The 56,535-nt window shown below is 59.8% G+C and carries 54 protein-coding genes and 1 riboswitch; of the genes, 37 read left to right on the top strand and 17 right to left on the bottom strand.

Annotated elements, in window-relative coordinates; genetic code table 11:
* The 9 genes from U9R61_RS05905 to U9R61_RS05865 all read left to right on the top strand — a co-directional run.
* On the top strand, nt 1-455 hold a 455-nt coding region (locus U9R61_RS05905), incomplete at its 5' end, for a sugar transferase (RefSeq protein ID WP_322487896.1).
* A gap of 118 nt (nt 456-573) precedes the next feature.
* The gene (locus U9R61_RS05900; RefSeq protein ID WP_322487895.1) at nt 574-1,863 is read left to right on the top strand and encodes a glycosyltransferase family 39 protein; all 1,290 of its coding nucleotides are present in this window, start codon (nt 574-576) and stop codon (nt 1,861-1,863) included.
* A 60-nt stretch (nt 1,864-1,923) separates the two neighbouring features.
* Nucleotides 1,924-3,255 (top strand): Wzz/FepE/Etk N-terminal domain-containing protein, encoded by a 1,332-nt coding sequence (locus U9R61_RS05895; protein WP_322487894.1) that lies wholly within the window; start codon nt 1,924-1,926, stop codon nt 3,253-3,255.
* Nucleotides 3,256-3,419: 164 nt separating this feature from the next.
* Nucleotides 3,420-4,112, top strand: coding sequence for a glycosyltransferase family 2 protein (locus U9R61_RS05890; protein ID WP_322487893.1), 693 nt, complete (start codon nt 3,420-3,422; stop codon nt 4,110-4,112).
* 345 nt (nt 4,113-4,457) lie between these two features.
* Entirely contained in the window at nt 4,458-5,738 is a 1,281-nt protein-coding gene (locus tag U9R61_RS05885) for a glycosyltransferase (RefSeq protein ID WP_322487892.1), read from the top strand.
* On the top strand, nt 5,735-6,895 hold the full coding sequence (locus U9R61_RS05880; RefSeq protein ID WP_322487891.1) for an MFS transporter: 1,161 nt from the start codon (nt 5,735-5,737) through the stop codon (nt 6,893-6,895). Before U9R61_RS05885 ends, U9R61_RS05880 begins: the two co-directional genes overlap by 4 nt.
* Nucleotides 6,896-6,954: 59 nt before the next feature.
* The gene (locus U9R61_RS05875) at nt 6,955-7,713 is read left to right on the top strand and encodes a 5-oxoprolinase subunit PxpA (protein WP_322487890.1); all 759 of its coding nucleotides are present in this window, start codon (nt 6,955-6,957) and stop codon (nt 7,711-7,713) included.
* Nucleotides 7,713-8,354, top strand: a complete 642-nt coding sequence (gene pxpB / locus U9R61_RS05870; protein ID WP_322487889.1) for a 5-oxoprolinase subunit PxpB — start codon at nt 7,713-7,715, stop codon at nt 8,352-8,354. Before U9R61_RS05875 ends, pxpB begins: the two co-directional genes overlap by 1 nt.
* Nucleotides 8,355-8,559: 205 nt before the next feature.
* The gene (locus U9R61_RS05865) at nt 8,560-9,546 is read left to right on the top strand and encodes a biotin-dependent carboxyltransferase family protein (RefSeq protein ID WP_322487888.1); all 987 of its coding nucleotides are present in this window, start codon (nt 8,560-8,562) and stop codon (nt 9,544-9,546) included.
* A 5-nt stretch (nt 9,547-9,551) separates the two neighbouring features.
* Here the strand turns inward: U9R61_RS05865 and U9R61_RS05860 are convergent, their stop codons facing one another.
* Together U9R61_RS05860 and U9R61_RS05855 are read right to left on the bottom strand one after the other, a co-directional pair.
* Nucleotides 9,552-9,959: a hypothetical protein gene (locus U9R61_RS05860; RefSeq protein WP_322487887.1), complete on the bottom strand. Its 408-nt coding sequence runs from the start codon at nt 9,957-9,959 to the stop codon at nt 9,552-9,554.
* 172 nt (nt 9,960-10,131) lie between these two features.
* The gene (locus U9R61_RS05855) at nt 10,132-13,353 is read right to left on the bottom strand and encodes a BTAD domain-containing putative transcriptional regulator (RefSeq protein WP_322487897.1); all 3,222 of its coding nucleotides are present in this window, start codon (nt 13,351-13,353) and stop codon (nt 10,132-10,134) included.
* 106 nt (nt 13,354-13,459) lie between these two features.
* On the opposite strand from U9R61_RS05855, the gene U9R61_RS05850 reads away from it, so the two are divergent.
* Nucleotides 13,460-13,759, top strand: coding sequence for a hypothetical protein (locus U9R61_RS05850; protein ID WP_322487886.1), 300 nt, complete (start codon nt 13,460-13,462; stop codon nt 13,757-13,759).
* Nucleotides 13,760-13,777: 18 nt separating this feature from the next.
* On the opposite strand, the gene fabG is transcribed toward U9R61_RS05850, so the two are convergent.
* Both fabG and U9R61_RS05840 read right to left on the bottom strand, forming a co-directional pair.
* Nucleotides 13,778-14,521, bottom strand: a complete 744-nt coding sequence (fabG, locus tag U9R61_RS05845) for a 3-oxoacyl-[acyl-carrier-protein] reductase (RefSeq protein ID WP_322487885.1) — start codon at nt 14,519-14,521, stop codon at nt 13,778-13,780.
* A gap of 93 nt (nt 14,522-14,614) precedes the next feature.
* The gene (locus tag U9R61_RS05840) at nt 14,615-15,802 is read right to left on the bottom strand and encodes an acetyl-CoA C-acyltransferase family protein (protein ID WP_322487884.1); all 1,188 of its coding nucleotides are present in this window, start codon (nt 15,800-15,802) and stop codon (nt 14,615-14,617) included.
* Between the two features lie 219 nt (nt 15,803-16,021).
* Between U9R61_RS05840 and U9R61_RS05835 the strand changes: the two genes are divergently transcribed.
* The 5 genes from U9R61_RS05835 (at nt 16,022) to U9R61_RS05815 (ending at nt 20,450) form a co-directional block, all read left to right on the top strand.
* The gene (locus U9R61_RS05835; protein ID WP_322487883.1) at nt 16,022-16,570 is read left to right on the top strand and encodes a GNAT family N-acetyltransferase; all 549 of its coding nucleotides are present in this window, start codon (nt 16,022-16,024) and stop codon (nt 16,568-16,570) included.
* A gap of 91 nt (nt 16,571-16,661) precedes the next feature.
* A riboswitch (SAM riboswitch) is annotated at nt 16,662-16,768 on the top strand.
* 73 nt (nt 16,769-16,841) lie between these two features.
* Entirely contained in the window at nt 16,842-18,038 is a 1,197-nt protein-coding gene (locus U9R61_RS05830) for a PLP-dependent aspartate aminotransferase family protein (protein ID WP_322487882.1), read from the top strand.
* 3 nt (nt 18,039-18,041) lie between these two features.
* A complete protein-coding gene (locus U9R61_RS05825) occupies nt 18,042-18,974 on the top strand; it encodes a methylenetetrahydrofolate reductase (RefSeq protein ID WP_322487881.1) in 933 nt (310 codons plus the stop codon).
* A gap of 76 nt (nt 18,975-19,050) precedes the next feature.
* A complete protein-coding gene (gene map, locus U9R61_RS05820) occupies nt 19,051-19,827 on the top strand; it encodes a type I methionyl aminopeptidase (protein ID WP_322487880.1) in 777 nt (258 codons plus the stop codon).
* 359 nt (nt 19,828-20,186) lie between these two features.
* Nucleotides 20,187-20,450 carry a hypothetical protein gene (locus tag U9R61_RS05815; RefSeq protein WP_322487879.1) on the top strand — a complete coding sequence of 88 codons (264 nt, stop codon included), beginning with the start codon at nt 20,187-20,189 and terminating at the stop codon, nt 20,448-20,450.
* 3 nt (nt 20,451-20,453) lie between these two features.
* Here U9R61_RS05815 and U9R61_RS05810 read toward each other — a convergent pair whose 3' ends face one another.
* Nucleotides 20,454-20,897, bottom strand: a complete 444-nt coding sequence (locus tag U9R61_RS05810; protein WP_322487878.1) for a hypothetical protein — start codon at nt 20,895-20,897, stop codon at nt 20,454-20,456.
* 334 nt (nt 20,898-21,231) lie between these two features.
* On the opposite strand from U9R61_RS05810, the gene U9R61_RS05805 reads away from it, so the two are divergent.
* Genes U9R61_RS05805 through U9R61_RS05795 form a run of 3 tightly spaced genes read left to right on the top strand, consistent with a single transcriptional unit; the run spans nt 21,232 to nt 22,872 of the window.
* Entirely contained in the window at nt 21,232-21,528 is a 297-nt protein-coding gene (locus U9R61_RS05805; protein WP_322487877.1) for a YggT family protein, read from the top strand.
* Nucleotides 21,525-21,911 (top strand): hypothetical protein, encoded by a 387-nt coding sequence (locus U9R61_RS05800; RefSeq protein WP_322487876.1) that lies wholly within the window; start codon nt 21,525-21,527, stop codon nt 21,909-21,911. Before U9R61_RS05805 ends, U9R61_RS05800 begins: the two co-directional genes overlap by 4 nt.
* A 13-nt stretch (nt 21,912-21,924) precedes the next feature.
* Complete coding sequence (locus U9R61_RS05795; protein WP_322487875.1) at nt 21,925-22,872, top strand: ABC transporter substrate-binding protein; 948 nt, start codon at nt 21,925-21,927, stop codon at nt 22,870-22,872.
* A gap of 10 nt (nt 22,873-22,882) precedes the next feature.
* Here U9R61_RS05795 and U9R61_RS05790 read toward each other — a convergent pair whose 3' ends face one another.
* Nucleotides 22,883-23,296 (bottom strand): META domain-containing protein, encoded by a 414-nt coding sequence (locus tag U9R61_RS05790; protein WP_322487874.1) that lies wholly within the window; start codon nt 23,294-23,296, stop codon nt 22,883-22,885.
* A gap of 159 nt (nt 23,297-23,455) precedes the next feature.
* Between U9R61_RS05790 and csx15 the strand changes: the two genes are divergently transcribed.
* The 7 genes from csx15 (at nt 23,456) to U9R61_RS05755 (ending at nt 27,793) form a co-directional block, all read left to right on the top strand.
* The gene (gene csx15, locus U9R61_RS05785; RefSeq protein WP_322487873.1) at nt 23,456-23,854 is read left to right on the top strand and encodes a CRISPR-associated protein Csx15; all 399 of its coding nucleotides are present in this window, start codon (nt 23,456-23,458) and stop codon (nt 23,852-23,854) included.
* A complete protein-coding gene (locus U9R61_RS05780) occupies nt 23,851-25,017 on the top strand; it encodes a cysteine desulfurase family protein (protein ID WP_322487872.1) in 1,167 nt (388 codons plus the stop codon). Before csx15 ends, U9R61_RS05780 begins: the two co-directional genes overlap by 4 nt.
* Before the next feature lie 27 nt (nt 25,018-25,044).
* Nucleotides 25,045-25,470, top strand: a complete 426-nt coding sequence (locus tag U9R61_RS05775; RefSeq protein WP_322487871.1) for a hypothetical protein — start codon at nt 25,045-25,047, stop codon at nt 25,468-25,470.
* A 78-nt stretch (nt 25,471-25,548) separates the two neighbouring features.
* On the top strand, nt 25,549-25,761 hold the full coding sequence (locus tag U9R61_RS05770) for a hypothetical protein (protein WP_322487870.1): 213 nt from the start codon (nt 25,549-25,551) through the stop codon (nt 25,759-25,761).
* A gap of 24 nt (nt 25,762-25,785) precedes the next feature.
* Nucleotides 25,786-26,097: a hypothetical protein gene (locus U9R61_RS05765; RefSeq protein WP_322487869.1), complete on the top strand. Its 312-nt coding sequence runs from the start codon at nt 25,786-25,788 to the stop codon at nt 26,095-26,097.
* 4 nt (nt 26,098-26,101) lie between these two features.
* On the top strand, nt 26,102-26,509 hold the full coding sequence (locus U9R61_RS05760) for a hypothetical protein (protein ID WP_322487868.1): 408 nt from the start codon (nt 26,102-26,104) through the stop codon (nt 26,507-26,509).
* A 120-nt stretch (nt 26,510-26,629) separates the two neighbouring features.
* Nucleotides 26,630-27,793 (top strand): C45 family peptidase, encoded by a 1,164-nt coding sequence (locus U9R61_RS05755; RefSeq protein ID WP_322487867.1) that lies wholly within the window; start codon nt 26,630-26,632, stop codon nt 27,791-27,793.
* A 210-nt stretch (nt 27,794-28,003) separates the two neighbouring features.
* On the opposite strand, the gene mutL is transcribed toward U9R61_RS05755, so the two are convergent.
* Together mutL and U9R61_RS05745 are read right to left on the bottom strand one after the other, a co-directional pair.
* A complete protein-coding gene (mutL, locus tag U9R61_RS05750; RefSeq protein ID WP_322487866.1) occupies nt 28,004-29,860 on the bottom strand; it encodes a DNA mismatch repair endonuclease MutL in 1,857 nt (618 codons plus the stop codon).
* A 13-nt stretch (nt 29,861-29,873) separates the two neighbouring features.
* Nucleotides 29,874-30,848, bottom strand: a complete 975-nt coding sequence (locus U9R61_RS05745; RefSeq protein ID WP_322487865.1) for a PP2C family serine/threonine-protein phosphatase — start codon at nt 30,846-30,848, stop codon at nt 29,874-29,876.
* Nucleotides 30,849-31,105: 257 nt separating this feature from the next.
* On the opposite strand from U9R61_RS05745, the gene U9R61_RS05740 reads away from it, so the two are divergent.
* Complete coding sequence (locus tag U9R61_RS05740; protein WP_322487864.1) at nt 31,106-32,782, top strand: M14 family metallopeptidase; 1,677 nt, start codon at nt 31,106-31,108, stop codon at nt 32,780-32,782.
* 85 nt (nt 32,783-32,867) lie between these two features.
* On the opposite strand, the gene U9R61_RS05735 is transcribed toward U9R61_RS05740, so the two are convergent.
* From U9R61_RS05735 to U9R61_RS05705, 7 genes are all read right to left on the bottom strand, one after another.
* The gene (locus U9R61_RS05735; RefSeq protein WP_322487863.1) at nt 32,868-33,071 is read right to left on the bottom strand and encodes a hypothetical protein; all 204 of its coding nucleotides are present in this window, start codon (nt 33,069-33,071) and stop codon (nt 32,868-32,870) included.
* A gap of 432 nt (nt 33,072-33,503) precedes the next feature.
* Nucleotides 33,504-34,253, bottom strand: coding sequence for an E3 ubiquitin ligase family protein (locus U9R61_RS05730; protein WP_322487862.1), 750 nt, complete (start codon nt 34,251-34,253; stop codon nt 33,504-33,506).
* An 89-nt stretch (nt 34,254-34,342) separates the two neighbouring features.
* Entirely contained in the window at nt 34,343-34,576 is a 234-nt protein-coding gene (locus tag U9R61_RS05725; RefSeq protein ID WP_322487861.1) for a DUF2267 domain-containing protein, read from the bottom strand.
* Nucleotides 34,577-34,698: 122 nt separating this feature from the next.
* Entirely contained in the window at nt 34,699-35,463 is a 765-nt protein-coding gene (locus U9R61_RS05720) for a hypothetical protein (protein WP_322487860.1), read from the bottom strand.
* A gap of 249 nt (nt 35,464-35,712) precedes the next feature.
* Nucleotides 35,713-37,068, bottom strand: a complete 1,356-nt coding sequence (locus U9R61_RS05715; RefSeq protein ID WP_322487859.1) for an ABC transporter substrate-binding protein — start codon at nt 37,066-37,068, stop codon at nt 35,713-35,715.
* Between the two features lie 143 nt (nt 37,069-37,211).
* Nucleotides 37,212-38,102 carry a carbohydrate ABC transporter permease gene (locus U9R61_RS05710; protein WP_322487858.1) on the bottom strand — a complete coding sequence of 297 codons (891 nt, stop codon included), beginning with the start codon at nt 38,100-38,102 and terminating at the stop codon, nt 37,212-37,214.
* A 54-nt stretch (nt 38,103-38,156) separates the two neighbouring features.
* Nucleotides 38,157-39,077 carry a sugar ABC transporter permease gene (locus U9R61_RS05705; protein ID WP_322487857.1) on the bottom strand — a complete coding sequence of 307 codons (921 nt, stop codon included), beginning with the start codon at nt 39,075-39,077 and terminating at the stop codon, nt 38,157-38,159.
* Nucleotides 39,078-39,726: 649 nt separating this feature from the next.
* On the opposite strand from U9R61_RS05705, the gene U9R61_RS05700 reads away from it, so the two are divergent.
* The 10 genes from U9R61_RS05700 to U9R61_RS05655 all read left to right on the top strand — a co-directional run bounded on the left by U9R61_RS05700 (nt 39,727) and on the right by U9R61_RS05655 (nt 51,371).
* Nucleotides 39,727-40,833 carry a substrate-binding domain-containing protein gene (locus U9R61_RS05700; protein ID WP_322487856.1) on the top strand — a complete coding sequence of 369 codons (1,107 nt, stop codon included), beginning with the start codon at nt 39,727-39,729 and terminating at the stop codon, nt 40,831-40,833.
* Nucleotides 40,834-40,875: 42 nt separating this feature from the next.
* Entirely contained in the window at nt 40,876-42,516 is a 1,641-nt protein-coding gene (locus U9R61_RS05695; protein ID WP_322487855.1) for a VWA domain-containing protein, read from the top strand.
* Between the two features lie 121 nt (nt 42,517-42,637).
* Nucleotides 42,638-43,363 carry a hypothetical protein gene (locus U9R61_RS05690; RefSeq protein WP_322487854.1) on the top strand — a complete coding sequence of 242 codons (726 nt, stop codon included), beginning with the start codon at nt 42,638-42,640 and terminating at the stop codon, nt 43,361-43,363.
* Nucleotides 43,364-43,506: 143 nt separating this feature from the next.
* Nucleotides 43,507-44,946 carry a HAMP domain-containing sensor histidine kinase gene (locus U9R61_RS05685; RefSeq protein ID WP_322487853.1) on the top strand — a complete coding sequence of 480 codons (1,440 nt, stop codon included), beginning with the start codon at nt 43,507-43,509 and terminating at the stop codon, nt 44,944-44,946.
* A gap of 96 nt (nt 44,947-45,042) precedes the next feature.
* Nucleotides 45,043-45,402 carry a response regulator gene (locus U9R61_RS05680; RefSeq protein ID WP_322487852.1) on the top strand — a complete coding sequence of 120 codons (360 nt, stop codon included), beginning with the start codon at nt 45,043-45,045 and terminating at the stop codon, nt 45,400-45,402.
* 631 nt (nt 45,403-46,033) lie between these two features.
* A complete protein-coding gene (gene hisZ / locus U9R61_RS05675) occupies nt 46,034-47,473 on the top strand; it encodes an ATP phosphoribosyltransferase regulatory subunit (protein ID WP_322487851.1) in 1,440 nt (479 codons plus the stop codon).
* Nucleotides 47,470-48,156: a creatininase family protein gene (locus tag U9R61_RS05670; protein ID WP_322487850.1), complete on the top strand. Its 687-nt coding sequence runs from the start codon at nt 47,470-47,472 to the stop codon at nt 48,154-48,156. Before hisZ ends, U9R61_RS05670 begins: the two co-directional genes overlap by 4 nt.
* Nucleotides 48,153-49,163 (top strand): ATP phosphoribosyltransferase, encoded by a 1,011-nt coding sequence (hisG, locus tag U9R61_RS05665; RefSeq protein WP_322487849.1) that lies wholly within the window; start codon nt 48,153-48,155, stop codon nt 49,161-49,163. Before U9R61_RS05670 ends, hisG begins: the two co-directional genes overlap by 4 nt.
* Nucleotides 49,160-50,194: a phosphoribosylformylglycinamidine cyclo-ligase gene (gene purM / locus U9R61_RS05660; protein WP_322487848.1), complete on the top strand. Its 1,035-nt coding sequence runs from the start codon at nt 49,160-49,162 to the stop codon at nt 50,192-50,194. Before hisG ends, purM begins: the two co-directional genes overlap by 4 nt.
* Nucleotides 50,195-50,621: 427 nt before the next feature.
* Nucleotides 50,622-51,371: a phosphoribosylaminoimidazolesuccinocarboxamide synthase gene (locus U9R61_RS05655; RefSeq protein ID WP_322487847.1), complete on the top strand. Its 750-nt coding sequence runs from the start codon at nt 50,622-50,624 to the stop codon at nt 51,369-51,371.
* Between the two features lie 41 nt (nt 51,372-51,412).
* Here U9R61_RS05655 and U9R61_RS05650 read toward each other — a convergent pair whose 3' ends face one another.
* Both U9R61_RS05650 and U9R61_RS05645 read right to left on the bottom strand, forming a co-directional pair.
* Nucleotides 51,413-53,371: a hypothetical protein gene (locus tag U9R61_RS05650; RefSeq protein WP_322487846.1), complete on the bottom strand. Its 1,959-nt coding sequence runs from the start codon at nt 53,369-53,371 to the stop codon at nt 51,413-51,415.
* 56 nt (nt 53,372-53,427) lie between these two features.
* Complete coding sequence (locus U9R61_RS05645; RefSeq protein WP_322487845.1) at nt 53,428-54,897, bottom strand: glycosyltransferase family 39 protein; 1,470 nt, start codon at nt 54,895-54,897, stop codon at nt 53,428-53,430.
* A gap of 340 nt (nt 54,898-55,237) precedes the next feature.
* Here U9R61_RS05645 and U9R61_RS05640 point away from each other — a divergent pair.
* The coding region (locus U9R61_RS05640; RefSeq protein ID WP_322487844.1) for a SulP family inorganic anion transporter at nt 55,238-56,535 on the top strand (1,298 nt) is incomplete at its 3' end.

Here is a 56,535-nt window from a genome sequence, read left to right as displayed (position 1 = left end):
ATGGCCGTCGCTTTCAGATGTTCAAATTCCGCAGTATGTACATGGACGCCGAACAGCGTTGGCAAGCGGTCGCGAAACGTGATCCGACGACCGGTAAATTGATCCACAAGCTGAAAGACGATCCGCGGGTAACTCGGGTGGGCCGGAAGCTGCGCCGCACCTCGCTCGATGAATTACCGCAGTTGTTTAACGTCCTGCGCGGGGAGATGAGCCTGGTCGGGCCACGTCCCGAAATGCCGTACATCGCTGCTGAATATGAACCGTGGCAATGGCAGCGGTTCCGCGTTCCGCCCGGCATGACGGGCTGGTGGCAGGTGAATGGTCGGAGTGAGAAACCTATGCATTTGCACACCGAAGATGACCTGTATTACATTCAGAACTACTCGTTCTGGCTTGATCTGCGCATTTTGATGAAGACGCTGATCGTTGTGTGGCAGGGTCATGGTGCCTATTGAACAAATGCATCAGTTCCGGTGGTTGTGGAACAAAAACAAAGCACCGGCTATCACCTTAATATCTGATGAATGGCGCACAATCCGCTGGCTCGCACCGCTCGTTCTGATACACTCGCTCGTGTACGTCTTTCTCGTTCCGCCGTGGCAACACTACGACGAACCGGGCCACTTTCTCTATGCAGCCTACATTGTTCGTGGAGGGATCGCAGCACCGGACAATATAGCCATTGCCCGCGAAGTAGCCGATTCGATGTATCGCCATCGTTTCTGGCCACCTGATGTGCGTCCCGACCTGCTTAGCCCACGTCCGCCGGGTATCCCGACCGACCAACGTCACCATCCACCGCTCTATTATGTGCTCATGGCCGGGATCATCGGCCCGCTGCGCTATCTGCCGGTTGAACTACAACTGTATGCCGGACGACTCGTCAGTGCGGGGTTGATGATGTTGACCGTTCTCACCGTTTGGCGCACGGTACGGGTTATAGCTCCTGACGAGCCACGGATGGCAATCGTACTGGCGGCGTTAGTGACAATGACGCCGGCATTCGTCGATCTGATGAGTGCATTTAGCAGTGATGTGCTGATGAACTTTGCCGCAGGAGCCGCTTTCTTAGGCTTTGCCCTCCTCTTGCGTAACGGTTGGCAGCCAGCCGGTATCCTGTTGGCTGTACTTGGTACCTTGGTCGCGATTCTGACGAAACGTACTGCGGTACCGTTAATCGTCCCACTGGTAGTAGTTCTGGTATGGACGGCATATCGGCGTCCGATTCGGTGGTGGTGGTATGGTATAAGCAGCCTTGCGATCATCACGCTAGCGGTATTGAGCAGTTTTTCATTCACCGGCGGTGAGCTGCGGGTACAATCGTGGCTCGCCATCCTTGAACGCGACTACTTGCGCGTACCGATCATTCCATGGCTGGAATCGTGGCTCAACTGGGAGCGAGCGTGGCCGTGGTACCGGCGTACACTGGAAGTAGCGCATAGCCATTTCTGGATGCGGCTGGCATGGGGAAATGTTGCCGTCCTGCCTCCGGTGGGCGATTGGCTCGTGGCCGGTGTAAGCATTGCCTCAATCCTCGGCTTATGCCGCGGTATCCGTAGTTGGTCAATAACGCTCACACTTGATCAACAACGTTGGATCTGGCTTTGCCTCCTGGCGGTGGGTATCGCATGGCTTGCTTTGTTCGGTCGCCTCCATCCATTACCGGAAACCGGCAACACCTACATCCCGCGTGGTCGTTACCTGTATTGGGCAATGCTGCCGACCATGTGGTTGCTCGTGCTTGGCTGGCAACATCTCTGGCCCGAGCGCTGGCGACAGTTTAGTCCTTATGTGCTACTCGCAATCGTGCTTGGTTTGGATGGAGCATCACTGATCAGCCTCTTTATCTTTTACTATCATTGACGAAGTTCAGAACTGTCTGTTACAATCGGGCAGAAAGAAAGATCGACAGGAAAGCACGTTATGAACGATGAGATTGATTTGAAACCCTATCTGCAAGCCCTATTGCGACGCTGGTGGGTAGTGATTGGTGTCTCAGTAGGTATGGCTGTAATTGTCGGTGTCATTGCTGTCCTGCGCAAACCACCTTATACGGCCAGTTCATCGCTGTTAATCGTACCCGCCAGTTCTCAGATTACCCTCGATAATCGCTTTACCAGCCGCGACTCACTCCTCTTCACAACGACGACCAATCAGCGTGAAGCGTTGTTAGGGCTTGTCAAAGATCCTACCTTGGCAGAGCGTGTCGCCAACACCCTCCATGCGTCAGGTGTCGTGTCCACCGATATGGGCGGTAGTGTATTAGTTGATCAGATTACCGTCGGAACTGACGGCGATCTGGTGAAAATAACCGTCCACGCTGACAGGAGCGACCATGCACACCAGATTGCCGAAGTATGGGCCCAAGAGTATGCCCGCTTGGTCGCCGAAACTTACACCCGTGATACGACATCGCTCGATTTGGTGCAGCAACAGTTGGTGGAAGCCCAAGAACGTTATCGTACTGCACAGGCCACCGTTGAAGCATTCATTGCGAAAGGTGAACTCACCGAAGCTGAACAAACTGTACGGCGCTTGAGTGATATCGTTAACAGCGCACGTTCTGCCGGCACTGATCGTTTTGCTTCGTATCTACGCCGTGCCAACGATCTGGAACAACTTTTACGCGATGCACAGCTCTTGCGGGCCCGACTTGCCGGACAACCAAATGCCGATGGTAATACAGCCGATGCGGTAGCGGCTTTGTTGCTCAGGATTCGCAATCTGAGCGATCGCGGAAACGACCGCCCAATTTTGCAAATCGATTCCTCGCTCACGAATCGAGCAACCGTGACATTGACAGAGCTCGATCAACTGATTGAAGTTCTCGATACGGAGTACCGTGCCGTGCGCACCGAAGTAGAGCGGTTGAGTCAACTTCAGCCGGAAGAGCTTAGCCCTGAGATTAGTCAACAATTGTACGCGCAATTAGCTGAAGCGCAAACCCGTTTAGAACAGCTTTACGGTCAACAACGTGAATTGACCCGGGATCGTGATACTGCGTTTGAATTAATACAAGTGTTATTGCGACGGATTAATGAGTTACAAGTGGCTAATGCCGCACCACAAGTAACCGTGCGTTACCTTGGAACGGTAAATAATCCACCAGCGATTTTTGGACGACAGGTGCTTACGCAAGCTGCGATTGCTGCTCTCGCCGGAATTGTACTCTCCGCAATGGTTATTGCAGCGCTTGAAGCAATAGCTATTGCCCGCCGCACTCCATCACCGCAATCGAAACCGACCGGTGATTAGTGGCGAGAAGCTAGCAGGTATCGGATCGTGGAGTCGCCTGATTATGCTACTTTATCGCAAAAGCCTTTCTTAAGGCTCTTTGGATTCTTGTATCCGTCGGGTTACGATAAAACTCTCCTGGTACCCGTTGTCAACGATACGAGAACTGTTCCCAGGAATCGTACATGAACCGACCGCTTATCTCGGTGATCATCCCTTGCTACAACGAAGCCGCAACGCTGCCAGACATTCTCGCTCAAGTAGAGGCGGTAGACCTCGACAAAGAGATCATCGTGGTTGACGATCATTCGACCGATGAAACACCTGCGCTTTTAGCCGAGTTGGCGTGTGAACGTCCGTACCTGACAGTGATCCGCCATCCCCAGAATCGCGGGAAGGGCGCTGCGGTTCGTAGTGGTCTGGCCCATGCTAGGGGCGAGATCACGATCATCCAAGATGCCGATCTAGAATATGACCCGCAAGACTACTATGAGCTGGTGAAACCGATCGCGAACCGGCGCGTTGATGTCGTCTTCGGCAGCCGATTTCTTGGCCGCCATACCGGGATGTATTTTTGGAACGCAGTTGGGAATAAGTTTCTGACGTTCTTAACTAATTTTCTTTATAACTGCTGGATCTCGGACATGGAGACCTGCTATAAAGTGGTGCGCACCGACATTTTGCGGGATTTACGGCTTGAGAGCAACGATTTTCGCATCGAGCCGGAAATTGCCGCCAAGCTGCTGCGCCGCGGCTACCGGATCTATGAAGTGCCGGTGAGCTATCTGGGTCGCACCTACGAAGAGGGCAAGAAGATGAAGCCAATTCAAGGGTTTTATGCCATCCTTGCCCTGTTGAAGTACCGGTTATGGGTGTAATCAACTGGTCACAAATCTGAGGAAAATTTCCCAACCGCACATCCAACAGTTGAAGTACCGGTTATGGGTGTAATCAACTGGTCACGGTGTGGCACGGTTTGGGCAGCAAGCTGCGGAAGCCGGTATCCGCTTCAGGTTAATGGGGCACGGATACGCCAGCTTGCACTAGAACGGAAACCGATTTGCCATCTATCTTGAACATCTCACCGATAATACTTGTGTAATCAGATAATTTGTGATACAACTCTCAGGGAAGGCAGGCGGCGGGCCTGCCGCCATTCCGCGGAGGGGCGGGCGGCGCGGGAAATTCCCGGCACGCTCGCTTTTCGTTCGTAACGAGGAACCATGCGAATCGCGATGCTGAGTGTCCATAGCAGCCCGCTGGCCCGCCTTGGCGGGAAAGAAGCCGGTGGCATGAACGTATATGTCCGCGAGTTGGCCCGCGAGTTGGGACAGCGCGGAATAGAGGTTGATATTTTTACCCGTAGCCAAGATCGAACAACACCAACGGTACTTCCATTAGGACGTGGTGTCCGCTTGATCAGTTTGCACGCCGGTCCGGCTGCACCCTACGATAAAAATCTGCTTCTGACCTACTTGCCGGAGTTTGTCAGTCGGGTACGCTGTTTTGCCGATAGTGAAGATGTGAGTTATGATCTCATCCATAGTCACTATTGGCTGTCGGGTGAAGCAGCGTTGCGCCTCCGTCGTGTGTGGCGCGCACCGGTCGTGCAGATGTTTCATACCTTGGGAGCGATGAAGAATAGTGTCGCTCGCTCGGAGGAAGAGGTAGAGACTAAGCGGCGCATTGCGATTGAACGGCGTTTGATGCGGGAGGTTGATGCCGTTGTCGCCGCTACACCTCTTGACCGGGCGCAGATGGTGTGGCACTACGGCGCTGATGCGAACCGCATCAGAGTGATACCATGTGGGGTTGATTTACGCCGATTTCAACCGGGCGACCGTATGCAGGCACGGGCAACGCTTGAGATTGCACCTGATGCAATAATGCTGGTATGCGTAGGGCGGATGGAGCCCCTGAAAGGGATGGACGCGCTGATCCGAGCAGCAGCGCGGTTGCTAGCCCAACATCCAGACTGGAAAGAGCGATTGCAGGTTGTGTTAGTCGGCGGTGAAGATGAGACTCAACCGGACCGTTGGAATAGCGAGCAACACCGTCTCGATGCGCTACGTCACGAGCTTGGTCTGACAGCACACGTCATATTTGCCGGCGCACAACCCCAAGATAGGTTGCCACTGTATTACACGGCGGCTGATGTGGTCGCTGCGCCTTCTCATTATGAGTCGTTTGGCTTGGCAGCACTTGAGGCGTTAGCATGTGGAGCAGCAGTGGTAGCGTCGAACGTGGGCGGTTTGGCACTTACCATTGAAGATCGCCGCAGCGGGTTACTGTGCCCGCCTGATGACGATGCCGCCCTGGCCGCGCAGATCGAACGGATACTCACCGACGCAGCCCTGGCCGCACGGCTGCGTTCGGGAGCAGTGCAGCGTACGGCTGAGTATGGCTGGCCGGCTGTTGCGCGCCGCATTATTGCCCTCTACGATGAGTTGTTGCAGGTGCAGGCGGCGTTATGGTCGGAACGGCGATTGGTGCGGGTATCGTGAAGCGAACGTGGGCGTTGATTATTATCGGTTTGCTCTATTTTGGTGTCGGCTGGATCCTGTCGGCAATCGGGCCGAGTTTACCCGGTTTAGCCGTGCAGGTCGGTCGTGATGTCACCGAGCTAGGGGCTGTCTTTACCGCTTTCTCACTCGGTGCAGTGCTGGCATCGGTCGGGGTGGGGGCGGCAATTGGACGCTGGGGTATGCGTCCTGTGATCGCCGGTGGGGCTGCTCTGATGGGTGGTGGCACATTGTGGGCTGGGTTTAGCCCGACGTTGCTCGGCTTGTTGGCCGGTACCCTGGTCGGTGGGTTTGGGTATGGCGGAATGTTGGCCGGTGGGAATCTGCTCATTGCACGTCTGTATCAGGGTGGCGCCGGAGCGCTCAATGCGCTCAACCTTTTTTTCAGCGTTGGCTCAATCGGTGGTCCGTTGTTGGTAGCCGTAATGATCGGACTATTCGGCCAACCGCAAGCAGCGATCTGGCTGGCCGCGATTGCAATGTTGGTGTTGGTGGCGCCGGCAGTGCGACTCGGTGAACCTACCCAAGCGCCAACAGCGCAAATGTCCGGGGCACCACGCTGGCTGGCCGCAGTGATGTTCGGTCTGATCATGTTTACGTATATCGGTACCGAGATCGGGATCGGTGGCTGGATTGCGCTGATCCTCGAACGAGGAGCCGGGCTAGCTGCACCCCAAGCAGCATTGGGTACGAGCCTCTTTTGGGGGATGTTGACCGGTGGACGGTTGGCCGCCACTTTTTGGGGTGATCGCTTAGGGCCGCTGAAGTTACTGTTGTTGTGTTTGGTTGGTCTAGGGCTGGGTGGAGCGTTGTTGGTCATCGGTACCACCCAATCTGGACTAGCATTAACGGCAGTGGCACTGATGGGTCTAGCATGTGGGCCAATTTTTCCCACCACGATGCTGATGATTACGCATGCGGCTGGACGAAGCGGAGCTGCGCTGAGTGTCGCACTGACGATTGGTACCGGCGGTGGTCTGTTTCTGCCGGCCTTATTTGGCTTGTTCATCGGCTGGTTTGGGCCGGCGATGGGGTCACTGTTGGTCGTGGCCGATGCTAGTCTCATGGTGGTGATGTTGGCCGTGGCCTATCGCGGAATGACGCGATCGGCACAACTGGCCGGTATGTCGGCCCAATAACAATGTGAGCAAGGCACATGCGCAAGCAATTGCGACGATAACCGACGGGCAGGGGTACGATGCTCTCAATCGATCTCAATTGTGATTGCGGCGAAAGCTATGGTGCGTTTCAGATCGGTGACGACGAAGGCATATTACCCTTCGTCAGTTCGGCCAATATCGCTTGCGGTGGGCATGCCGGTGACCCAATCGTGATGCGGCATACAGTACGCCGCTGTCGCGAGCTGGGGGTGGCGGTAGGAGCGCATCCGAGCTACCCCGACCTGCACGGGTTTGGCCGGCGCGTGTTGCCGATGTCACCGGCTGAGATTGAAGCATGGGTGTTGGCGCAGATCGGGGCGTTGGCCGCTATTGCGCACGCCGAAGGAGTTGAACTCCGCCACGTGAAGCCGCACGGTGCGCTGTACAACGTGGCTGCTCGCGATCATGTGGTGGCCACAGCCATTGCACGCGCAGTCGCCGCATTTAGTCACGAGCTAGCCCTGGTTGGCTTGGCCGGTTCGGCGTTGATCGATGCTGGACGCGAAATAGGATTGCCGGTACTGGCCGAAGCCTTCGCCGACCGCGCTTATGAAGCCGATGGCCGACTACGCGACCGACAGTATCCCGATGCATTGATTGTTGACCCGACAGCGTGTCTGCAACAGACACTCAGCATCGTGCGCGATAGTGTCGTGATCGCGGTAGACGGTACATCGGTACCGTTACGCGCTGACACGATTTGTTTACACGGTGATACGCCGGGAGCCGCAGCCCGTGCAGCGGCACTGCGCCACGGTCTAGAGTCAGCAGGGATTACAGTGCGAACACCACGATAATGACGGCACGTATTGTCCCAATGGGTGAGGCGGCGTTACTGGTGCAGTGGTCATTCGATGAAGCTACCAAAGGTGCGCCGCTCACGCTGATGACTGCATTAGAGCACCATCCGCCGGTGGGGCTGGTCGATCTGGTGCCGGCGATTGATACGTTGTTGGTGTGCTTCGACCCGTTAGCAACTGACTACACCGAAGTAACTACCCATGTTCAGCGTCTGATCGCCCACCCACAATCGCATGCGCTACCGACCGGGCGTGAGATGACAATTCCGGTACATTATGGTGGTGACGCCGGGCCTGATCTCAACAGTATTGCTGAACAGGTGGGGTTGTCACCTGCTGACGTGATCGCAATTCATACGGCAACCGAGCAACGGGTGCTAATGATCGGTTTTGCACCGGGATACCCGTATTTGGGCTGGCTCCCACCGGTACTGCATCTACCGCGGCGGGCAACGCCCCGTATCGCGGTGCCGGCCGGTTCGGTGGCAATCGCGGCCGGTATGACCGGTATCTACCCTGCTGTTTTGCCCGGTGGTTGGCACCTGATCGGTCGCACCGAGGTACGTTTGTTCGATCCGACTACCGATCCACCGTGCCTTCTGCAACCAGGTGACCAGGTGCGGTTTGTGGCGGTGTGATAACGCAACGGGCGGGAACGCAAAGGCGCGAAGGGCGCAGAGGACGCAAAGAGGTTTGAACGCGAAGGCGCGAAGGGCGCAGAGGACGCAAAGAGGTTTGCTGATGGGAGCAAGAGAACGGATACACATGGTTTTGTCTGATCCGTGCATATCCGTCTCAAGCCGTGTGAATCCGTGTCCTAATTGATCCGAATCGAACACGCACGTGGCTACGTTTCTCGACATCATCGCGGCCGGGCCGCTATTGACAATCCAAGACGAGGGTCGGCCAGCGGCGCGGCGCTACGGGGTACCGCCGGGTGGAGCGATGGATCGGTTTGCGTTAGCGGTGGCCAACCGACTGGCGGGAAACCGGCCAGACGCACCGGCGTTGGAACTGACGGCTGGCGGTGTGCAGATCCGATTTGGCGCGCCAGTGCTGATTGGGCTAGCTGGGGCGGATTTGGACGCTGATCTCGATGAAGCGCCGCTCGCACCGTGGCGCAGTGCGATTGCGCCGGCAGGCAGCGTATTGCGATTACGGGGGAGGCGAGGCGATTGGGGCGGGCGGGCCTATCTGGCGATCGGCGGTGAATTAGCAGCAGAACGGGCGATTGGCAGCGCGGGCACCTGTCTGGCCGGTGGTTTCGGCGGTTATCAAGGGCGCGCCTTGCGGGCCGGCGACCGGATTGCCGTGCATCCACGCTCATTCACTGCTGCCGATGGAATGCGCTGGTGGCCGGTTGGGCGCAGGCCGGCTTACTGCGTCCAACCGCGCCTGCGCGTCTTACCCGGCCCGCAGTACGACATGCTGCCGGAGGCTTGGGAACAGTTGCTGAAGACGACGTTTCAGGTCGATCAGGCGGCCAGCCGGCAAGGCTACCGACTGGCCGGTGCAATTTTACCTTCGTTTACCCACTCACTAACCTCATTCGGGATAGTACCGGGAGCGATCCAGTTACCACCCGATGGCCGACCAATCCTGTTGATGGCCGATGCCCAAACGACCGGCGGTTATCCGGTGATTGCCGTCGTTATCGGCGCCGATCTGCCGTTAGCAGCGCAACTCTTGCCGGGTGACCGACTGACGTTCACGGCTACCGATCTCGCCACGGCCCGGACCGCTTTGGCCCAACAAGCGGCTTGGCTACAAGCCGGCCCGGAAGAGGACGAGAGCGGTGAACTGTTGGCGCAAGCCGGTGCCATTGGATAAGATCATCAGGCCATTGTTGCAATCATCACATTACTCAACACTAATACCAGCATAATTCCCAGCGCCGCCGGTGCTGACCACCGCCCAAGCTTGGCAAAGGGATTGCGCGATCCGAAAAAGATATGGCCAACTACCGCCGTCGCTAAGCCTAATAGCGGATGGAGAATAAAAGGGAACGTGAGAAAATAGGTGATACCACTAAAGATACCGACCAACCAGTAGATTAATCCCAACGTTGCCTGAATATCAACCAAGACCGGAAAAATTCGGGCCACCGGGCTACGCGGTACGTTGGGCCGATAGGTAAAAGCCAGGTAGATGGCAGCCACAACGATTAGGATCGACAAGACCTCACGCCCAAAAATGGCGTGAATTTGACGAACAGAGCCAAAGATAGGATCCACCATAACCATACGTTACTCCGTCTAAGAACAGAACAATGCGCCTTAGCACTCGATGTACCGGCAGTGCGCTAAGTATTCGCGTGCTAGCCCAAGCAATGCAGCCGTACTATCGGTACACGCTTCTCACGAGACAAACGCTGAGCGTATACCATTCTCATCGTACAAATTTTCACAAGAGCTGTCAAATCGGTTCATTCTGGCGAATACGGCGGTAGAGGGCATCAGTTTCGGGCAACGGTTCGATCCCCAACTCTTCGCGCAGCGCCTGCACACAGCGGGTAAACGAACGCATCGCCTGCGAGCGACTGCCGGCGCGGGCATGGGCGCGCATCAGCAACTGGTAGGCCTCTTCGTAGCAACGATCACGACGCAGCACCTGCTCGGCAATCTGGATCGCCTCGTTTTGGCGACCTTCGGCGCTAAGTTGTTCAGCATACGAGACGGCAGTAGCAAGATAGCGGGCTAACAGACGCTCACGTTCTTCGATCGTCCACGAATCGTAGAGTGACTCGGCGAGGTAATCACCGCGGTAGAGTTGGAGAGCGGCCTGTGCGCTGCGGCGGGCAAAATCGGGATCGGTCGTGGTTTGGGCGCCGCTGGCGCGCAATTCAAACTCATCAACATCGATCCACGCGCCGAACGAAGGGGCAAAGCTATAGGCCAACCCTTGCCGGCGAATGAAGAACGGCGGCACCCGTGGCGGGCGATGGGGTTCGAGGGCCGCATTCAGGGTATTTAGCGTCACCTTAAACTGGCGTTCAGCCGCTTCAAGATCGGCGTCAGGCCACAGCCATGCGCAAATTTGCTCGCGCTGCACCCAATTCCCGCGCATCGTTAACAGCAACTGAAAGAGCTGGCGGGCTTTTTCACGTTGCCACTCGCGAGCCTGAATCTCTTGATTGCCGCGCCACACCCGAAACGCACCCAGCATCTGCACACGCAGGGTAAAGCCGGGATGATAATCATCAACCGTATCATCGGAGGCGATTGAAGGAAAACCCTGCCGGAGCAAGCGGATAGCAGTATCGCGGTGGACCGGCATAGCGCGCGCGCGGAGCAACAGCGGCACGAGTGCGGCAATATCACGCGGGCCAAACAGGCTGGGACCGATCAAGACATTCTCGTAACCGTATTCAACCGCCTCGCGCATCACCTGATCGACCAGCGGATCAACGGTCGCGCCCCGGCCAGCGCGCAACGCAGCCAACGCGCGCCACAGATGGACGAGGAACAGACCGAAGGTATCGTGGCCGGCTTGGAAGCGTTGCTCGGCCTGATCGAGCCATTCGTAGCCGCGCGGATCATCGGCAACTAGCGTCACACTGCCCAACGCCAGCAGCATCAAGGCCGCCACCCACTCATCACCCGATGAAGCGGCCAGCAATAATCCTTCGCGGGCATCGGCTTCAGCCCGCGCCAAATCACCGGCATGGCCGTGGAGCAAGGTCAAGCCAAGATAGCCCTCGGCGCGGGTACGAGGCACTGTTGCTTGTTGCAGTAGGCGCAAGCCGCGGCTGTAGTGTTGGCGGGCAGCGTTATCATCGCCGCGAGCGATCAACTGATAAGCATGGCCAAGGCGCAATTCGGCCAGCGCTTCGGTCACGAGATTGCCACTCTGTTGGGCCTCGAGCAACATCCGGTGGGCGAACGCTAACGCCTGCGGTCCGCCGCCGAGCATTGCATTGATCAGCGCCAGCAATAAGAGCGGTTCGCGATGAGCGGTAGCGCGAGCAAACGGCTGTTCCGTCCAGAGCCGCTCTTCGAGCAATTGGCGCGCTTCCCGCAACCGGCCAGCGCGCAGCAACAGGCGTGGCCGCAAGGTTTCGGCGCGAGCAGCATACAAATGCTCGAGACCATGCGCCATCGCCAGCTTACGCGCCGTTTGTTCAAGGCGCAAACCAATATCAGCCCGGCCACGATTAGCCCAATTTTCAGCCTGCATCAACAACAGCTCGATCCGCTCGGCGCCGCAGTGGCGCGGGAGCAGTTTGAGTGCGCGGCGCAGCAGATCGGTCGCCGGCGCCGGTTGCACCGTATCGAGGTAGAGCGACGCTTGGCCACGGAGACAGCGTGACTGGCCGAGGCGATCGTTCTGGTCGGCAAACGCGCGTTCCGCGCGCCGGTAGGCGGCAAGCGCCGCCTCGAGGCGGTTGAGTTGATGGAGGGCAGCAGCCTGTATCTCAACCAATTCCGGCGCTTCATCACCCGACAGCGCCAGCCGGCGCATCCAATCCAATACCGCCTCAGCCCGCCGCTCGGCGAGCAATGTCCGCGCAAGGGGGAGGAAGGTAAACACGGCAGCCGGATCACCAGCAGCAATCTGATGGTACAGCGCGCTCTCGCGATCGCCAGTGCGCTGAAAATAGGCTGCCGCCTGCCGGTGCAGGGCGGGCCACTCCGGATCCGCCGCGGCGTGGCGAGCCAGCCACGCGGCGATAATCGGCTGGAAGCGCAAGCCGTGCTCGCCCAACGGTTCAACGAAGAGGCGCCGCCGGCGCAGCTCGGCCAACAACCCCGGAGCATTGAGCGACGAATCGAGCGCCGCGCAGATGCCGGGTTCCATCCAACGCAGGCCGGCGCTACGTTGGAGGCATTGACGCAACGGCGAGGGCAGCGGCGCCAACACCTCACGGTCCAGATACTCATCAAGCGCCGGCGTCACGTGTTCGCGCAACCCCAAGGCGCTACGCCAATCGGCGGCATCAAGCGCAATGCGCAGCGCCAGCGCCCACCCTGCGCTAAAGGCCACCAACTCGTCGAAGTCAGCCGGCAACGCTCGCCCGGCCTGTTGCCAGAGCGTCGCCGCTTCATCAGAGGTAAACGCCAGATCCTCGGCATCAACCAGCAGCGCCTCGCCGCGCAGCCGAGCGGTAGCGATCAGCGGCGACTCGGGTTCGCGCCGACTAGCCAGCACCAAATGCAAGCGCGGTGGCTGAGCGGCGATCAACCGCTCGATCAGGGCGCGCAGCTCAGGCTGCTCATCAATCAGATGGGCATCATCGATAATCAGCAGGGTTTCATCATCGAGGTCGCCGGTTAGCGCATTGATCAACGCATCGATCGTCGCTGGCGGTCGTTGCGGATCAAACGAAGCCACCGGGCTCAGGGCGGCGGCCAGATGGCGTAAGAGGCGGGGCGGGTCATCGCTCGCATCGGCACGGCACCACGCCGCCGGCCAGCCGCCGTGCATTGCCAGCGTAGCCAACGCCACCGTCTTGCCGCTACCGGGAGGCGCGACGACAATGGTGAGCGGCGCATCGAGCGCCACCGCCAAACGCTGCTCGACCCGCACCCGGCGCACGCGGTGCAAGGGTGCAGGCGGCGGCAAGAGACGGGGCCGTAAGAGATATTCGTTATACTCGCCTGTAACCGCTTGTGATACCATGAGAGCGGCAGGGATCATCAGGGGCAATGTGGCTCATCGCCATTCCAGTATTGATTGCGCGACGGATGACTATGTCCATCACCTGTCTTGCCAACATTGCCTATTGTACACAGGGTCAGATACAATGCCGAACAACGAAGAACGCGAGCAACCAACCTCCAACCGGCCGGTAATGCCGGATCTGACTGATCCAATGTTCCAGTCGTTGCGAGCGTGGAACGAACTCGTCGCCGCGAGCACGGATATGGCCTTCGACATGGTGCTGAAAAACTGGGACTACAGTCGCAGTTTGCGCCATTCGACCGAACAAGCCGTCGCCGACGCGATTCGCACCCAACAACGCCTGAGCCAAGAGATGATGCAGGCGTGGCAAGGCTACGTCGGCGATATCCAGTCGATTATCGAACGCATGCGCAAATCGTAGCGACAGCACCAACGACACCTACATATAGACACCGCCATTCACGTTGATCTGCTGGCCGGTGATGTAATCGCCGTCGGCGGCCAAAAACACGACGGCTTTGGCAATCTCTTCGGGCAAGCCAAACCGGCCCATCGGGATGCGGGCCTTGATCTGTTCTTGCACCGGTTCGGGCACTTTGGCCAGCATATCGGTGATGGTAAAGCCGGGAGCGAGCGCGTTGACGGTGATATTGTGCTTGGCCAGCTCAAGCGCCGCCGTCTTGGTAAAAGCGATAATCCCGCCCTTTGACGCCGCATAGTTGGCTTGGCCGAAATTGCCGGCCTGCCCGACGAACGAGCTGATATTAATGATCCGCCCGTATTTACGCTCGATCATGTGCGGCATCACGGCCGTAGTGCAGTAATAGACGCTATTGAGATTATTTTGGATCACCGCGCTCCAATCTTCATCGGTGAGCTTGCGCAAGGTGCGGTCGCGGGTAATACCGGCGTTATTGACCAGAACATCGACATGCCCCCAACGGTCAAGCACCTGCTGCACCATCATGCGCGCCTCGTCGGCTTGGCTCACATTGGCGCGCACAAGCATCGCCTCGCCGCCACCCGCTTGGATCGTGTCAACTACCTCTTGCGCGGCAGCCACGCTACTGTTGTAATTCACCGCCACCTTAGCACCCTCAGCAGCCAATGCGAGAGCAATAGCCCGCCCGATCCCGCGCGAAGCGCCGGTCACGATCGCGACCCGGCCGGTTAACTTGCCCATCCCAGCCTCCCAACCAACTTTACTTCACGTTGTATTCCTTGAGCGAGCACCCACAGACCGAGTACTCGCTCGCAACCCAACAATTGTAGCACCCTACATGCGCTCAAAGATCGCAGCAATACCCTGCCCGCCACCGATACACATCGTCACCAGCGCATAGCGCCCGCCGGTGCGGTGCAGTTCGTGGATAGCCTTGACCGTGAGAATGCAGCCGGTGGCACCGATCGGGTGACCAAGCGAAATACCGCTGCCATTTGGATTGGTGCGATCCATGGGCAGGCCCAGATCGCGGATCACGGCCAACGCTTGGGCAGCGAAGGCCTCGTTGACCTCGAAGAGATCGATATCGTCGATCCGCAGACCAGTGCGTTCAAGCAACCGGCGCACCGCCGGAACCGGGCCGATGCCCATATACTTTGGCTCAACGGCAGCGTTGCTGTAACCGACCAAGCGGGCCAGCGGCTTATAGCCGCGCCGTTCGGCCGTAGCGCGATCCATCAGTACCACCGCCGCAGCGGCATCGTTAATGCTGGAAGCGTTGCCAGCAGTGACGGTACCATCTTTCTGAAACACCGGGCGCAGCTTGGCTAATTTGTCAATGGTGGTATCGCGGCGCACCCCCTCATCAACCGTGAATTGGGCCGTGCCGCCTTTGACCTTGATCGCAACTGGCACAATCTGATCGGCGAAGCGGCCCTCTTCGATCGCGCGCGCAGCGCGCATGTGGCTTTCGTAGGCCAGTTGATCTTGATCTTCGCGGCTAATCCCCCACTTCGCCGCTACATTCTCGGCGGTCACCCCCATGTGGCAATCGTCGAACGGATCGGTCAGCGCGCCGACCATCATATCAACCACTTTCGAGTCGTTCATCCGCGCGCCGAAGCGCATAGCCGGCACGCTGTAGGGGCCGCGGCTCATACATTCAGAACCGCCGGCCACCGCGGCATCAACATCACCTTGCAAGATATATTGCGCCGCCGAGACAATCGCCTGCAACCCGCTGCCGCACAGCCGGTTGAGGGTAAAGGCCGGTATTTCGACCGGCAACCCACCGCGCACTGCGGCATAACGCGCCATATACATATCGTGCGGTTCGGTATTGATCACGTGACCGAAGACGACGTGCCCAATCTCGTCAGGTTGCACACCGGCGCGCGCAACCGCTTCGCGCGTCACCAATGCCGCCAGTTCGGTGGGAGGGGTGTCTTTGAGACTGCCGCCGAATGTACCAATAGCCGTGCGCACGCCGCTTAGCACGACGACTTCGCGCTTTTCGCTCATGACGACCTCCTTGCGACGGATCGCCGGGCGACTCCGCCGGTTGCTACTGATCCAAGGAACAGTTACAATTATACCAGTTTCGATAACACAAGCGGTGGGGAGAATTGACCATTTCAAAGCGATGTTGCACGGCGTAACCCGGCTGTAACTTCATGTGGTATATTTCACGCACTTCGATATGAAACTGTTCCCTCATCAGCACACAGCAGGAGGCAGGGCATGGCCCTACGCAGTGAAGCGATAAGCAATGCAGCACTCAAAGATGGCCGGCAGGTGACGATTCGCCCGCTGGCTGAAAGTGATCGGGCGGCGCTGGCCGATTTCGGCCTCAGCCTGCCGAAAGATGATCTGCTCTATCTGGAAGAAGATTTCACCAATCCCGAAATTATTGCCCGCTTAGCCAACGCCTCGCACGCCGAGAACTGGCGGCAGATTGTAGCCATCGCTGACGATGGATCGATTGTGGCCTACACCTCGGCGCGGCGGGTGCCCGGTTGGTCAAACCATGTGGCCGAACTGCGCCTGATCGTCAAGCCGGGTTGGCGGCGCAGCGGGTTGGGGATGCAGATGGCGCAGGCGATCGTCGAATCGGCGCGTGAGTTGGGCGCGCAAAAGGTAACGGTTGCGATGCTGGCCGCACTCAAGGCCGGCCAAGCCATCTTCTCGCGCTTGGGGTTCGCCGTCGAAGGGCAATTGGCCCGCCACGCGATCGATCGCAACGGCGAGTTGCATGATGTAGTCATTATGTCAGCCTTCCTGCGGGTGTGATGGTGATAGGCTGGGGCGGGCGCTGGCTCGCCCTAATGAATTGACAACCCTCATTCTTTCCTGCTATACTTTTCCCAATTGCAGAACGCTGCACTCATCCAGAGCGGTGGAGGGACCGGCCCGATGAAACCGCGCCAACCCGGCGGATCAACGCCTGACGGGTGGCAACTCCGGCAGCAAGAAGCTGGCAGATGAGAGGAGAGCGGCGTCTTCTCGCCCCGGCAGAAGCGCGTCATCTGATCTCTCGTCGCCCCGATGAGAGGTTTTTTTTATGCCCACCAACCAGTCTCCCGACCTCAGTACAGCCGCCATCCATGCCGGCGAACCACGCCGACGCGCGTTTGACTCGATCACGCCGCCGATCGTACAAAGCGCCACCTATACCTTCCGCGACAGCGCCGAGCTGATCGCCTTTCAGTCGGGCGAACTTGAGCGCGAAGAGTATGGCCGGTACGGCAACCCTACCGTGCGCGCCGTCGAGGCTCGCCTCGCCGCACTAGAATCGCCGGATGCGCCGGCGGCGGCGCTGCTCTGCGCTTCCGGGATGAATGCGCTGACTACGGTGATGCTTGCAATGCTTCCCACCGACAGCCACGTGATACTAACCGACGACGGCTACCGCCGCACCCGTCAATTCGTCAGCACAATGCTGGCCCGTCTTGGGGTGCGTCATAGCGTGGTCGCCGCTGCCGACCCGGCGGCCATTGCAGCAGCAATCGAACCAGGGCGCACGCGCTTGATCGTCACCGAAGCGCCGACCAACCCCTACCTGCGGGTGATCGATCTCGTCGCGGTAGCAACCATTGCCCGCGAACACCGGATCAAGACCGTGATTGACGCCACCTTCGCCACCCCCTACAACATGCGCCCGTTCGACTACGGGATCGATCTGGTGGTGCATAGTTGCAGTAAATATCTGGCTGGTCACAACGATCTGCTGGCCGGGGTGATCATTGGCCGTCCGCCGATCATCAAAGCACTTCGGGAAACGCAGGGAATCCTTGGTGGAATCTGTGATCCGCACGCAGCCTATCTGCTGGGTCGCGGTCTCAAGACCTTTGCCCTGCGCATGGAGCGGCATAACCAGAATGGGCAGGCGGTAGCCGAATTTCTCGCCCGCCACCCGCGCGTGACCAAGGTGCATTATCCCGGCTTGCCCGATCACCCCGACCACGCCATTGCCCGCGCCCAAATGCGCGGCTTCGGCGGCGTAGTCTCGTTTGAGGTGGCCGGTGACCTGCATAGCGCGATGACCGTGGTTGACCGGCTACGCCTGCCCTACATCGCCCCCAGCTTTGGCGGGGTCGAAAGTCTGGTTGAACAACCGGCGCTCATGAGTTACTATGAACTGAGTAGTGAAGAACGGCTGGCGGTGGGCATCCGCGACAATCTGATCCGGCTCTCGTGCGGGATCGAAGATGCGAACGACCTGATCGCCGATCTGCAACAGGCCCTTGCCGACGAATAGCTTATGCACTCCACCCTGCAACGCCGGCTAGCCGCCGGCCAGACTGTGGTTACCGGCGAGATCGCGCCGCCAAAGGGGGCGGCCCGCACGCACCTTGAGACCCTCGCCACGAACATTCGCGATTATGTCGATGCGGTCAATCTGACCGATAATCAGCGCGGCATTGCCCGCATGTCGTCGTTGGGGGGCAGCGTGATCTTGCAGCAACTCGGCATTGAACCGATTATGCAGATGACCTGCCAGCACCGCAACCGGATCGCGTTGCAAGCCGACGCATTGAGCGCCTCGGCGCTCGGCGTACGCAATCTGCTGGCGATGACCGGCGATCATCCCCGCATCGGCGACCATCCCGACGCCAAGAATGTGCTCGATCTCAATTCATTTCAACTGATCCGCATGCTACGCACCTTGCGCGATCAAGCCACCTTTCAGGCGGGCACGCCGTTGAAAGAAGCGCCACGTTTCTTTATCGGCAGCGTAGCCAACCCGAATGTCGAACGAGCGGCGCGGCTGGAAAAGAAGATCGAAGCCGGGGCCGAGTTTGTCCAGACCCAGTTGATCTTCGATGTAGCCCGCTTCCGCCACTGGATGGCCGACGTGCGCGCCGCCGGTCTGCACCAACAGGCCTACATTCTGGCTGGTGTAATGATCTTGCGTCGGCCACAATCGGCAATCTACCTGCGCGATCACCTGCCCGGCACACTGATGCCCGATGCGGTGATCGAGCGCATGCAGCGCGCCGCCGACAGCGAAGCCGAAGGGATCGCGCTGGCCGCCGAGCTGGTCAACGAACTGTTGAGCGTTGAAGGGGTAGCCGGCGTGCATATTATGTCGGTTGACTGGACGCGGGCGATTCCGCGGGTGGTGGAACAGGCCGGCTTGCTGCCGCGCCCGCCGGCGCCGGCAATTGAGGAGGGAGTGGGGAGCAGGGAATAGGGATGGAACTGAAGGGACTCGTCAGATCTGTGCTATAACATAGGTAGCATCTGCCGAAACGATGGAGAGTAAACCGATGGCGATCATCCTTAAATCTCCCGCTCAAATTGAACTGTTGCGCGCCGCCGGCCAATTGGTGGGGCAGACGTTCAACGTGCTGCGCGAACATATCCGTCCCGGCGTGACCACCGCCGAACTCGACGCGATTGCCGAGGAGTTTATCCGCTCGCACGGGGCCGAGCCGGTGTACAAGGGGTATGTGCCTGCTGGCCGGCGCAATTACATCCCGCCCTTCCCCGGCACGATCTGCGCCTCGATCAACGACGTGATCTGCCACGGCATCCCCAGCAAGCGCGATCGGCTGCGCCAAGGCGATATTGTCGGCATTGATATCGGCTTGCGCCTGAACGGCTGGATCGGTGATGCTTGCGAGACCTTTGCCGTCGGCGAGGTGGATGACGAGACGCAGCGGTTGCTCGATGTCACCCGCCGCTGCCTCGAATTGGGCATCGAGCAGGCACGGGTGGGCAACCCGCTACGCGCGATCGGCGCGGCCATTCAGCGCTATGCCGAAGCCAACGGCTTTTCGGTGGTGCGCGAGTATACCGGCCACGGGTTGGGCCGCAATCTGCACGAAGAGCCGACGATTTTGCACTATGACGACCCCAACCAGACCCGCAAAATCGTGGCTGGTATGGTCTTTACCATCGAGCCGATGATCAACGCTGGCAAAGCGACGACCAAAGTCGATCGCGATGGTTGGACAGTGCGCACCGCCGATGGCAAGCGGTCGGCCCAGTTTGAGCATACACTGGCGATCACTGAGGAGGGGCCGATCATTCTGACCGCGTAACGTACAGGCGCAGCGGGAGCAAAGACGCAGAGGGATGATAAACGCCAAGGCGCAAAGAATCGTTCAGCAGGCGGGACGCGAGAACGCTTGGGTCGTTCCCCAATATAATTGTGCTATGTGGCTTTGCGTTTATCACTCTTTCCATTAGCAGCAGTTCCCCCGCTCCCGCCGTCAGGTGGGAGCGGGGTTAGGGGGTGATGGCTACTACCACGGCGCAGGGGATGATAAACGCCAAGGCGCAAAGGGCGCAGAGCACGCAGCGAGTCTTTGATTAGGCGGGACGCGAGAACACTTAGGATTGTTCCCTAAATAACCTTTGCGGCTTTGCACACGTTGCGCTCTCGCCAAAGGAAACGGTTATGACGCTGGAAGAAGAACTGATCGCGGCCTTAGCGAGCGGTGACAAGGAGCGGGCAAAAACCATTGCGCGCGAGTTGCACGCGCGCGGTCTCGCCGCCGCCGCAATTGAAGCGGCCTTGGCCGCCCAACCGCACCTTGAAGAGCAACTCTGGGCCACCCTCAACGAAGTCATCCCGATTTCGCGACGGGCCTTGAAGCGGCGCGCGATTCGGGCAGCGGAAGAACGCGACTGGGGCGACTGGGAAGAGGGCCGCCGCCGGTAACGATCAATGCACGCGGTAGAGGACGATGGTTTGGGTGCCGCTGGTATCGCGCAGCATAATTTCGACCCGATCCGGTTGCACGATACCGCGCGAGAGCGGATCGTAATTCGCCGCCCCTTCGACGTAGTAATAATAGATGTGGCCTTCGTAGCGGAAGCCGCGTAGATTGCTGACCCGGATCGCCACCCCCGGCTTGACCTCAATCAACGGATCGACAATCGCACCGCTCAGCCGGCCCTGAATCTCGCGCGTAAGGGGCGTCAGATCAGGTGTAGCAGCCAATGGCGTGCGCGCTGGTATCGCGCTCAGCAACCAAGCGAGCACACCCAGCAGCAAACACAGTTCAATGCCTATCATCACCGTAAAGAGGCTAAACCGTCGCCAGTGGAATAGCCCTTTGATCGCGATACGCTGCTCTGCGCCGGCTGACACCATTGGCTTGATCATCCCGATTTCTCCGTGCCGATTGCTGAGTTACAACTGACTGCGGCTGATCCGAACTGTAGGTAAAGCGAGTACTTGATAGTGTAACAAATTACGGTTACGAATGCTATAGGTCGCTAGTCAGATTTCGCTGAGAAATATCCACGATTCTGATATGATTGTTATGATAAGACTGACGACGACACGACGGATATACAGGTATCACCGTTCGCTTGCCATTGCCAATCACGCTTGAGCCGGGGATCGCTTCGCCGCCGGTTCACAATGACTAGGCGGTATATTGGCTTTCACAATGAAAGAGACGAAGCGCGGCAACCATTTGTTCCAAGGAGCTGCCATGCCGTTAGGACAGAGATTGAGAGTACGCGATTCGATTGCATTTCTCGGCGGTGCGCTGAGCGGGTTGCTCATGGCGCGGCTCGTACTCAAGCTGCTCGCCGCGCGGCCCGATAGTCCGGCCATTACGTGGCTCTACACGCTGACCGGGCCGCTCGTCGCGCCGTTCGCCGCGCTCGACCGCGGCCAGCCGCGCTTTGGCGCCATACTGGAGTTGAGCACATTGACCACCTTCATCGTCGTGATGTTCATCACCGCATTGGGCTGGCTGTGGCTGGGAAGGATGCGGCAATCGTGACCGACTATCTCTTAAGCATCTTATATTGGTTGGGCATCTTGATGCTGATTGGCGTCACGCTTGCCGCGATTGTGCTCTGGCGGATCTGGCAACACCTCCGCAGCCTCAATGTCCCACCTACCGCCGGCTTTTTCGAGACCATGCACTACCTGCCGATCGCGCTACCGATCGCGCTCGACCTGCTCGATTTAGGGTTAGACGTACTGGCAGCGCCGATCAGTTGGGTCATCCTCGACCGGCTCGGCTTGCGCGGGTTGCGCAACAAAGCTGCGGTCGAGGCGCTGATCCCGTTCACCCAGCCGATCCCGGTCTTTACGATCGGGTGGCTGATTGCCCGCGTGATGGGGGTGGGGAAGACGATCATCCTTGAAGAGCAGCAGTAGGCAAAGGAGGCGTATGGCACAGCCGATCACTTTGGCCCTTGACTGGACGCCCAATACGAACCACATTGGCTTCTACGTGGCAATGAGCAAGGGGTGGTATCAGGATGCCGGTCTTGACATAGTGTTACTCTCACCTGAAGACGACCATTATCAGACCACGCCAGCGGCGAAAGTTGCGCAAGGCGATGCCATGCTGGCCATTGCCCCATCTGAAAGCGCATTGAGCTACTATCTGCACCCCGCCAAGCCGTCGCTCATCGCGATTGCGGCCATCGCGCAGCGCGATACGAGCGCGATTGTCACCCTAGCGAGCAGCGGGATTGATCGGCCAGCGAAGTTGGATGGACGTCGCTATGCGTCGTACAATGCCCGTTTCGAGCGGGCCATCGTCGCACAGATGATTCGCAACGATGGCGGCAAGGGTGAATTCGAGGAAATCTTCCCGCCGAAACTCGGTATTTGGGAGACACTGCTGCAAGGTAAGGCTGATGCCACGTGGGTGTTTTTACCATGGGAAGGGGTACAAGCCAGACGTGCTGGCATCACGCTTAACGCCTTCCGGCTCGACGATTACGGCCTTCCTTATGGGTATACACCGATCCTCCTGGCCCATCCGGAGGCCGTTCGCCAGCACAGCGATGCCCTGCGCGCCTTCCTTGCCGCCACTGCCGCGGGTTATCGCTTTGCCGTTGAGCACCCCAGTGAAGCGGTTGAGCTGCTGATCGCCACCGCCAACCATCCAACCTTGGCCGAGCGAGCGTTTGTGGCCGAGAGTCTGTCCGAATTAGCACCCGCCTTGCTCACCGCCGATGGTCAGTGGGGAATCATGGATGATGAACGCTGGCGGGCATTTATCACGTGGCTCGAACAGCAAGGTCTCATTGTTGACCGCAATGGTCAGCCAATCCTACTGGCGCCGGAAACGTACTGCGAATTGTTTACGAATGATCTGTTAGAGTAATGATACCGGTTTATTGAGCCTGAAAGCGCAAACGAACGTTGCCATCGCGATCAAACAACGAGAGCACACTATCCTTGAGTTCGTAGCGCGCGGCAGCAGCCAACGCCTGATGGAACGTCAGCTCTTGGGCGGTGATCGCATCATCGGCGCAGGCGATCAATGTGCTGGCTATCTGGCTAAAGGCAATGGTTGCGCCGTCAAGCCGGTAGCTGCCGCCAAAGCCGTTGCAGCCGGCAAAACCGCTGGCGCGGTTGTCGGGACCAAACGCGATCGTCAACGGCTGGCCGGCAGCGACCGGTGGCTGGCCGTTGATCTCGATCAGTTGCCATTGGCGGTTGGCGAGATTGGCCGCCGGCGCGGCATTGCCGCAGGAAGCGATCAGCAGCGTCACTAAGAGCAGCAGAGCAGGACGGAGGAGAGGCATCGCGCAGTATCCTTTCAACATCACGCACGAACATTGACACCGGCATACAGACGAGATCACGCCGGCAAAAGTTTCGGCTATCGGCCAGCGCCACACCGGCGCGCTTTGGGTTACAATAGAATTAGGACAGCGCAAGATTGTTCGTAAAGGTTGACTGAGATGATAATACTTAATTACGCTCACCCAATCACAGCGCCGCAACAAGAGCAGATCGTGAAATTAACAGAAAGGCATATTGAGAGAATTATTGATATAACAAGTCAGATCAACCAACAAGAGCCTTTCATGCCCCAAATCATCGCCCTCGCTGACGCCGCCGGCCTTTCAGCAGAGCAATGGCAAACCGAGGAAATCTTGGTGAATTTGCCATCACTTAATTTTATTGCCGCAGCCTTATTAGCCGAATTACACGGGCGGATGGGCTACTTTCCGCCCGTACTACGATTGCGGCCGGTCGCTGGCACGTTGCCGCCCAAATTTGAAGTGGCTGAAATCTTGAACCTACAAGTCTTGCGAGATGAAGCACGCATGCGTCGCGCCCAGCAGAGCAACGTATGAACGATCGCCTGATTTATCTCGATCACGCCGCCACCACCCCGCTCGATCCGCGTGTGCTTGAGGCGATGATGCCGTTCCTCACCGGCATGAGCGGGAATGCGTCGAGCATTCATCAGGTGGGGCGTGCGGCGCTACAGGCGCTTGACGATGCGCGTGAGCAAGCGGGGCTGGTGTTGGGTTGCCAACCAAAAGAGATTGTCTTTACCGGCGGCGGCAGCGAGAGCATCAATCTGGCGATTAAGGGTGTGGCGATGGCCTTGCGCGCGCAAGGCAAGACCCATGTGATCAGCAGCGCAATTGAGCACCACGCTGTGCTGCACGCCATTGATTATCTGGTGGAATACGAAGGGTTCAGCGTCACGTTGCTGCCGGTCGATTGCAGCGGGAGGGTGAACCCGGCCGATCTGGCTGCAGCCATCCGCCCAGAGACGGCGCTCGTTTCAGTGATGTACGTCAATAACGAGACCGGTGTGATCCAGCCGATCACCGAACTGGCTGCCATCTGCCATGAGCGCGGGGTGCTCTTTCATAGCGATGCGGTGCAGGCTCCCGGCCAGTTGCCGCTCGATGTGCAGGCACTGGGTATCGACCTGCTCAGCCTGACAGCGCACAAGTTTTACGGGCCGCAGGGAGTAGGGTTGCTCTACCTGCGCCGCGGCACGCCGTTGGCGCCGCAGATCAACGGCGGCGCACAAGAACGGCGACGGCGGGCCGGCACCGAGAATATCGCCGGAATTGTGGGGTTGGCGAAGGCGCTGGCAATTGCCGAGAGCGAACGGCTTAGCCACACGGCCCGGCTGCGCGCACTCAGCGACTGTCTGATCGACGGCGTGCTGGTCAGCATCCCACATTCGTGGCTGAACGGCGATCGCGCCCACCGCTTGCCGGGGATTGTCAACCTTGGCTTTGCCTGCATTGAAACCGAAAGCCTGCTGCTCTTGCTCGACCAGCGCGACATCTGCGCCAGCTCAGGCAGCGCCTGCACTTCCGGCTCGCTCGAACCGTCGCACGTGCTGTTGGCAATGGGCCTCTCGCCCGATGAAGCGAACGGTTCGATCCGCTTTTCGTTAGGCCGGCATACCACCGAATCCCAGATCGAGACCCTGCTCGACGTCCTGCCCGATCTGGTGGCCCAATTGCGCGCCGTGGCGCCGTGTGCATAAGGATGGCCACACCACGTGACTTCGCCTATGATTACCGCACTCCAAGCCGAGCAATTCAAATCATGGACCGATACAAGCCGGATCCGTATGGCGCCAATCACCGGCCTGTTCGGCACGAACAGCGCTGGGAAGACATCGATTCTGCAACTCTTGCTGTTGCTGAAACAGACGGTAGAATCTGCCGACCGGCAACGAGTGCTCCACACCGGCGATGAACGAACCTATACCGATCTCGTCACCTTTTTCGATATGATTCACGCCCATCAGATCCCCAACACACTCACTATCTCCATCGCGTGGAAGCTTGCAAAGGAATTCCAAATCCTTGATCCAATCGATGAAAAGCGATTGCTATTCTCGATTCCTGAATTGTATTTCTTGACCGCAATCAAGGGAACGGACGAAGGAATCAGTGTAGAGCGATTCGAGTATGCTTTTCAAACCAGCTCGTAGCATACATATCGTTTTGGCATGGTGCAGCAATCAAATCAAAAGTACGATGTCGTATGTGAAGGATATGAGCTTAAACGGATGCGAGGCCGGCCGGCCAGATTGCCGGCCCCGATCAAATGCTATGGCTTTCCCGATCAAGTGAACGCCTACTATCGAAATGCCAGCTTTCTAGCTGATTTTGTCCTCGCCTTTGAGGAATTGTTCAACAATATCTTTTACCTAGGGCCGCTCCGTGAATATCCACAACGCGATTACACGTGGAGCGGCCAACGTCCGCAAGATGTAGGCTGACGCGGCGAATTGGCAATTGCGGCGATGCTTGCCTCGCGTGAGCGAGCTATCAAGGTTGGCAAAGGCCATCGGCCAACGAAAACGCTCGAAGAACGAGTCGCCCAATGGATGCGTGAGCTTGGTCTGATCCACGACTTCGTGGTGCGACCGGTTGCCGCGAACCGCAAGTCGTATGAAGTGCGGATCCGTTTGGCTGCGCGTAGTCCTGAAGTCTTGATTATCGACGTTGGTTTTGGCGTCTCACAAATCTTACCGGTGATTGTGCTGTGTACCTTTTTGGCGATGAATTCGGCGAAATTGCTGCCATGCAAGAAGCGGCGCTCAAGCGGCAACTAGGTTCATGAAAAAGAAGATCGTCGTTGTTGACACAAACGTGCCGATAACGGCCAACAGTCAAGCCAAACACGCGAGCCTCGCCTGCCGGCTAGCTTGTATTAACGCATTACAACCTATTCGAGCACAGCGACGGATTGCGCTTGACGATGATGGGTTGATATTACGGGAGTATCAGAAAAATCTCTCACTGCGCGGCCAACCCGGCGTTGGCGACACCTTCTTCAAGTGGCTGTGGGACAACCAAGCAAATCGGCAAATCTGCGCCAAGGTTCCGATTACCTACACTAAAGATGATCAGGAATTTGCTGAATTTCCCGCTGACCTGCGCCTGCACAGTTTTGACCGATCTGATCGCACATTTGTGGCAGTAGCGCGCGCATCCCGATCATCCACCCATCATCAACGCGGTTGACACCGATTGACATACCCATCAGCAAGCATTGACCGACTATCACGTTGTTATTGAGGAGACTTGCCTAGACGATATTCAACGGCTGGCAGTAGACGACCAATAATGAGCAAAGGATACGCGATGTTTCCCCAGATCACCATCACCGGCGAACCGTTTGAACGGGGCCGCCAGTACGGGGCCGCCACTGCGGCGCAGGTGCGGCACAGCATTGCCAGCTATGCCCGTTTGTTTGCCTACCGGCGCGGCTTAGACTGGGCAGCGGCCCAACACGAGGCGCTGGCGTATGCGCCGCTGTTGGCAGAGATTGCCCCTGATCTGCTCGATGAGATGCGCGGCATCGCTGCCGGAGCAGGGCGCACTCTCGCTGAAATCATTGCTCTCAATGTCCGCACCGAGTTGCTAGCCGGGGTGGGGGTCGGGGTGCATCACCCGGAGGCAGCGGCGGCGCTGGCCCGCAATCGGGCCGTCGGGGTGCCGCAGCATGTTGAGCAACCGGCCACCGCCAGCGACACTGGCGATGATGGCGAATGCACCACTGCCGCTGCCGCACCGCCAGCCACCGCTAACGGCGGGGTTTGGCTGGCGCAGACATGGGATTGGCAGGGTGATCAGCGGGAGGCATGCGTACTGTTACGGATCATCAGCCCCGATCAGCCGCCGATCCTGACCTTGACCGAGGCGGGGATGGTGGCCAAGATCGGGCTAAATAGGGCAGGCGTCGCGGTTGGCCTTAATCTGTTGCGTTCGCAGGCCGACGGCCAGCGACAGGGGATGCCGGTGCATATCTTGTTGCGCCAGATGCTGCAAACGACCAGCGTCGCGGCGGCGCGCCAACTGGCCGAGCGCATCCCGGCTAGCGGTTCGTCATGCATTACGCTGGCCGGTACCGGCGGCGAGTTGATGGCGCTGGAGATCACGCCGGGAGGGGTGGCCGAGTTGCCGGCGCGCGAGGGGTTGCTGGCCCACGCGAACCACTGCCTCGATGCTGGCGCTGCCGCCGGCGAGTGCGCGCTTGAGCCGACCTCAACCTCGCGTGAACGGTACGGCCGGGCATGGGAGCTGCTGCAGGCCGCTGCCGGCCAGATCGATCTAGCGGGGTTGCAGCGCATCTTGCGCGACCACGAGGGTGCGCCGCGCTGTATCTGTCGCCACCCTGATCCGCGGATTGCCGCAGTTGACCGCAGCGAGAGCGTGTGCGGCGTGATTATCGATCTAGCAGCGCAAACGATGCATGTGGCGGCGAATGTGCCGTGTTTAGCGCCGTTCGTGCCGGTATCAATCTAAAGGCGCAGAGGGGGCAGAGGTGCAACGATTTTTGGATGGGGGTGTGAGTGCGGTTGGTGTTGTGGCTGAATAGCTTTCGCTATGTTTGCACCAATGACACTTGGGCAAGCCACCAAGCATCGTAAAGCCCCAAACCAAAAACCTCTGCGCCCTCTGCGATCTTGGCGCCTTTGCTCGCTTTGCGGCCACGGAGGTCCGTCCGTCGCTACGTTATACGCGGCGGCCAAATTGCCGCTCAAGCTGGGCCGGCGTCATCAGGATCATGGTCGGGCGACCGTGGGGGCAGGTGCGCGGGCTGGCGCACTGTTCGAGCTGGCGGATCAGTTGGCGCATCTCTTCGTGCGATAGCGGCTGGCCGGCACGCACCGAGGTATGACAGGCGAGCGTGATCAGCATCGCCTCACGCCATTCGAGCGGGTTGCTGCCGCCGCGTCCGGCCAGCCGCTCGGCCATCTCGTGTAACGCCTGCGCCAATTCGTCGAGCGGGAGGGTGGCCGGCATGGCCCGCACCAACACCCCGGTACCCCACGGTTCCAGCGCAAATCCCCACTCAGCCAGCTTCTCGGCATTGCCTACCAGCAGCGCGCTCGCTTCGGGACTCAGCTCAACCGCTTGCGGCAACAGCAACTGCTGCGTTTCAACTGCCCGCTGAGCGTATTGGTTCATCAGCTTCTCGTAGGTAATCCGCTCGTGGGCGGCGTGCTGGTCAATCAGATACATCCCCTCCGGCGCTTCGGCGACGATGTAGGTTAAGCCGACCTGACCCACTACCCGCAGCGGCGGCAGCGCCGAGGGGGTGGGAGCCGGCATTGCGGCAGGCGCAACCGCTGCCGGCGCAACCAGAGCGGGCGGTTCCGGCGCGACTGGCTCGGCTGCCGGCGGCAACGGCAACGGCGTGGTCAGATGGGCCGCCGGCGCACCGGCATCCCAGCGCGAGCGGTCGCGATCCCACGCCGCAGCGCCAACTCCCCATGCCGATGGCGACGGCGGCTCTTGGCCGAGCCGGCGCAACTCGAACCGGCGCTGGGCCGTCGCCGGATCGGGCGCATCCCAGACCGGAATATCGGCCCCGCTGATCAGGGCATCGCGGATGGCCCGGCCCAACACGCTATGGACGTGCGCGGCATAGCGGAACTTCACCTCGCTCTTGGTCGGGTGAACGTTCACGTCAATCGCCGCCGGATGCACGTGCAGGTCGAGGATCGCGATCGGGAAGCGGCCCTTCATCAACATCGTATGGTAGGCATTCTCGACCACGGCAGCCAATGCGCCGCGCGGCTGCAACGCGCGCCGGTTGGCGAACAGCGACAGATAACTGCGCGAGCTACGAGTCAGATCGGGTGGTGAAATTAGACCGCGCACCGCTACCCATAACTCATCGGCGCCGGCTTCGGCCTGCACCGGCAACAAGGCGCGCCCCACCTCCAGACCGTACAACTCAACCGCCACCGCGCGCAGATCGCCATCGCCGGCAGTTTGGAACATCACCCGGCCATCAACCACGAGGCTGAAGCTCACTTCGGGGTAGGCAAGAGCGTACTGCTGGACAATCGCGCTGATCGCGCCGGTTTCAGTCGCCTCGGAGCGGAGATACTCGCGACGCACGGGGGTGTTGTAAAAGAGGTTGCGCACCGTCATAGTCGTGCCGACCGGACAGCCGCAGGGCAAGCGCGATTGCACCTCGCCGCCGGCGATGCGCAGCTCAACCCCCAACTCGGCTTCAGCCACGCGGGTGATGCACATCACTTGCGCCACGCTCGCGATGCTGGGCAAGGCTTCGCCGCGAAAACCCAGCGTGCGGATGGCCCACAAATCTTCGGCGGATTGGAGCTTGCTGGTGGCGTGGCGGGCAAACGCCAGCTCCACTTCATCCGCCGGAATGCCGCAGCCATCGTCTTGGACGCGGATCTCGCGCAACCCGCCACTGCGCGCCTCGACCCTAATCCGGCGCGCGCCGGCATCGAGCGCGTTCTCGACTAGCTCCTTCACCACCGAAGCCGGGCGCTCAACCACTTCGCCGGCGGCGATTTGAGCGGCGATCGTTTCATCGAGCAGACGAATCGGCATAGGCCTCGCCCCGTTATGGCGTAGCCGTTGGTAATGGCGTCACCGTACTCGCCGCCGTCGCAGTCACCACAACCGTCGGCGAACTCAACAACGGCGGCGGGTTGCGCTGATCGGTGAGCGTCACAAACAAGCTCAAGCCAAACAACATCACAAGCACAAGGATGAACAGAGTCAGACCGACCCGCGACAGCGGCTTGGCTGCCGGCGGCGCAGCTACGATTGGCGCCGGCGGGGCCGCAACGGCGGCAGAATCGCTCTCGCTGACAGTTGGGTCGAGACCGTCAACCTGCGCGATCACGACGGTAATATTATCCGGCCCGCCGCGCGCATTCGCTTCATCCACCAACCGGCGCGTCGCTACATCAAGCGGATGCATGCTGGCGATCGCGGCGATTTCATCGTCGGTGAGTAGACCGTGCATACCGTCGGTTGAAAGCACCATCGTATCACCGGGTAAGAGCGGCTCGCGGAACAGATCGACCTCGACGTGCCCCAGATGGCCGATGGCACGGGTAATGATGTTGCGGATGTTGGATGATCGGGCCTCTTCAGCGGTCAGCAGACCCGCTGCCACCTGATCGCCGATCAGTGAATGGTCGTGGGTAATCTGGCGGATCTGGCCTTCGCGCACCAGATAGGCCCGGCTGTCGCCGACGTTGGCCACGTAGAGCGTATTGTGCCAGAAGAAGGCAGCGACAGCGGTGGTGCCCATACTACCACGGCCTTCGTCGTACACGCGCTGGTTCGCGGTGATAAAGGCGTGGCGCAACCCTGCCGCCGGATCGTCGCCGGGTTGGAAGGTGGCGATGATCGTCTCGACCGCCAGCTTGCTGGCGACCTCGCCGGCCAAGTGCCCCCCCATGCCATCACAGACGACGAGCAGCGTTCCCTGCCCTACTTCGGCGCTGCCATACGCATCTTGGTTGATTTCGCGCCGTTTGCCGGTATCTGTCCGGGCACTGTACCGCACGCGCATAGGCGACCCCATTGCCTCCTTGCTGACTTGCCAGCAGTATACCATACGGCGCGGGCAGTGAGATTGACCGCAGAGAGCGCAGAGGACGCAGGGAGACGCGCACGATGTGCGCTTACCTCTCATGACACCTCTGCACCGCTGCGGTAAACCATCAACAAGCGGTAAGAACGCAGAGAGAACGACAGCGCGCTGTCGCCCTCCAATCTTTCGCCATCGTTTCTATGGTACTATAGAGGGGTAAAATCTTTGATTAAGCAAGGATTTGCGCGATGCCAACGATCGATTTCACCCGCTACTACCGTCCGCACGAAGTCGAAGCCGCCTTGCAGGCATGGGCCGCCGAATACCCGCAGCTATGCTCGTTGCGCAGCATCGGCACGAGCTACGAAGGCCGCCCAATCTGGCTGATGACGCTCACCAATCAGGCCACCGGCCCCGACGACGAAAAGCCGGCGTTCTGGCTCGACGCCAACATCCACGCGACCGAAGTCACCGGCTGTATGGGTGCGCTGCACGTCATCCAGACCGCGCTCACGCAATACGGCAGCGATCCCAACATCACCGCGCTGCTCGATGAGCGCGCGCTCTACATTGTGCCCTGCCTCAACCCCGACGGCATGGAACAGGCACTAACCTCGCCGGTCTATGTACGGTCGGGCACCCGCCGCTACCCCTTCACCGACGATCGCGACGGGTTGTACCCTGCCGACATTGACGGCGACGGCCTGATCTTGCAGATGCGCGTGGTTGATCCTGACGGCGGCTGGAAGGTGAGCGAGCGCGATCCGCGCCTGCTGCGTCCACGCGCTCCCGACGAGCGCGGCGGCACCTATTACCGGGTCTTCACCGAAGGCTACATCCGCAACTACAACGGCTACGAAGTCAAAATCGCCCCGCCGGCCCAAGGTCTCGACTTCAACCGCAACTTCCCCTACATCTGGGCGCCGGAAGGGGTGCAGCGCGGCGCCGGCCCCTATCCCGCTTCTGAACCAGAGATTCGGGCCGTAGTCGAATTTCTCACCTCGCATCTCAACGTCAGCAGCGCCATCTCGTACCATACCTATTCGGGCGCGATCTTGCGGCCCTACTCCGACAAACCCGACGATCAGATGCCGATCGACGATCTGTGGACGTACAAAGAGCTCGGGCGGCGCGGCGAAGAGATCACCGGCTATAAACACGTCTCGGTCTACCACGGCTTCCGCTACCACCCGCGCGAGGTTATGCGCGGCGCATTCGACGACTGGGCCTACGACCAGCTCGGCATCTACGCCTTTACGGTGGAATTGTGGGACATGATCGGCGAAGCGGGGATCAAAGATCGCGACTTCATCGAGTGGTTCCGCGACCACCCCGAAGAAGACGACCTCAAGCTGCTGCGCTGGAACGACGAACAACTCGGCGGAGCCGGCTTCGTCAACTGGCGACCGTTCGACCACCCGCAGCTTGGCCGGGTCGAGATTGGCGGCTGGATCGAGCGGCGCACCTTCGGCAACCCGCCAGAGCCATTCTTGCTGCGCACCCTCGAACCCAACACCCGCTTCGTGCTCGCCCTTGCCCAGACCGGCCCGCGGCTCGAACTGCGCCACGTGCAGGCCGAACCGCTCGGCGACGGCCTCTACCGCCTGCAAGCGGTGGTCGCCAACAGCGGCTACCTGCCAACATACGGCAGCCGCAAAGCCCAAGAGGTCAAGGCGGTGCAACCGATCGAGGTTGAAGTGAGCCTGCCGGAGGGTGGCGCGATCATCAGCGGCGAACAGCGGCAAGAGATCGGCCAGCTCGAAGGGCGGGCCAACAAACGGGCCTTGTGGGGCGGCAGCTTCCCCACCGACAACCTCCGCCGCCTGACGTGGACGATCCGCGCCCCCGCGGGGAGCAACATCACCATCACTGCCCGCTCCCAGCGCGCCGGCGTCGCGCGGGCAACGGTGGTGATGGGGGATTAGGGGAACGGGAGAGCGGCGCGGCAGGAAGCTGCGCCGCTCGTTATGCGTTACCGGGTAATTGCCGGCACAACCACCCGGATCACATTCACAATCCGATACGAGGCCACATAATTGGCCAGCGGATTGTTACCGTGTTACCGGGGCTAAAGTAGCCGCCCACGTACACCTTGCCATCGAGAGCAACCGCCAGCGCCTCAACCCAACCCCAACCATTCAGCGCGCCAGCGCCGCTGCCATTGCTGTCTAGGGCGCCCCACGTCTGCGTCGAACGATGCGACTGGTAACACATTCGCCAGCGCAATAGTCTATGCGGTGATGATGATGAACAGATGTCGAGCGTCTCGCATCACCTACCTCCCCGTTAATAGTTGAGAAGCGCCAATCAACCTTGCTTAAATCACAGATGAACAGCAGAGATGACTATTCTTTCATCGATTTAACAGATTCTTGCAACTGTAGTATTATCAATTATTGAAACAAATTTAATCGTTTAGAACATATTGACGCACTACTAAGAAGACCTTAAAACAACGAGACACTTCTTTTTATGGGAAGCACCTCGCTTTCAATGATGTTTGGATGAGCACTGATCGCACTTTTACGTAGGATGCACTGTCTTCACTGCATCCACGGCTGGGTGCGGACGATCCTCGATACCAAGGCAGCGATGACACAACGATATGATCGCAGGCGTTGCGTTCACCGCTAAACTATCCGACTCCTACCCCGCCAGCATGCCCCATACCACTAATACGAACCCGATCAGGCCACCGGCAATAGCCGCATAGTTCATATTGCGCGCCCACGTTGCCGCCGACGCGGCCAGTTCTTGCTCGCTTCTACGGCTAATCATAAAGGTTTGTTTGCTATTCACAGGATGGCGGGCAATCGCCAGCCGGCCACCCTGATCGATCGCCGTGCCAAGCACAAACACCCACGCACCCACTTCCAACCCGCGCTCGAATTCGCGCCGGCCCAACGTGCGGGTTGCGCCCGTCCATGGCTGGGGCGTCTCGACAAACCGGTTGCCGGTTTCGATCACCTCTAGCGTCGCCCCATCGGGCAACACCTGCACATGACCACGCTCATCGCGCACCAGAAACGGCACGCGCCGTTCATTGTGCTCGATCTGCTCGCTGCGCCGCTCAACGCGGGTTTCTGGCTTGCCATTGGTCGTCATTGTCACCCGTTCTTCGTACTCGCGGTTAACGGTGTAGGTATAGGCGACCAGTGGCTTCCCTGAGATCGGGCCAGCCAGCGGCGTCGCGCACTCGATCACGCCTTCGACTTCGCAGGGTTGGGCAAAGCCGCTTGCGCCCAATGCGGCGGTAATGCGCTGGTGAATGGCCGCCAGCGTCGCAGTATCATAGGTCTCTACCGCGTTGAGGGTCTGAAGTTTATTGGCATTGGCGCGGGCGACAAAGAAAAAAATAACGGCCAGCACCAGCAATACGACGCCGCCGATAACCATGGTTCCTCCTCAGGGGAATGCGCGCTGCGATTGATGATGATCCCAAGGAAAAAAAGGTACGGGCAGAGCGCTGCTCTGCCCGTACCGACTTAGTTATCCTTCTTGCCGCCCAACAACCCGCCGAGCAATGTCTTCGCTGCATCGATTTGCTCAGCTAGTGTGCCAACATCGCCCTTCAGCACCTGATCAATCTGAGCGGCGATCGGATCGGGCAGCTTGTCTTTCAAGAAGCCGACCACAACATCAACCGCCTGCTGCGCCTGCTCGGCGCTGACCCCCGTCTTTTCCCGAATCAGGTCGACCAGCGTCTTGCCCGAACTCATCTTGGTAGCTCCTTTGATAGAAAACCCTCCCAAACAATTGTAGTATAGCATCTCGTGTCAATCGCGGCAGGGAGCGAGCGGCGCGGTAGGGGTAGGGGTAGGGGCTGAGCGCTGCTCAGCCCCTACCGCGCGGTGCGAAAGAAGGTCACCATGTCGAGCATACCGTACAAGCTGGCGCTGGTAAAGGTAATATTCGTGCCGGCGGTATGGCGCAAGATCAGCTCGTCCCATGCGGGCAGTTCGGCTTCAGCTTCAGCAGCCAATGCCGGATCGGCGAAATAGCCAAGAGTCACATGAGGCAGATATGGCTCATACGCGGCAATACCGAAGCGATGGCGGAAGCTGGCATTCCATGCGCTGCGTCGCTCGACCAGCATGGTGAAGGCTTCGCGGGTAGCCGGCGTCGGGGCCAGCAACGCCACTAAGGCCGACTGCTGCACGATGACCAGCCGGTTGACGGTAAACCCCACTTGCCATCCCCGCCGGCGGATCAGCGGCGAGCCGGCGATCGTGCCGCTGATCAGATTGCCATGGCTAAGCGCGCCGGGAATATCGAGCAAGAGGTCATCCATGCGCTGGCGCGCCTGCGGCAGTACTTGTTCAACATTCCCATCGTTCGGCCCATCCCACAGTGTCACGTGATAGGTCGCCGGCGGCAGCGCGCAAAACAGGTACCGGCGCAAGAGCGCATCCGGATCGAGAACACACATCGCCGTGCGCAAACCGCGGTAGAGGGTATATTCTGGGATGGCGTCGAGCGCGCAGTCGAGCCGCAACCACGGCCCGTCACGGCGCAGACCGATGTTGTCGAAGAGGATCGTTAAGCCGCGATAGGTGGCCCAGCGTGGCGTGAACCCGGCGATTTTGGGGTTGGCGATGGTCAACATAGTGACCAAAACATTCTGTTATGAGCTAAAGGCGCACAGGCGCAACAAGGGGTTGATCGCCTGCGTTGCATCACTACGCCTTTACACTTGTCATGACTTCCTTTTTTATGAGTTCCTTTTCGCGTAGAAAAGTGTTCACAAGAGTTGCCTACGAACGAGCAGATGGCAGTGATGACGGCAGGAGATTGCGTAGGTGAGGGCGGGTAGCGATAGAGCGCTACGCTCTCGCGACCCGCCCTCGTCAAACGATTACCCCTCGCGCGCCTTCAGATCTTCGAGGATCGGCTTGGCGCCTTGGGTTAGCTCTTCATGCACCGCCGCGAAGACCGCGCTCGGCGCTTCGCCGTTGACGATGATCCGCTCAAGGCCCTTGCCGATGATCTGGTCGCCATTGCGCACGAAGACGCGCGCCGCATCTTGGGCCCGCGTCTTGGGCAACTGATCAACTGCTGTCTTGAAGTTGGGGTTCTGCTTAAAGAACTCGACCATCTCTGGCGTCTGCTTGGTGCTGATCCGCACCGGCATGTAGCCCGTGCTGCGCGCCCACACGCCAGCGTTGACGGTGTTGGTGGCAAACGCGATGTACTTCATCGCCGCCAGTTGCTTTTCGGCGGGGGCGCGGCTGACGATCGCCAACCCGGCGCCGCCGGTCGGGCAGCCGAAGTTGGTCTCTTTGGGCAGGAAGCCGACACCGACCGGGAAGGTGGCATTGGCCTGAATACCGGCCAGCGCGCCGGTCGAAGCCATCATCGAGGCGATCGCGCCGCCGAGGAAGTCTTGGTTGAGATTGGTGTTGAGCACTGCCCACTTGTTCTTGACCACCGTGTCTTGGTAGAACTGGGCCGCCCGCAGCGTGTTGGGGTCGGTCATGGTCATGGTGAAGTCGGGCTGCGAGTACTGGCCGCCAAACTGCCAGACCACGCCTTGGAACAGCCACGCGATGTAGCTGGCACCGTTGGGGTGGCCAAACGCGGCCCCGCTGCCATCGCTCTTGACCAGCTTCGGCGCCCACTCGCTAAACTCGGCCCACGTCTCAGGCGCGCGATCGGGCAGGCCCGCCTCGGCCCAAATCGCCTTGTTGTAGTAGAAGAGCGGCGTGCTGCGCGCGAACGGGATCCAGTAGTGAACGCTCTTGCGTACGCCTTCATTGAGCAACACCGGCTCGAAGTCATTGAAGTCGAGGTTGACCTGCTTGGCCAGATCGTCGAGCGCGGTGATCGCGCCGGCCAGATAGAAGCCGAACCACCACACATCCGAGAGCAAGATCACATCAGGCGTGGTGTTGGCCTGCAACGCCGCGGTAAACTTCTGCGCCGTCTCTTCATAGCTGCCTTGGAACTGATACTCGACCTCGACCTCGTTCTGCGACTCGTTGAACGACTTGACCATCGCCTGCTCGGCTTCACCCAGATTGCCGCTGAACGAGCCCCAGTAGGTAATCTTGACCTTCGAGCCGGGTTGGCTCACCACTGCCGGAGCTTGGGTGGCCTGCGTTCCCGGCTGCCCGCCCTGCCCGCTCTGGTTGCCACAAGCCGCCAACACTGCCGCACCGCCACCTGCCATCATCAGGCGCAACAACTCGCGCCGGGTAAACGTCCGCTTCATGCTCGCTCCTCGTATGGAATCTGCGAACCTACGAACCCGTGTGAATGCTGAGCGTTCATCTATCGCATACGGCCCGCTGCCGTGATGCGCGATACCGTAAGGGCATTACGCTGCAATGCCGGCATTACACCGTGATGCCCCTCCTACCCCTTCACCGCACCGGCGGTCATCCCTTCCACGATCGCCCGCTGGGCTAGCAAGAACCCCATCAACACCGGCACCATCAGGAAGAGCGACCCGGCCATCACCACGCCCCAATTGGACAAGCCCTCGCTATTGCGCAGCCAGAAGACGCCAATCGGCAGCGTGCGCATATCGGTGGTGTTGGTGACGATCAGCGGCCAGAGGAAGTCGTTCCATTTGCTCACCACCGACAACAGCGCCATCGTCACGATCGCCGGCTGGGCAATCGGGGCAACGACGCTGAACAGAATACGGAAATGACCCGCACCATCAACCCGCGCCGCTTCGAGAATCTCGCGCGGCACGGCCAGAAAGGCTTGGCGGAGCAAGAAGGTGCCGTAGGCGATGGCCGCTCCCGGCACAATAATGCCTTGGTAAGTATTGATCCAGCCAAGTCGGGCCACCGTCAGATAATTCGGCACAATCGTGATCTCAACCGGCACCATCAGCGCCGCCAGCAGCAGCAGAAAGACCAAATCTTTGCGCGGGAAGCGTAAGTAAGCCAGCGCATAAGCCGAGAACAGCGCTAAAATCACTTCCGCCGCCGCGCCCACGAACGTGGTGATAAAGCTATTCACGTAATAGCGACCAAACGGCGCCGCCTGCCACGCCGCCGGAAAATTGGCTAGCGTGGGGTTCACCGGCCACCACGTCACCGGCAGCGAGTAGATTTCGCGCGTCTCTTTAAACGCGGCTATGACCGTCCAATACACCGGCAGGCCGATCACCACCACTACCAGCAGCATCGCTGCGTACCCAGCGATCCGCCACCCCACCAGCGAGAGTGGCGTCGATCGCTGGCGAACAGCCACCGGCGTAATTGCGCGCTCAATTTCGTTCGTCACCGCCATACCTAATCCGTATCTATCCGTCACACCCGTGTGAATCTATGCCCCCTACCACCATCATTCATACGTCACTTGCCGCTCGACATAGCGGATCTGCACCATCGTCAGCGCCAACATGATGAGGAACAACACGATCGCCACCACCCCCGCCTTCCCCGCGTCATACGAGACAAACCCCAGCTCGTAGAGGTGGAAGACCAGCGTCGTCGTTACATCAGCCGGGCCGCCATTGGTCAGCACACGGATGAGGTCGAAGGATTGAAAACAGGTCAGAATGCTCGTCACCGACAAGAAGAAAGCCACCGGCGACAAACCGGGCAGGGTCACGTTCCAGAACCGTTCCCACGCGCCAGCGCCATCAACCCGCGCCGCGTCGTACAACTCGCGGGGGATGGTTTGCAGACCAGCGAGGTAGATCACCACCGCGTAACCCATGTTCTTCCACACATAGACCATAATCACCGCCGGCATGGCCCAGAACGGATCGACCAGCCAGTTTGGCGAATCGAAGCCGATAAAACCGAACAGTTGGTCGATCAAGCCGTAGCGCGGGTCAAAGATATAGCTCCAGACCACCGCCACCACAGCGCCCGACATCACCACCGGCGCAAACACCATTGCGCGCGCCATGTTGCGGTAGCGCAGCGACTGGTTGAGCAACAGCGCCAACAACAGCCCTAGCACGAGCGTTAGCCCCACCGACCAGACGGTAAAGGTGGCCGTTTGCCAAATGATGTTCCAGAAACGGGGATCGCTGAAGGCGGAGATGTAGTTTTGCAGACCGACGAACGGCATCGTCGGGCGCAGAAAATCCCAGCGCACCAGGCTGAGATAGACGTTGTAGAGCAGCGGCCAATAAGTGAATACGCCAAACAGCAACAGATTCGGGCCAATAAAGAGGGCGAAGAGCAACCATTCACGATGCTCGCGCCGTAGCGTATTCGGATGGCGCTCTGGATGCGGCGTATACGTGGCCATAGCGTCTCGCAAGCGGCTGTCATTACCAATAGCTATGCTATGGTAGAGAGCTCAGGTTAATCAGTCATCATTGAAGCATTAAGTTAACGTTAAGCTTCTGCCATGGTGCTATTAAGTCAGAGCTCGCCCGGCGGGCAAAAGCGCACCCCTCCCACGAGAGTGGGAGATTGCTTCGCCTCGCTCCACTCGGCTCGCCATGACAACCGAGGAGCACGCGCCCACACCCCGGTTGTCATGGCGTTCAAGGGTGGACAGCCGTGAACCCGGCTCTCAAGGGCCGGGCTATGGTTACGCAGCTCGCGTAGCGGGCTGATGCCATCACCTCACGGCCCCCGCTCCCGCACTCGTGAGCGAGGGGCCGGGGTACGGGCGAGCGGTTTACCGCAGAGAGCGCTGAGGACACAGAGAATGATTCCGCTCCAACCTCCTTTGCGTCCTCTGCGTCCTTTGCGCCTTGGCGTTTTCCTGCGTCTTTGCTCGCTTTGCGGCTTGGCAGTATGCCCTCACCACTAGGCTGCTCCGTTCATTTGCAACGTTCCGTCACCATGGCGCGTATCCTTATAGTGAAGACAACACAGTTTGGAATCACGCCAGTATGGATAAGATGCTACGATAATAAGCAGCCGCTACCACACGAAGCGAGATAGATATGTTGAGAATCTCACGCGCGATAGCAGGCATCTACCTACTGGCAACGCTCTTGCTGGCGATAATTACCGTCGCTTTTGGCCCCGTCGGCTGGGCGCCGCTGCCGCTACCCACCGCCGCGCCGCCAATCCGGGTCGAATTTGCCATCAGTTCGGAAAAAGAGGCATGGCTGCGCAGTGCGATCGAACGGTTTGCCCGCACCAACCCGACGATCAACGGGCGGACGGTTGAGGTGCGCATCCGCGTCGCCGGTTCCCGCGATCTGATCACTGCCATCGAACGCGATGACTACCAACCAACCGCCATTAGCCCGGCCAGTGCGCTGCAACTCACCGAATTGCAGCAATGGCGGGCCGATCTGCTGCGCGAGGCGGCCCAACCGCTGGCCTTTACCCCGCTGGTGGCCTTGATGCGTGAAGCGTCGAGCACGGATGGCATCGCTAACCCATGGCAACTCTGGCAACGCCAATTGCCCGTTCAGATCAACCATGTGCGAATTGGCATCTCATCGCCAGCCAAGAGCAACGGCGGGTTGCAGAGTGTGATCGTGCTGGCGGCGCAGTACCACCAAACCAGCAGTCTGACGATCGAACAAGCCCGCGACGTCGGGTTGCGCGAGTGGCTGCGCCAACTGAATGAGTGCGTGGACGACTGGCCCGACAGCACCGGCGCCCTCACTACCGATTTCATCATCCGGCCCGGCGTCTACGACATCATCACTACGTATGAAAACCTCGCCCTGCAAACGTTCCGGCAGGGTGAAGGCCGCGGGTTACGGGTACGGGTCTACTACCCCGCCGCGACGATCGTCAGCGACCATCCCTACGCTATTCTTACTGCACCGTGGGTCGACAACGCCGAACGCGAAGCTGCCCGCTTGCTGCGCAATTTCCTGCTCAGCCCCGCCGAACAGACCATCGCCATGCGCGAGTACGGCTTTCGCCCGGCCAATCCGCAGGTGACGATAGACCTCAACGATCCCACATCGCTCTTTGGTCATTACAGTGATTATGGCCTCCAACTTGATCTCGCCGCGCAACTGGCCACACCGTCGCCAGAGGTAGTAACTGAACTGATAAGGACATGGCAAAGCGCAACGGGAAGATGAGCGCTACACGCTTACTATCGGAATATCTGAGAGGAGCACTCTATGCAGATCCGGCTATTCAAACTACTATCGCTGCTCGTGGCGCTGACAACGATCCTGAGCGGTTGCGGTGACATTGGCGCCATGTTTGATAGCGGTGATGCTAATGCAATCACCATTAACATTGCCTACAGTCCTGAAAAGGATAAATGGCTGACCGAGCAGATTGCCCGCTTCAACGAACAGCGGATCACGGTCAACGACCGCCGAGTGCGGGTTGAGGGGATCAACAAATCATCGGGCGCAGCCCGCACCGAGATCAAGAACGGCACGTTGAAAGTGACGGTCTGGAGTCCGTCGGCCAGCACGTGGCTGGAAGTGCTTAAGCAAGAGACTGGCAACCAGAACGTGGCCGTTTCCAACAAGCCGCTGGTGCTTACGCCGGTGGTGATTGCGATGTGGAAGCCGATGGCCGAGGCGATGGGTTGGCCGAATAAGCCGATCGGCTGGAAGGATATCCTCGAGCTGACCAACGACCTACAAGGCTGGGGGCGCTTCGGTCACCCGGAATGGGGTCGCTTCTCGTGGGGTCATACCGATCCCGAAATCAGCACGACGGCGCTCAGCACGCTGATCGCCGAGTTCTACGCCGCCACCGGCAAGCGCGACGGCTTGACCGTGGCTGATGTGCAAAGCGAAGAGGCGACTCGCTTCATTCGCGAATTAGGGCGCAGCATTAAGCACTACGGCTACAACACGCTAATCTTTAGCGAAAACATGAAGAAGTTCGGCATGAGCTACATCTCGGCCTTCCCGATGGAAGAGATTACGCTCATCGACTTCAACAAATTCAACCCACCGCCGACGCCGCTGGTCGCGATCTACCCAGCCGAGGGCACCTTCTGGCACGACAACCCGTTCATCATCATGGCCAGCGCCACTGCCGATGAACGGGCAGCCGCCGAGCGATTCTTCGAATTTCTGCTCACCGAAGAGAGCCAGCGCGCCGCAATGTCGTTCGGCTTTCGCCCGGCCAACCCCAACGTGCCGCTGACCGATCCGATCAGCCCGGCCTTCGGCGCCGACCCGCAAGGAGTGCAGACCGTCTTGGCCGTGCCTTCGGCGGAAGTGATTGTTGCGGTCAAGAACTCGTGGGTACTCAACCGCAAGCGAGCCGACATCTTGCTGGTGGTTGACACCTCTGGCTCGATGGAAGGCGATAAGATGACAATGGTCAAAGCTGGGATCGAGACCTTCCTCGCACGGATTTTGCCCGAAGATCGGGTCGGTCTGGTAACGTTCGACTCAACGGCCCGCCTAGTGGTGCCGATGGCGCCGCTCAACGATAACCGGATCGAGTTGCAAACCGCTATTCAAGCGATGCGCGCTTCGGGCCGGACGGCATTGTTCGATGCGTTGGTCTTGGGGAAGCAGGTGCTTGACAATCTACCGCCGGCTGAAGACGATCGCATTCGCGCGATGGTGTTGCTCTCGGATGGTGCCGACAACTCGAGCCGGGCATCGCTCGATGAGATTCGGCGCCTCTTCGATGAGAGCGGGATCAGCATCTTCCCGGTGGCTTACGGCAGCGATGCCGACCGGCAGGTGCTTGAGTCGATCGCCGAGTTTGCCCGCACGATTGTGGTGGTCGGCGATACCGGCGATATTGCCCAGATCTTTGAAAACCTGAGCCGGTATTTCTAGGGCCGGGTTGACAGTATGGAGTGCGGCAGTCAAACTGCCGCACTCCATACTAAAGACCATTACATGTCGTCATAGCGTGATATAATTACACAAGAAACTATCTCGCCAAAGGCAGGATGGTATGGACACACTCCGCACTGCCGCCTTGCAACCGCTCAATCTGCTCGTGCTAGTTGCCGCGATCTTCGGCGGCTTGTCGCTCACGATTTGGTGGTTGCCGCTTGGCATCGCCCTCTACCTTGCTGCCACGTGGTTGGCGGCGCACGACCCCTTGCTGACCGCACCACCGCCAGCACCACGCCCGCGCATCACCAGTCCGGCGCTACAAGCCGCGCTTGGCGAGATCGAGCGATCGCAGCGCGAGGTCGAACGAACCGCCGGCGCGGCGCAAGGCCCGCTTGCCGGTCTGCTCAGCAATATTGTCAACCAGACCCGTGATTTAGTGGCCGAGGCGTATGTGCTGGCCGACAAAGGGCAAATCATTGAACGCTTCTTAGCCACGAACGATTGGCAGCGTTTGTCACAACAACTGACCCAACTCGATTGGCAAATCAGTGCAACGATCGACCCATTCACCCGCCAGCAATTCGAAGAGCGGCGGCAAGCATTGCGCGCCCAACAGCAACATATTCAAGATTTGAGCACCTACCTCAACCGGATTAAGGCCCAACTCGCGAACATTGACGCCAGCCTCGACACCACTTTAGCCGAGATTGTCCGGCTCAAGACCGCCGATGCGGTCGCGATGGCCTCGGCCAGCGGCGCCGTCCAGCAACGTCTCACCGATCTGCGCAGCGATATGGAGGTCTTCCGCAAAGTGTTGGATACCGCGATGACCGGCTTGTAACGGCCAAGCATGCGCTGCCGCTCTACAGACGCCACGTTACCATACGGCCTTTCATCATCTTTCAATGTACCCAACCGGCAAGGCCTGCTATGATATTCGCAAGCAACATCTAATAGAACCACCCGCGAGAGGAACAACATCCTATGGTTGCGCGCACCCTCATCCCCGCTCGCACTCCGGTCGCAACACCCGATGAAGGTCTCGTCGCTGATATGTTGCCGCCGATGCTGGTGCTCTTAGCAACGCTCGCCGGCGGCGGCGCCGGCATCTTGCTGCTGAATCGGTGGCAGGGCAATACCTGGCCGTATGTTGTGATCCTGTTGCTGCTCGCCAGCGTTGCCGTGAGCGACCGGTTGCGGCGGCGCGGCAACCTCCATCTAGCCAGCGTGGTGATGGTCAGCGCAATCACGCTGTTGCCGGTTCTGAGTTGCGCGGCATTTGGCTTCACCAACAACAGTTTCATCTATCTTTCGGTATTGGGGGTCTTTGCCGCCGGGATCATGGTCTCGTCCCGCGCGCCATTTCAAGCGACGCAAGCGGCGATCTTGCTCTACCTCGGCTTGCTGCTCGGCGCCGATCTGATCGGCCAGCCGCGGCCAACGTGGTTTGAAGCGATCGGCCAGATCATATTCCTGATCGCCTTATTGCTCGGCGCGGCAACGCTCAGTTGGGCGGCGGCGTATGTGGTACGCGGCACGATCAGTTGGGCGATCGATACGGCGCAAAAATCCGAGCGGCGCGAACAGTTGTTGCGCTCGACCCAAGCCGATCTCGAACGGGCCTTGCTCGAACGCGATTTGCTCAACGAACAACTGTACCGTACCACCCTCGAACTGGAAGAGGCGCGGGCCGCTGCCGAGGCGGCCTACCGCTCAAAGTCCAACTTTATGGCCACGATGTCGCACGAGCTGCGCACGCCGCTCAATATTATCATCGGCTTTAGCACCGCCATGCTCGAACATCCCGAAATGTACGGCGATGTGCGCATTGACGAACAGGTGCTGCAAGATATTGCTGAGATCCGGCGCAGCGGCCAGCATTTGCTCGGCTTGATCAACGATATTCTCGATCTGGCGAAAGTTGAGGCCGGCAAGCTTGAGCTGAACAAGACCAATCTCGCGTTGACGCCGCTGCTCAATGAGACGATGCGCACCGCGCAGGCACTGATCGGCGAGCGACCCATCCAGTTGCGCCGCGAATACCGCGATCCGTTGCCGACGGTGCTGGCCGATGAAGTGCGGGTGCGGCAGATATTGCTGAATCTGGTCTCGAACGCATGTAAGTTTACTCATTCGGGCGAGATTGCGGTCGGGGCACGGGCAGACACTGATCAGGTGGTGCTCTGGGTGCGCGATACCGGTATCGGCATCGCGCCGAACGATCAAGAGCGGATCTTCCAACAATTCGAGCAAATTGAAAATGCCGACACGCGCCAGCACGCCGGCACTGGTTTGGGTCTCTCGATCTGCCGTTGGTTGGTCGAGCTGCACGGCGGGCGGATGTGGCTGGAAAGCGAACTGGGCAAGGGCAGCATCTTCTTCTTCTCGTTGCCGCGCACACGGGCCGGTACGGAAAGAGCATAACGATAACCACAACGATGAAACGTGGCAGTGCCACGTTTCATCTCTATCAACATCGCACGCTGGCAATGGTGCAAGTGAGCAAAGGAGCAAGGAACGATGGCAAAAATACTGCTCGTCGATGATGTCTACACGGCCCGTTCGATGTTCGAGCGTGTGCTCCGCCATGTTGGGCGCCACGAGGTGCTCTCGGTCGGCAGCGGCGCTGAGGCGCTGGCGAAGGTGCATGAGTTTGCACCTGATGTGATCGTGCTCGATATTAGTATGGCCGATCGCGATGGCTTGATGGTATTGCGCGATCTGCGGGCGCAGGGCGTGCGGTGTCCGATCATTGCGCACACCGCTCGCACCGAAAAGACGCTGGGCGAATTTGTGGCGCAAGGGTTTGACGCCTATGTGCCCAAGACGGGTAATTTGACCAATCTGCTCAGCACGGTGCGCGATTTGGTTGGGCGGTAGACCGTCCCGACCCGGATCGATCGATCGTGTGCCCGGCCTTTCAGGCCTAGCAAGCGTTGCGAAACCCACGCTGCGCGTTAGGTAAGTTTATTCTGCTTCCTACGCCCGGCCCTCAAGGGCCGGGCTGGCTTTATGAAGCCCGCTCCGCGGGCTGCCGGCCCTCAATGCACAAAAATGTTTTGTGCCTCTTGTATCGCTTGGTAGCCATCACCGCCCCTCCTCCAGCAGGTTGAGGAGCGGACAGAACGTATGCGTGCAGAGGCAGTTGATGGCTTTGCGATGCACTGTTTCGCCCTCACCTCCAGCACCCCTCCCGCTAGCGCGGGAGAGGGGAGCGAAGAGCCGGGCATTGAGGCATCACACAACGTTCAACGGGTGTGTGCAACCAGACGTTCTGTCCGCCCCGCAAGCCTCAAGGGCCGGGCTGGCTTTACGAAGCCTGCTGCGCCGGCAGGGTCGGGGTGGTGAGAACGGCTTGGGGCGTATGCCTAGCTCGGCGATAGCAGGTTCTGCCTGATCAAGGCCTTGCCGGTTGCCCCGTTTCGCCTAATCGCATGCGCCAGTACAACACCATCGCGTAACCGATCGGTTACAATACGGCATGGTAGCATACCAACCGACAGGAGGTATTGTGACCATCGATTTGGTACGCGGCATGCGTGATGTCGCCCCGGCTGAACATACTGCCAGCCGGTATGTGCAAGCCATTTTGGAACGAACCATAGCCATTTACGGCTATCAGATGCTCGATGCGCCGATTATCGAGCACCGCGACCTCTATTTGCGCAAACTCGGCGAAGAGCTGGTCGGCAAGGTGTATGAGTTTAGCTTCGGCGGGCGTGATCTGGCGCTGCGTCCAGAATGGACGGCGTCGGTGTTGCGGGCGTATGTGGCCGGGATGCAGGATCAACCGTTGCCGCTGCGCCTCAGTTATGCCGGGCCAGTCTTTCGCTACGAGCGGCCCCAACGCCATACCTATCGCCAGTTTACGCAGATTGGCGGCGAGATTATCGGCGGCTTGCCGCCGCGCGCCGATGCGGAAGTGATTGCGCTGGCCCGCACCGGTTTGGACGCCGCCGGCGTGAGCGGGTATACCGTGCGCATTGGCCATATCGGGCTGGTGCGCGAGCTGCTGCTGCGGTTTGCGTTGCCTGAACGCACCCGCGGGTTGTTGGTATGGAGCCTTGAGCGGCTGCGGGCCGAGGGGATCGAACCGGTGCGCGAGCGGGTATTGGCGAACCTCGGCACACCGCCGGAAGGTCTCGAATTGCCCCCCGGCCTCGATGATGCGCACGCAGCCATCTGGTTGGAACGGGTGCTGGCCGCGATGCGGATCGATCTGCGCACCGGCACCCGCAGCCCGGCGGAAGTGATCCAACGCCTGTTGCGCACCCTGCGCCGGGCCGATGAGCAGCCATTAGTCGAAGCGGCGCTAGCGCAGTTGGCCCAACTCGCTGCGATCAGCGGCTCACCTGCGCAGGCGCTGCCGGCACTAGCGAGCCTGCTCGGCAGCGAATCGGCATCCTTCCGCGAATTGCAAGCCATTCTCGATCTGCTGGCAGCGCATGGCGTGCCGAGCGATCGGCTGGTGATCGATGGCGCGTTGGGCCGCGGATTGCACTACTACACCGGTCTCATCTTCGAGATTTACGACCGTGACGGGAACCAGCTCTGCGGCGGCGGACGCTACGACGATCTGGTCAGCGCACTCGGCGGGCGACAACCAACCCAGGCAGTCGGTTTTGCCTATGGGTTGGAACGGGTGCTGGCCGCGGCGACAATGCCGGAATTGACGCTGCCAGCGACCGTGTTAGTGGCCGCAGTGAGCGATGACGATTACCCGTATGCGTTAGTCGTCGCCGAACGCATCCGCGCCGGCGGGAGAGCGGTGGTGCTCGATGTGCGCGGGAGGAGCGTGAAAGATAATCTGCGCGATGCGACCCGGCGCGGTTTTGCCGCTGCCGTGATCGTGGGCGCAGCCGAACGTGAGGGCGAGTACGTCGTGTGGCGCGATCTGGCTGCGCGCACCGAACGGCGGATTGCGCTGGCGGCATTGGGGGAGGCGTTATGAGCGCTACGCAAGCGTGGGGGCGCTACGTTGACATATTGCCGGCGCAGCAGCAACAGCTCATCGCGAAACAGCCAATCTGCTGGTTGCCGTGGGCGACATTAGAATCGCGCGGATCGCACTTGCCCCGCGGAGTTGCCGGTTATATCGCCGAAGCGGTAGCCGAAGGTGCAGCGCGGCGGGTGGGTGGCATCCTTTATCCATTACTGTGGTGGGATAGCAATGACAATGTCGAGCTATTCCGCCAAGTCGTGGCGACACGGCTGGCTGCCATAGCCGCCCAAGGGTTTCAAGCCGCTATTGTGATCGGTTTGCCCGCAACCACGATGATCGATCTGGCGCTGATCAATATTGCCGAGGCGGCGTGGTCGCACCATCAACTGCTGACCCTTGCCATCTCGCCGCTCGAGCTGGTTGATGAAACGATGCAAGATCACGGTGCGCTCTGGGAGACCTCGCTGTTGTTGGCGATGCACCCGGAATTGGTCGATCTCAGCCAACTCGCATCCGATGACGGGCGCAATGTGCGCGATGTAGCCAGCCCCTCGCTGGGCAACCATGCGCTCACGTTGGCGATCGATCGACTGGCGAAGGCCGTACAAGATGTCTATACCCGGCGGAACGTAGCCGCGATTATTGCTCTCTACCAACAACGCCGCGCGCGTTATGACAGGTCTGCACTATGACACTACGTTTTGCCATCCCTTCTAAAGGTTCCGGCTACGATGCGACCATTGCGTTGCTGGAAAGTTGCGGTCTGCGCGTGACCCGCGCTAACCCGCGCCAGTATACGGCGGTGTTGCGCGGCTTGCCCGGTACGGAGGTGTTGCTGCATCGGCCAGCCGATATTGTGTCGAAAGTGGCCGAGGGCGCGATTGATTTGGGCGTGACCGGCTACGATCTGCTGCACGAACAGCGCGGCGATGACGATGATGTGCTGGTCGTCATCGACGACCTCGGCTTCTGGCGGGTTGAGCTAGTCTTTGCCGTACCCCAAAGCTGGATCGATGTCACCTCGTGGGCCGATCTGGCCGATCTGGCGGTCGAATTCCAAGCGCGGGGCCGGCGATTGCGGATCGCAACTAAGTACCCCAACACCGTGCGCCGTTTCTGTTATGCCAATGGGATCAACATGTTCGAACTGGTCGAGTCGCAAGGGGCGACCGAAGCGGCGCCGAGCCTTGGCTACGCCGACATTATTGCCGACATCACCGAGACCGGCACTGCCATTCGCGAGAACCAGTTGAAGATCGTGGGCGGGCCGATCATTCGCTCGCAAGCGGTCTTAATCGGCTCGCGCCGTTCGTTGCGCGGCAATCCGGCCCGGCTCGAGCTGGTGCGCCAGCTCTGCGAATTGATCGAAGCCCGCCGGCGTGGCCGCCTCTTCTATTCGCTGACCGCCAATCTGCCCGGCGCATCGGTGGAAGAGGTGGGGCGGAAGGTGACGGCTCGCCACGAGCTGGCCGGCTTGCAGGGGCCGACGATCGCGCCGGTGTGGAGTAAATTTGCCAGTGAGAGCGGGTGGTACGCCGTGAATGTAGTCGTACCGCAAGAGGAACTATTGCCGGCGATCGATTACCTGCGCAGCATCGGCGCCAGCAGCGTCACCACTGTCCAAGTGCAACATGTCTTTCGGGCTGAGAGTGAGGCGTTTGCGCGGCTCAGCGCACGTCTTGGCGAGGAGCGACTATGACCCAGTATCGTGCTGCCGGAGTAGATATTGCCGCGGCGACGCGGGCGAAAGAGCTGATGGCGGCGGCGGTGCGCAGCACCCACGGGCCGGCAGTGCTGGCCGGGATGGGGGCGTTTGGCGGGTGTTTCGATGCGGCGCTGGCGCTGGCCGGGATGCAAGCGCCGGTGCTGGTCAGCAGCACCGATGGCGTGGGCACCAAGACACTGGTGGCCGCTGCGCTTGGCCGCTATGACACTGTTGGGCAGGATTTAGTCAACCACGCGATTAACGATATTTTGGTGCAGGGCGCGCGCCCGCTCTTCTTCCTCGATTACATTGCGGTGGCGAAGCTCGATCCGGTGTCGGTGGCCGCGATTGTCGGCGGCGTCGCCGCCGGGTGCCGCGCCGCCGGCTGCGCGCTGATCGGCGGCGAAACCGCCGAGATGCCCGATGTCTACGCTCCCGGCGCGTTCGATCTGGCGGGCACCATCGTCGGCGTCGTCGAGCGGGATGCCATGCTGCCACGGGCCGATGTCACCCCCGGCGATGCGATACTGGCGCTACCAAGCACCGGCTTGCACACCAATGGCTACTCGCTGGCCCGCCGGATCGTCGCCCAACATTTTGCCACCGAAGGTTATCACGCGCGCCCGGCCATCCTCGGCGGGCAAACCATCGGCGAGGCGCTGCTGGCGATCCACCGCTGCTATCTGCCCGAAGTGACCGCATTGCGTGCAGCAGTACCGATCAAGGCGCTCTGCCATATCACCGGCGGCGGTATTTATGACAACCTGCCACGGGTGCTGCCAGCAGGTATGGGGGCCGCCATCGTGCGCGGGAGGTGGGAGATCCCGCCGATTTGCCAATTGCTCGTCGAGGTTGGCGGGTTGAGCGAACAGGAAGCCTACCACGCGCTCAATATGGGGCTCGGCATGCTGGTGATTGTGCCGGCTGAAGCGGTGGCAACCGCGCTGGCAACCGTCTCAGAGACGCGGTTGGTTGGTCAGGTGACGGCCATGCCAGCGGTGCGGCTGGTGGATGACGGGGAATAGCCAAACCAGGGAAAAGGCATGTGCGCTGGTTGCCGGGAAAGTACGCCGCTACAGCCATTGCTCCCGCATCGGCGGGAGATTGCTGCGAGGGCTGCGGCCCGCGCAATGACATGAAAGTGCGGACCGGCAGCCCACGCCCCACGGGCCGCGTGGATCGGTGGGCTGGCGGCCCGCGCCTCTACGGGTTCAAGGGCGGACAGAACGTATGAGCACAGATATGGTTGATGGCTTTGGGATGCGCCGTTTCGCCCTCACCCCCAGCCCCTCTCCCACCGGTGCGGGAGAGGGGAGTACAGCACCGGGCTTTGAGGCATCGCACATCGATCTACGGTTGTGCTCGACCACATGTTCTATCCACTCCTCAACCTCTACGGGTAGCATTCATCGGCGGGCCGGCGGCCCGCGTCCCTACGGGAAGGAGCAGACCATGGAACTCGGACATGTGTTAGCGGAAGGCAAAACGAAGATCGTGTACGCCCACCCCACCGATCCCGATCTGGCGATTCTGCGCCACAAAGACGGCATCACCGCCGGCGACGGCGCACGCCGTAGTGTGATCGAGGGCAAAGGGGCGCTGGCCGGTCAGACAACGGCCAACGTCTTTCACTTACTGAACCGGGCTGGGATTGCGACCCACTTCATCGCTGCGCCGGAACTAACGCTCACCGTTGTGCGGCGCTGTGCGATGATCCCGCTGGAAGTGGTGATGCGCCGCTTACCGGCAGGATCATACCTGCGCCGCCATCCCGAAGCGGCAGGACAGCGATTTGAGCCGCCGTTGGTTGAATTCTTTCTCAAAGACGACGCTCGTCACGACCCGCAGATCATGCCGGAAGAGATCGTCACGCAGGGAATCGCCACTGCCGCTGAAGTCGAGCAGATGACCAACACGGGCCGGCAAGTCTTTCAGACCCTCGAAACGGCGTGGGCCACGCTCGATGTCACACTGGTTGATCTCAAAATCGAATTTGGCCGGGCCAGCAATGGCAGCCTGCTGGTTGCCGACGTGATCGACAACGACTCGTGGCGGATTTGGCCGGGAGGCGACCCCAACCGCATGCTTGACAAGCAGGTCTATCGCAATGCGCAGGTGGTTGACGAGGCGCTACTGGCCGACGTGCGCGAGCGGTACGCGCTGGTGGCCGAACTGACCGGACGGTGGGTGGGCAAGGAATAACCGGTTGGGGCGGACTATGGTTCATAGTCCGCCCCGATTCATTACGGCACAGAGATCACAATCAGCCGCGGCGCGGTGGTTAGCGTTACGGTTGCCGATAATGGCAGAGCGACGCCGGTAGCATCATAGATCGCGCGAGCATTAGCCGGCACAGGATAGGTTCGCTCGACGCCATCAACGCTCCAGACCACAATCACCTCGCTCTCAGTCGCGCGGAAATGGTACCCCTCTAATCCAGTCACCGTCACTGGACGCAGATAGCGCGCTGCGCCGAGTTGCTGGCGGGCAAATTGGAAGGCGCGAAAGGCCGGCACTGGTTGTTGCCGGCCATCGAGCAAGCCACCCTCTTGCCAGCCGGGGCCGTTGAGCGTGTACCAGTGCGACATGAGCAGATCGGCGGCAATGGTGCGGGCGTACAACCGCAGCACCGCATCGGCTTTCGCCTCCTCGAAGCCGTTGGGCCGGCAGGTGGGAGAGCTGCGATAACACAGCAGCGAACCCTCATTCATCATCAACGGCTTGGCATAGCCGTATCGGGCCAATGCGGCACGCAGATACTCAGCTTTGCCGAGCGTTGCGCCGCCGCGATCGCTCCAATTCGGACGTTCGCGGTCGGGATCATGGTTACGCCTGAAGTAGCCATAAGCGTGGTAGGCGACAATATCGAAATACTCGCCGCCACCGGCGCACAGTATCGCCTCAAAGAAGCGACCGGCCCGGCACGGCTGGCCATTGGCCAGCGGTCGATCAGGCGCACAGTCGAGCAGCAAGCCGCCCAAGATCACCTGCGCCCGTGGATCGGCAGCCTTGATAGCGGGATAGGCAGCTTTGAGCATCGCCGCATACGCCGCACCGCCGTAGCCATCGTTATCATTCTCATCGCCCCAACAGCCAAACGGCGCATCACTGCCAACGAGTTGAAACGGCGCATCCGGTTCGTTGCCCAACTCCCAAAAGGTCACGTTGTAGGGCGGTTGGCTATAGCGCGCTACCAGATCGTTCAGAAAAGCGGCGAAGGCGGGCAAAGCATCAGTACGGATCGGGCCGCAAGGTTTATTGGGTTGCGCCTGCGCCCACACTGGCGCATTGCGTACAATCACCATTGGCACAGCGCCAGCAGCATTGATCGCGAGGATGTCAGCCTCTACCTGCTGCAACGCCGCCCAATTGCGCGCGCCGGGGTTTGGCTCGACTTCATCCCAGCGAATACCGTTGTAGCGCACCCAATCAGCGCCGAGTTCGGCTAATTGCGCGGCAGTTGCGCGCCCAAAGCCACGATTGATCTCAACCCCAAACACCGAACGCCCGCCGCGCAGATCAGGGAAAGACTGGGACACAGTGTACAGTTCACGCCCCAGCAAACCGAGCAATACTCGCGAACGGGCCGGGTTCTGCGGGTGCCACTCGAAACGCGCTCGCTCGAACCACTGCGTCAACACCAGATCGCCATTGGCGTTCCGCTCCATGTACGGCGCGGTTAACGGGTAGCCGAACAGGGCCAGCGATTGGGCATAGCGGCTAAGGCCGGGAATCCGCAACCCGTTGTTCTGCCAATAGGTGCGGAAACCATTGCCCGGTTCTTGATCACAGACATTATGGCCGGTTTCGGGGAACCAGAGACAACCGGGTTGCGGCCCGGCATCAGGCGGATCGGCAAACGGATCGCGTCCGGCCCGCGCCAACGCCTCGACCCCCATCCGCCCGATCTGGATGCGATAGGCCGGCGGGTTGGCTGGATGCAACTCTAACCGGTTCCGTTCCGTCCATTGGACAGTTAAGGTACGTCCTTCATCACCAACGAACTGTTCCAGCGAACTGATCGGATAGCCAAAGACCGGCAGGCCGCCATTGTCGCGCCAATACGCGACAAACGACGGATGCAAGCAGTTATCGATCAACGGCACATCAGGAAAACAGAGTGGTTCGGTTGGCTGGGCAATCGCCGGCGTCGGCACAGCGAGCAACGCCAGCGCCAATATGAGCAAGATCCATCGCTTCATTGATTTGACTTCATTTGATGTCATAGGCTGGATCATCCACAGGGTAGCATACTCTTTTACCACTGGCATTGATGGATCGTCAATGGCGCGGCATAACGCGGATCAGGAATCTCGGCGATGACCGGACAACGTTCCACCAAATCAGGCCGGCCCGCTAATAATGACAATACCTGCTCTTGCAAGACGAGGTACTGCGGTTGATAGCGATCGATCGCGTACTGCGCCGCGGCGGGGAAGCCGCCTGACCCTAACTGGGCCGCAATGTCGGGCTGCAAGAGACCGGCAAAGTCGATCAGCGGACGTTGCGCATAATAGCCGATAATGCCAATTTCGAGCGTCGCGACGCTCGCCGCAGGCGCTGTATTGGCAGCCAGCCATTCGCCGGCGGCGCGGTACACCGTCAGCCGTTGATCGATCTGCTGGCCGATGCGATAGACCGATCCGCTAAGCCAAAGGACCGTCCCCCCCAACACCAGCACAGCTCCGGCGAGCGACAACCAGTTGCCGCCAATGCGCTGAAGCAAGCGAACCAGCACCTGCACCCCGACCCCAAACGCCGGCGTCAGACCGATCACCAGCGGCGCGACGTACCAGAAATAGCCGGCGACCTGCAAAACAGTATAGGCTAAACCGTAGAGCACAGCCCAACCGATCAAGATCAACCAGCGCGGCGAGTGCAGCGTCGCGAAGAGACCAATTCCGGCCAGCGCGAACACGATCTGGTAAAACGGTTGGCGCACATAGCCATTGAGGGTGACCTGCAACCGATCAACAAAATCGTAAAAGCCGGGGATGAGCGCCTGCTGTTGCTTGGCATAGAGCGTCACCGGCAATGGCGCGCCATAGACCAACCATGCCAGCCCGAGGCCGGCAGCAACAATCGCGGCCCACACCAGAGCCGCCACCCATGGCCACCGCCGCCAATCACGCCAGTTTCCGTGATCAATCACCAGCAGCAACAGCGCCAATGGCCCGGCCAGCACGCCATCAGGCCGGAGCCAGACCAGCGCCCCCAACAGCGCGCCGGTCAGCCATTGCCGGCCTTGGGCCGCACTCAAAAACGCCCACAAGGTGAGCGCCATCGCCGGCAACGTCTCGCTCCCGAGGGTCGTCAGCGGCAGTGGCATGAGCAAATAGAGCAAAGCTGCCGCCGCGCCGGCCAACTCATCGCGCCACAGCCGGCCCAAACGCCACAACGCCAGCGCGCCAGTAGCATGGCTGAGGCAGCCGATCAGATTGGCGGCGAGCGGTAATGGCCAGCCTACCAACGCCACCGGCGCAAGGATCAGACCGAAGAGCGGCGCAGTGGTGCTGAGCGTGACTGTACCGGGATTGTAGACAAAGCCGTGACCGGTTGCGAGGTTGAGCGCGTAGCGGTACGTAATGTACGGGTCATCGTAGCCGCGCCGGTAGAGGAAAGCGAATAACACCAAGCCGGCGACGATAGCCAAGAGCCACCCAACTCGATCAAGTACGCTTACCAGTAGAGGGGTCGGGGAGGATTGGATGAGTTCGTTTCTCGCCACCGTTTGTTTCCAATATGAATTACGCCAACTATATACTTGCCGGACGATAACAGTTTATCATGGAGTGCGGCAGTTAAACGGCCGCACTCCATAGGTAATCGATGTAACTACGAAACGCCGGACACCATCCCGCCTAAAAGCGCACGATCCTTACAAAACTATGACACATCAACGCGCAAAGAGCGGTATGATACAGCTATCCGTGGCAAGTAATCTAGCATCGTTGTAACGGTACCGACTCATTGCTCATTGCGTGAATTAGAATCTCATCCGAGTATAGCCGTATTGCACCTTCTTGTCGATTCGGGTTTGTTTTGTATATTGTTACGCCACCGAAATCATGCTCGACTACTTCCGTTCAGCTTCTACGCTGTTCACCCAACCCATCCGGCTGGTGCGTTCATTCACGCCCGAAACGCTGCGTGCCGACTTCCTCGCCGGGTTGACCGTTGGTCTGGTGTTGTTGCCCCAATCGCTCGCGTTCGCGATTTTAGGCGGATTACCTCCTATCGTCGGTCTGTACAGCGCGTTGACAGCGACGATCGCCGGCGCGCTGTGGGGGTCGTCGAGCCATCTCAATAGCGGCCCAACCAACACCGCCGCCATCATCACTCTCTCGGTGTTAGCGCCGGTGGTCGCGGTCGGCAGCGCCGACTTCGTCACGGCGGCTAGTCTCATTGCAGTGATGGCCGGGATCATCCGGCTGCTCATGGGGGTGGCCCGGTTGGGGATACTGGTGAACTTCGTCTCTGATGCGGTCTCGGTTGGCTTTACCGCCGGCGCCGGTATTCTCATTCTCTCAAACCAGATCAGCACCATCTTGCGGATCGATCTCCCTTCCGGCGCCGATCTGTTCACCACCATCAACGAGATCTCCGGCCATCTTGACGCCATCCATTGGCCATCGCTGGCGGTTGGGATGGCGGTCATTGCATTGATCGTTCTCACACCGCGGCTGACGCGCAAGATTCCGGCAGTGCTAATCAGTATTGTGGTGGTGTCGCCGGTGGTCTGGTTCCTCGATCTGAAAGCGCAAGGGGTGCGGGTCATGGGGCCGGTGCCGCCGGGTTTCCCGCCGCTCGCCCAACTGCCGATCTTTGACCTCGCCTTGATCGCACACTTACTCAACGGTGCGCTCGCCTTAGCCATCATCGGGTTGGTTGAAGCAGTGGCAATTGCGCGCGCGATTGCCGGCTACACCGGCCAGCGCATTGATAGCAACCAAGAGTTCGTCGGCCAAGGCTTGGCGAATATCGTATCAGGCATGTTTTCCGGCATGCCCTGCTCGAGCTCGTTCAACCGCTCGGCGCTAGCGTTTCAATCTGGCGGCAAAACAGCATTCACCGCGGTGGTTTCAGGCATCACGGTGTTTCTCGCTACCACGGTGCTGGGGCCATTGTTGGCCGAAGTACCACGCGCCGCGCTGGCCGGCGCATTGGCTGTAACCGCTTGGAGCATGGTTGACCGGCGCAACATGGCGCGGATCTGGCGCGGCTCACGCAGTGAAGGGTTCATTATGATGATCACGCTGGTGCTGACCCTCACCTTGCCGCTGCAATTCGCCATCTTGATCGGCGTGTTGATGTCGCTCGGCTATTACCTGCTGCGCACGGCAATGCCGCGGGTGGAAGCCGTGAC

This window comes from Chloroflexus sp., assembly GCF_034431535.1.
Lineage (GTDB): Bacteria > Chloroflexota > Chloroflexia > Chloroflexales > Chloroflexaceae > Chloroflexus.
The sequence above is the reverse complement of the archived record's forward strand: the minus strand, read 5'-3'. Positions and strand labels throughout refer to the sequence as shown.

Excerpts from the sequence above, each read along its gene's own strand:
- U9R61_RS05895 (WP_322487894.1), top strand. The coding sequence starts at position 1,924 with ATGAACGATGAGATTGATTTGAAACCCTATCTGCAAGCCCTATTGCGA.
- U9R61_RS05890 (WP_322487893.1), top strand. The coding sequence starts at position 3,420 with ATGAACCGACCGCTTATCTCGGTGATCATCCCTTGCTACAACGAAGCC.
- U9R61_RS05885 (WP_322487892.1), top strand. The coding sequence starts at position 4,458 with ATGCGAATCGCGATGCTGAGTGTCCATAGCAGCCCGCTGGCCCGCCTT.
- U9R61_RS05875 (WP_322487890.1), top strand. The coding sequence starts at position 6,955 with ATGCTCTCAATCGATCTCAATTGTGATTGCGGCGAAAGCTATGGTGCG.
- pxpB (WP_322487889.1), top strand. The coding sequence starts at position 7,713 with ATGACGGCACGTATTGTCCCAATGGGTGAGGCGGCGTTACTGGTGCAG.
- U9R61_RS05860 (WP_322487887.1), bottom strand. The coding sequence starts at position 9,959 with ATGGTTATGGTGGATCCTATCTTTGGCTCTGTTCGTCAAATTCACGCC.
- U9R61_RS05855 (WP_322487897.1), bottom strand. The coding sequence starts at position 13,353 with ATGATCCCTGCCGCTCTCATGGTATCACAAGCGGTTACAGGCGAGTAT.
- U9R61_RS05850 (WP_322487886.1), top strand. The coding sequence starts at position 13,460 with ATGCCGAACAACGAAGAACGCGAGCAACCAACCTCCAACCGGCCGGTA.
- fabG (WP_322487885.1), bottom strand. The coding sequence starts at position 14,521 with ATGGGCAAGTTAACCGGCCGGGTCGCGATCGTGACCGGCGCTTCGCGC.
- U9R61_RS05840 (WP_322487884.1), bottom strand. The coding sequence starts at position 15,802 with ATGAGCGAAAAGCGCGAAGTCGTCGTGCTAAGCGGCGTGCGCACGGCT.
- U9R61_RS05835 (WP_322487883.1), top strand. The coding sequence starts at position 16,022 with ATGGCCCTACGCAGTGAAGCGATAAGCAATGCAGCACTCAAAGATGGC.
- U9R61_RS05830 (WP_322487882.1), top strand. The coding sequence starts at position 16,842 with ATGCCCACCAACCAGTCTCCCGACCTCAGTACAGCCGCCATCCATGCC.
- U9R61_RS05825 (WP_322487881.1), top strand. The coding sequence starts at position 18,042 with ATGCACTCCACCCTGCAACGCCGGCTAGCCGCCGGCCAGACTGTGGTT.
- map (WP_322487880.1), top strand. The coding sequence starts at position 19,051 with ATGGCGATCATCCTTAAATCTCCCGCTCAAATTGAACTGTTGCGCGCC.
- U9R61_RS05815 (WP_322487879.1), top strand. The coding sequence starts at position 20,187 with ATGACGCTGGAAGAAGAACTGATCGCGGCCTTAGCGAGCGGTGACAAG.
- U9R61_RS05810 (WP_322487878.1), bottom strand. The coding sequence starts at position 20,897 with ATGATCAAGCCAATGGTGTCAGCCGGCGCAGAGCAGCGTATCGCGATC.
- U9R61_RS05805 (WP_322487877.1), top strand. The coding sequence starts at position 21,232 with ATGCCGTTAGGACAGAGATTGAGAGTACGCGATTCGATTGCATTTCTC.
- U9R61_RS05795 (WP_322487875.1), top strand. The coding sequence starts at position 21,925 with ATGGCACAGCCGATCACTTTGGCCCTTGACTGGACGCCCAATACGAAC.
- U9R61_RS05790 (WP_322487874.1), bottom strand. The coding sequence starts at position 23,296 with ATGCCTCTCCTCCGTCCTGCTCTGCTGCTCTTAGTGACGCTGCTGATC.
- csx15 (WP_322487873.1), top strand. The coding sequence starts at position 23,456 with ATGATAATACTTAATTACGCTCACCCAATCACAGCGCCGCAACAAGAG.
- U9R61_RS05780 (WP_322487872.1), top strand. The coding sequence starts at position 23,851 with ATGAACGATCGCCTGATTTATCTCGATCACGCCGCCACCACCCCGCTC.
- U9R61_RS05775 (WP_322487871.1), top strand. The coding sequence starts at position 25,045 with ATGATTACCGCACTCCAAGCCGAGCAATTCAAATCATGGACCGATACA.
- U9R61_RS05770 (WP_322487870.1), top strand. The coding sequence starts at position 25,549 with ATGCGAGGCCGGCCGGCCAGATTGCCGGCCCCGATCAAATGCTATGGC.
- U9R61_RS05765 (WP_322487869.1), top strand. The coding sequence starts at position 25,786 with ATGCTTGCCTCGCGTGAGCGAGCTATCAAGGTTGGCAAAGGCCATCGG.
- U9R61_RS05760 (WP_322487868.1), top strand. The coding sequence starts at position 26,102 with ATGAAAAAGAAGATCGTCGTTGTTGACACAAACGTGCCGATAACGGCC.
- U9R61_RS05755 (WP_322487867.1), top strand. The coding sequence starts at position 26,630 with ATGTTTCCCCAGATCACCATCACCGGCGAACCGTTTGAACGGGGCCGC.
- mutL (WP_322487866.1), bottom strand. The coding sequence starts at position 29,860 with ATGCCGATTCGTCTGCTCGATGAAACGATCGCCGCTCAAATCGCCGCC.
- U9R61_RS05745 (WP_322487865.1), bottom strand. The coding sequence starts at position 30,848 with ATGGGGTCGCCTATGCGCGTGCGGTACAGTGCCCGGACAGATACCGGC.
- U9R61_RS05740 (WP_322487864.1), top strand. The coding sequence starts at position 31,106 with ATGCCAACGATCGATTTCACCCGCTACTACCGTCCGCACGAAGTCGAA.
- U9R61_RS05735 (WP_322487863.1), bottom strand. The coding sequence starts at position 33,071 with ATGTGTTACCAGTCGCATCGTTCGACGCAGACGTGGGGCGCCCTAGAC.
- U9R61_RS05730 (WP_322487862.1), bottom strand. The coding sequence starts at position 34,253 with ATGGTTATCGGCGGCGTCGTATTGCTGGTGCTGGCCGTTATTTTTTTC.
- U9R61_RS05725 (WP_322487861.1), bottom strand. The coding sequence starts at position 34,576 with ATGAGTTCGGGCAAGACGCTGGTCGACCTGATTCGGGAAAAGACGGGG.
- U9R61_RS05720 (WP_322487860.1), bottom strand. The coding sequence starts at position 35,463 with ATGTTGACCATCGCCAACCCCAAAATCGCCGGGTTCACGCCACGCTGG.
- U9R61_RS05715 (WP_322487859.1), bottom strand. The coding sequence starts at position 37,068 with ATGAAGCGGACGTTTACCCGGCGCGAGTTGTTGCGCCTGATGATGGCA.
- U9R61_RS05710 (WP_322487858.1), bottom strand. The coding sequence starts at position 38,102 with ATGGCGGTGACGAACGAAATTGAGCGCGCAATTACGCCGGTGGCTGTT.
- U9R61_RS05705 (WP_322487857.1), bottom strand. The coding sequence starts at position 39,077 with ATGGCCACGTATACGCCGCATCCAGAGCGCCATCCGAATACGCTACGG.
- U9R61_RS05700 (WP_322487856.1), top strand. The coding sequence starts at position 39,727 with ATGTTGAGAATCTCACGCGCGATAGCAGGCATCTACCTACTGGCAACG.
- U9R61_RS05695 (WP_322487855.1), top strand. The coding sequence starts at position 40,876 with ATGCAGATCCGGCTATTCAAACTACTATCGCTGCTCGTGGCGCTGACA.
- U9R61_RS05690 (WP_322487854.1), top strand. The coding sequence starts at position 42,638 with ATGGACACACTCCGCACTGCCGCCTTGCAACCGCTCAATCTGCTCGTG.
- U9R61_RS05685 (WP_322487853.1), top strand. The coding sequence starts at position 43,507 with ATGGTTGCGCGCACCCTCATCCCCGCTCGCACTCCGGTCGCAACACCC.
- U9R61_RS05680 (WP_322487852.1), top strand. The coding sequence starts at position 45,043 with ATGGCAAAAATACTGCTCGTCGATGATGTCTACACGGCCCGTTCGATG.
- U9R61_RS05670 (WP_322487850.1), top strand. The coding sequence starts at position 47,470 with ATGAGCGCTACGCAAGCGTGGGGGCGCTACGTTGACATATTGCCGGCG.
- hisG (WP_322487849.1), top strand. The coding sequence starts at position 48,153 with ATGACACTACGTTTTGCCATCCCTTCTAAAGGTTCCGGCTACGATGCG.
- purM (WP_322487848.1), top strand. The coding sequence starts at position 49,160 with ATGACCCAGTATCGTGCTGCCGGAGTAGATATTGCCGCGGCGACGCGG.
- U9R61_RS05655 (WP_322487847.1), top strand. The coding sequence starts at position 50,622 with ATGGAACTCGGACATGTGTTAGCGGAAGGCAAAACGAAGATCGTGTAC.
- U9R61_RS05650 (WP_322487846.1), bottom strand. The coding sequence starts at position 53,371 with ATGAAGCGATGGATCTTGCTCATATTGGCGCTGGCGTTGCTCGCTGTG.